This window comes from Parabacteroides sp. ZJ-118 (assembly GCF_011038785.1).
Classification (GTDB): Bacteria; Bacteroidota; Bacteroidia; order Bacteroidales; family Tannerellaceae; genus Parabacteroides.
The window spans coordinates 1-57,671 of record NZ_JAAKDT010000015.1; the positions used below are offsets into that span (position 1 = coordinate 1).

The 57,671-nt window shown below is 47.5% G+C and carries 46 protein-coding genes (1 of these 46 running past the window's edge); 11 read left to right on the forward strand and 35 right to left on the reverse strand.

From position 1 onward, the window contains the following. Positions 1-605: 605 nt before the first annotated feature. From rplT to gnd, 17 genes are all read right to left on the reverse strand, one after another. Positions 606-950: a 50S ribosomal protein L20 gene (gene rplT, locus G7Y39_RS05800; protein ID WP_165155963.1), complete on the reverse strand. Its 345-nt coding sequence runs from the start codon at positions 948-950 to the stop codon at positions 606-608. Positions 951-1,056: 106 nt separating this feature from the next. Next, entirely contained in the window at positions 1,057-1,254 is a 198-nt protein-coding gene (gene rpmI / locus G7Y39_RS05805) for a 50S ribosomal protein L35 (RefSeq protein ID WP_165155965.1), read from the reverse strand. Positions 1,255-1,308: 54 nt separating this feature from the next. After that, entirely contained in the window at positions 1,309-1,929 is a 621-nt protein-coding gene (gene infC, locus G7Y39_RS05810) for a translation initiation factor IF-3 (RefSeq protein WP_165155967.1), read from the reverse strand. Between the two features lie 33 nt (positions 1,930-1,962). Next, positions 1,963-3,918 (reverse strand): threonine--tRNA ligase, encoded by a 1,956-nt coding sequence (gene thrS / locus G7Y39_RS05815; protein ID WP_165155969.1) that lies wholly within the window; start codon positions 3,916-3,918, stop codon positions 1,963-1,965. A 90-nt stretch (positions 3,919-4,008) separates the two neighbouring features. Further along, positions 4,009-6,132, reverse strand: a complete 2,124-nt coding sequence (locus G7Y39_RS05820) for a tetratricopeptide repeat protein (protein WP_165155970.1) — start codon at positions 6,130-6,132, stop codon at positions 4,009-4,011. Positions 6,133-6,173: 41 nt separating this feature from the next. Further along, positions 6,174-6,506 carry an acetyl-CoA carboxylase biotin carboxyl carrier protein subunit gene (locus G7Y39_RS05825; RefSeq protein ID WP_165155971.1) on the reverse strand — a complete coding sequence of 111 codons (333 nt, stop codon included), beginning with the start codon at positions 6,504-6,506 and terminating at the stop codon, positions 6,174-6,176. A 12-nt stretch (positions 6,507-6,518) separates the two neighbouring features. After that, positions 6,519-8,066, reverse strand: coding sequence for an acyl-CoA carboxylase subunit beta (locus G7Y39_RS05830; RefSeq protein WP_165155973.1), 1,548 nt, complete (start codon positions 8,064-8,066; stop codon positions 6,519-6,521). 21 nt (positions 8,067-8,087) lie between these two features. Beyond that, complete coding sequence (gene def / locus G7Y39_RS05835) at positions 8,088-8,645, reverse strand: peptide deformylase (RefSeq protein ID WP_165155975.1); 558 nt, start codon at positions 8,643-8,645, stop codon at positions 8,088-8,090. Positions 8,646-8,648: 3 nt separating this feature from the next. Then, a complete protein-coding gene (ruvX, locus tag G7Y39_RS05840) occupies positions 8,649-9,071 on the reverse strand; it encodes a Holliday junction resolvase RuvX (protein WP_165155977.1) in 423 nt (140 codons plus the stop codon). Positions 9,072-9,140: 69 nt separating this feature from the next. Beyond that, positions 9,141-10,538, reverse strand: a complete 1,398-nt coding sequence (locus G7Y39_RS05845; RefSeq protein ID WP_165155979.1) for an undecaprenyl-phosphate glucose phosphotransferase — start codon at positions 10,536-10,538, stop codon at positions 9,141-9,143. Between the two features lie 96 nt (positions 10,539-10,634). After that, on the reverse strand, positions 10,635-11,780 hold the full coding sequence (locus tag G7Y39_RS05850; protein WP_165155981.1) for an OmpA family protein: 1,146 nt from the start codon (positions 11,778-11,780) through the stop codon (positions 10,635-10,637). A gap of 101 nt (positions 11,781-11,881) precedes the next feature. Next, positions 11,882-13,033 (reverse strand): GDP-mannose 4,6-dehydratase, encoded by a 1,152-nt coding sequence (gene gmd / locus G7Y39_RS05855; protein ID WP_165156048.1) that lies wholly within the window; start codon positions 13,031-13,033, stop codon positions 11,882-11,884. 25 nt (positions 13,034-13,058) lie between these two features. Continuing rightward, the gene (locus G7Y39_RS05860) at positions 13,059-14,135 is read right to left on the reverse strand and encodes a GDP-L-fucose synthase (protein ID WP_165155983.1); all 1,077 of its coding nucleotides are present in this window, start codon (positions 14,133-14,135) and stop codon (positions 13,059-13,061) included. A gap of 19 nt (positions 14,136-14,154) precedes the next feature. Then, complete coding sequence (rfbA, locus tag G7Y39_RS05865; protein WP_165155985.1) at positions 14,155-15,030, reverse strand: glucose-1-phosphate thymidylyltransferase RfbA; 876 nt, start codon at positions 15,028-15,030, stop codon at positions 14,155-14,157. 172 nt (positions 15,031-15,202) lie between these two features. Further along, positions 15,203-15,913, reverse strand: coding sequence for a 6-phosphogluconolactonase (pgl, locus tag G7Y39_RS05870; RefSeq protein ID WP_165155986.1), 711 nt, complete (start codon positions 15,911-15,913; stop codon positions 15,203-15,205). A 4-nt stretch (positions 15,914-15,917) separates the two neighbouring features. Further along, the gene (zwf, locus tag G7Y39_RS05875; RefSeq protein ID WP_165155988.1) at positions 15,918-17,384 is read right to left on the reverse strand and encodes a glucose-6-phosphate dehydrogenase; all 1,467 of its coding nucleotides are present in this window, start codon (positions 17,382-17,384) and stop codon (positions 15,918-15,920) included. A gap of 4 nt (positions 17,385-17,388) precedes the next feature. Beyond that, positions 17,389-18,849, reverse strand: coding sequence for a decarboxylating NADP(+)-dependent phosphogluconate dehydrogenase (gene gnd, locus G7Y39_RS05880; RefSeq protein WP_165155990.1), 1,461 nt, complete (start codon positions 18,847-18,849; stop codon positions 17,389-17,391). Positions 18,850-19,150: 301 nt separating this feature from the next. On the opposite strand from gnd, the gene G7Y39_RS05885 reads away from it, so the two are divergent. Further along, positions 19,151-20,068: a DUF2156 domain-containing protein gene (locus G7Y39_RS05885; RefSeq protein WP_165155992.1), complete on the forward strand. Its 918-nt coding sequence runs from the start codon at positions 19,151-19,153 to the stop codon at positions 20,066-20,068. A 3-nt stretch (positions 20,069-20,071) separates the two neighbouring features. After that, complete coding sequence (locus G7Y39_RS05890; RefSeq protein ID WP_165155994.1) at positions 20,072-21,034, forward strand: GNAT family N-acetyltransferase; 963 nt, start codon at positions 20,072-20,074, stop codon at positions 21,032-21,034. A 113-nt stretch (positions 21,035-21,147) separates the two neighbouring features. Here the strand turns inward: G7Y39_RS05890 and G7Y39_RS05895 are convergent, their stop codons facing one another. The 13 genes from G7Y39_RS05895 to G7Y39_RS05955 form a co-directional block, all read right to left on the reverse strand. Then, on the reverse strand, positions 21,148-23,112 hold the full coding sequence (locus G7Y39_RS05895) for an LruC domain-containing protein (protein WP_165155996.1): 1,965 nt from the start codon (positions 23,110-23,112) through the stop codon (positions 21,148-21,150). Between the two features lie 361 nt (positions 23,113-23,473). Continuing rightward, the gene (locus G7Y39_RS05900) at positions 23,474-23,815 is read right to left on the reverse strand and encodes a hypothetical protein (protein ID WP_165155998.1); all 342 of its coding nucleotides are present in this window, start codon (positions 23,813-23,815) and stop codon (positions 23,474-23,476) included. Positions 23,816-24,066: 251 nt separating this feature from the next. Next, positions 24,067-24,954: a WD40 repeat domain-containing protein gene (locus G7Y39_RS05905; RefSeq protein ID WP_165156000.1), complete on the reverse strand. Its 888-nt coding sequence runs from the start codon at positions 24,952-24,954 to the stop codon at positions 24,067-24,069. 56 nt (positions 24,955-25,010) lie between these two features. Continuing rightward, the gene (gene lsrF, locus G7Y39_RS05910) at positions 25,011-25,883 is read right to left on the reverse strand and encodes a 3-hydroxy-5-phosphonooxypentane-2,4-dione thiolase (protein WP_165156002.1); all 873 of its coding nucleotides are present in this window, start codon (positions 25,881-25,883) and stop codon (positions 25,011-25,013) included. Between the two features lie 69 nt (positions 25,884-25,952). Beyond that, positions 25,953-26,567: a DAK2 domain-containing protein gene (locus G7Y39_RS05915; protein WP_165156004.1), complete on the reverse strand. Its 615-nt coding sequence runs from the start codon at positions 26,565-26,567 to the stop codon at positions 25,953-25,955. Between the two features lie 11 nt (positions 26,568-26,578). Next, positions 26,579-27,595 (reverse strand): dihydroxyacetone kinase subunit DhaK, encoded by a 1,017-nt coding sequence (locus G7Y39_RS05920; protein ID WP_165156006.1) that lies wholly within the window; start codon positions 27,593-27,595, stop codon positions 26,579-26,581. Positions 27,596-27,636: 41 nt separating this feature from the next. Next, positions 27,637-27,951: a hypothetical protein gene (locus G7Y39_RS05925; protein ID WP_165156008.1), complete on the reverse strand. Its 315-nt coding sequence runs from the start codon at positions 27,949-27,951 to the stop codon at positions 27,637-27,639. Positions 27,952-27,969: 18 nt separating this feature from the next. Further along, complete coding sequence (gene ccsA, locus G7Y39_RS05930; protein WP_165156010.1) at positions 27,970-30,417, reverse strand: cytochrome c biogenesis protein CcsA; 2,448 nt, start codon at positions 30,415-30,417, stop codon at positions 27,970-27,972. Between the two features lie 151 nt (positions 30,418-30,568). Further along, positions 30,569-34,555 (reverse strand): SUMF1/EgtB/PvdO family nonheme iron enzyme, encoded by a 3,987-nt coding sequence (locus tag G7Y39_RS05935; RefSeq protein ID WP_165156050.1) that lies wholly within the window; start codon positions 34,553-34,555, stop codon positions 30,569-30,571. Between the two features lie 108 nt (positions 34,556-34,663). Continuing rightward, on the reverse strand, positions 34,664-35,422 hold the full coding sequence (locus G7Y39_RS05940) for a hypothetical protein (protein WP_165156012.1): 759 nt from the start codon (positions 35,420-35,422) through the stop codon (positions 34,664-34,666). 35 nt (positions 35,423-35,457) lie between these two features. After that, positions 35,458-36,552, reverse strand: coding sequence for a Rid family hydrolase (locus tag G7Y39_RS05945; protein WP_165156014.1), 1,095 nt, complete (start codon positions 36,550-36,552; stop codon positions 35,458-35,460). Positions 36,553-36,563: 11 nt separating this feature from the next. Beyond that, positions 36,564-38,339 (reverse strand): YncE family protein, encoded by a 1,776-nt coding sequence (locus G7Y39_RS05950; RefSeq protein WP_165156016.1) that lies wholly within the window; start codon positions 38,337-38,339, stop codon positions 36,564-36,566. Positions 38,340-38,356: 17 nt separating this feature from the next. Next, entirely contained in the window at positions 38,357-39,154 is a 798-nt protein-coding gene (locus tag G7Y39_RS05955; protein ID WP_165156018.1) for an IclR family transcriptional regulator, read from the reverse strand. Positions 39,155-39,450: 296 nt separating this feature from the next. Between G7Y39_RS05955 and G7Y39_RS05960 the strand changes: the two genes are divergently transcribed. From G7Y39_RS05960 to G7Y39_RS05980, 5 genes are all read left to right on the forward strand, one after another. Further along, positions 39,451-40,377 (forward strand): hydrogen peroxide-inducible genes activator, encoded by a 927-nt coding sequence (locus tag G7Y39_RS05960; RefSeq protein ID WP_165156020.1) that lies wholly within the window; start codon positions 39,451-39,453, stop codon positions 40,375-40,377. An 84-nt stretch (positions 40,378-40,461) separates the two neighbouring features. Next, positions 40,462-41,727 (forward strand): carboxypeptidase-like regulatory domain-containing protein, encoded by a 1,266-nt coding sequence (locus G7Y39_RS05965; RefSeq protein WP_165156022.1) that lies wholly within the window; start codon positions 40,462-40,464, stop codon positions 41,725-41,727. Between the two features lie 83 nt (positions 41,728-41,810). Continuing rightward, the gene (locus G7Y39_RS05970; RefSeq protein WP_165156024.1) at positions 41,811-42,350 is read left to right on the forward strand and encodes an RNA polymerase sigma-70 factor; all 540 of its coding nucleotides are present in this window, start codon (positions 41,811-41,813) and stop codon (positions 42,348-42,350) included. 5 nt (positions 42,351-42,355) lie between these two features. Continuing rightward, positions 42,356-43,207 carry a FecR family protein gene (locus G7Y39_RS05975; protein WP_165156026.1) on the forward strand — a complete coding sequence of 284 codons (852 nt, stop codon included), beginning with the start codon at positions 42,356-42,358 and terminating at the stop codon, positions 43,205-43,207. Continuing rightward, complete coding sequence (locus G7Y39_RS05980; protein WP_165156028.1) at positions 43,186-44,736, forward strand: STN and carboxypeptidase regulatory-like domain-containing protein; 1,551 nt, start codon at positions 43,186-43,188, stop codon at positions 44,734-44,736. Before G7Y39_RS05975 ends, G7Y39_RS05980 begins: the two co-directional genes overlap by 22 nt. Before the next feature lie 209 nt (positions 44,737-44,945). Here the strand turns inward: G7Y39_RS05980 and G7Y39_RS05985 are convergent, their stop codons facing one another. From G7Y39_RS05985 to G7Y39_RS06005, 5 genes are all read right to left on the reverse strand, one after another. Then, positions 44,946-46,235, reverse strand: a complete 1,290-nt coding sequence (locus G7Y39_RS05985; protein ID WP_165156030.1) for a nucleotide sugar dehydrogenase — start codon at positions 46,233-46,235, stop codon at positions 44,946-44,948. Between the two features lie 101 nt (positions 46,236-46,336). Continuing rightward, a complete protein-coding gene (locus tag G7Y39_RS05990; protein ID WP_165156032.1) occupies positions 46,337-47,629 on the reverse strand; it encodes a TolC family protein in 1,293 nt (430 codons plus the stop codon). A 5-nt stretch (positions 47,630-47,634) separates the two neighbouring features. Continuing rightward, positions 47,635-50,679, reverse strand: a complete 3,045-nt coding sequence (locus tag G7Y39_RS05995) for an efflux RND transporter permease subunit (protein ID WP_165156034.1) — start codon at positions 50,677-50,679, stop codon at positions 47,635-47,637. A gap of 10 nt (positions 50,680-50,689) precedes the next feature. Further along, complete coding sequence (locus G7Y39_RS06000) at positions 50,690-51,739, reverse strand: efflux RND transporter periplasmic adaptor subunit (RefSeq protein WP_165156036.1); 1,050 nt, start codon at positions 51,737-51,739, stop codon at positions 50,690-50,692. 93 nt (positions 51,740-51,832) lie between these two features. Further along, positions 51,833-52,846: a DNA/RNA non-specific endonuclease gene (locus tag G7Y39_RS06005; RefSeq protein WP_165156038.1), complete on the reverse strand. Its 1,014-nt coding sequence runs from the start codon at positions 52,844-52,846 to the stop codon at positions 51,833-51,835. A 478-nt stretch (positions 52,847-53,324) separates the two neighbouring features. Here G7Y39_RS06005 and ettA point away from each other — a divergent pair, with 478 nt between their 5' ends. The 4 genes from ettA to G7Y39_RS06025 all read left to right on the forward strand — a co-directional run. Continuing rightward, positions 53,325-55,013, forward strand: coding sequence for an energy-dependent translational throttle protein EttA (gene ettA, locus G7Y39_RS06010; protein WP_165156040.1), 1,689 nt, complete (start codon positions 53,325-53,327; stop codon positions 55,011-55,013). 26 nt (positions 55,014-55,039) lie between these two features. Beyond that, entirely contained in the window at positions 55,040-55,693 is a 654-nt protein-coding gene (locus G7Y39_RS06015) for a DUF1080 domain-containing protein (protein ID WP_165156042.1), read from the forward strand. 131 nt (positions 55,694-55,824) lie between these two features. Further along, positions 55,825-57,105 carry a serine hydroxymethyltransferase gene (gene glyA / locus G7Y39_RS06020; RefSeq protein WP_165156044.1) on the forward strand — a complete coding sequence of 427 codons (1,281 nt, stop codon included), beginning with the start codon at positions 55,825-55,827 and terminating at the stop codon, positions 57,103-57,105. Positions 57,106-57,176: 71 nt separating this feature from the next. Then, positions 57,177-57,671 carry the 5' end (the start) of a family 20 glycosylhydrolase gene (locus G7Y39_RS06025; protein WP_165156046.1) on the forward strand. Its footprint extends 1,857 nt past the window's final position, so only the first 495 of its 2,352 coding nucleotides appear in the window; it begins with the start codon at positions 57,177-57,179; the stop codon falls past the right edge of the window.

Below are 57,671 nucleotides of genomic sequence, written 5' to 3' on the forward strand. Positions count from 1 at the left end.
AGCCATACATCTTTCCTCGTTTACCTGCCTGATTTACGCATCAAGGTTACGGTTGCCTTTGGGAACTTCGCTGTCTGTAGCCAGTTTGTCCGCTTGATACGCCTTGGTATCAGATTTCTGTTCGTCAGGCCACGATTTCGCTATTGCTTCTTCTCTCCCAAGCGTCGCCGCTTGAAACTTGCAAGTCGCTTTAGGGTTCGTCGGCAACTACGCCCCTTTATGGACTTTCACCACAGATGTATGGCATGCCCGTCATACTACAAAAAGAAGAGAATCTTATCAAAGATCCTCTTCCCTATAAAAAAAGCCGCACTGTAGATATGAACAAACTCCGTATGACAGGATTTGAGTGCTTTGCCACCTTTGTAATCCGCCGTGCTATGCATACCCCGAAGGGCGCGGCCCGCCATTGGCAACAAGAGCTACGTCTCGGAATGAAAATAAACTGATGAGTTTCCCAATCGAACAAGTGCGGCTTAACTCATTCCCTGTCTATCCTTTTCTTGTTACAAAGATATGTAATCGTATCGACATGACCAAACAAAAACAACAAAAAAGAGCCTCCTCTTCAAGAAGACTCTTCATTAACTATGTATAGCAAAATCTTATTTCACTTTAGCTACGATAACCTTGAACGCTTCCGGATGGTTAACGGCCAAGTCTGCCAAAACCTTACGGTTGATCTCGATACCGGCAGCGTGCAAAGCACCCATCAGGCGGGAATAAGACAAACCTTCCAAACGAGCGGCAGCGTTGATACGCTGAATCCACAAAGCACGGAAATTACGTTTCTTGTTACGACGGTCGCGGAAAGCATAAGTCAAACCTTTTTCCCACGTATTCTTCGCTACGGTCCAAACGTTCTTACGTGCACCATAATAACCACGGGTTAGTTTTAAAATCCGTTTTCTTTTTGCTCTTGAAGCAACATGATTTACTGATCTAGGCATAATTCTAATCTGTTTTGAATGTTAGCGTCACCTCTCAGGATGAACTTGATTGCTAAACGCATTCGGTTAATAAAAATCGTTATAAAACTCGCTTAATGAATAAAGATTACTTCATGCAAAGCATCTGCTTTACGTTGCTTACATCAACACTAGCCACCAAACCCATGTGAGTAAGATTTCTCTTTTGCTTCTTAGTCTTCTTCGTTAAGATATGACTCTTAAAAGCGTGTTTTCTTTTGATCTTTCCTGATCCGGTAAGGGCGAACCTCTTTTTGGCACCGGAATTAGTCTTCATCTTAGGCATTTTCAATTACATTTTAATTATTAAACTTAACCTCCCTTCTATCAGGGACGGATTTTATTCCTCTGTTTTCTCATCACCCTCGCTTTTAGGCTTAGGTGTCGTGACCACTTTCTTTACGACTTTCGGAGCCGCGGCAGGAGCTGAACCTGCGCCCGCTTTCTTCGGGGAAAGCATGATAATCATACGTTTTCCCTCTAAGACAGGCAACTGCTCCACTTTTCCGTAATCCTCCAAATCATTGGCAAAACGAAGCAGCAAAACCTCTCCTTGCTCCTTGAAAAGGATAGAACGACCTTTAAAGAACACGTAAGCTTTGACCTTCGAACCTTCCTCCAAAAATCCCTTAGCGTGCTTCAATTTGAAATTGTAATCATGATCATCTGTCTGAGGTCCGAAACGAATCTCCTTCACGACCACTTTCACAGATTTCGCTTTTTGCTCTTTCTGACGTTTTTTTTGCTGATAAAGGAATTTCTGGTAGTCGATTACTCTACAAACGGGGGGCGCAGCATTTGGTGAAATTTCAACTAGGTCCATCCCCTGCTCCTCCGCTATTTTCAGCGCTTGAGCGATCGGATAAACACCCGTCTCAATATTGTCACCTACTAAACGAACTTCACGAACACGAATACGTTCGTTGGTTCTATACTGTTCTTTCAGATTGTCATTCTTCATTCAAAAAGATTTATTCTCCTCGTTATTAGTTATTTAATCATTACTATTTTGCCAACGATTCATCACTTCCTCCACCTCGCCGTTCAAAAGCGCTGCAAAGGTAGCAATTTTCATCGAACCTTTATCACCTTCGCCCTGTTTTCTTACGGAAACTTCACCATTTTCTGCTTCTTTTTCTCCAACGATGAGCATATAAGGAATTCTTTTCAATTCATTGTCACGGATTTTACGGCCGATCTTCTCATTTCGGTCATCTACGATAGCACGGATTTCCTGATTACCCAACTCACGTGCGATTTGCCAAGCGTAATCATTGAACTTTTCGCTGATCGACATGATGCATACCTGCTCCGGTGTCAACCATAATGGGAACTTTCCGGCAGTATGCTCAATCAATACAGCTACGAATCGTTCCATGGAACCGAACGGCGCACGGTGGATCATAACCGGACGATGCTTCTGATTGTCCGCACCCGTATATTCCAATTGGAAACGTTCCGGCAAATTATAGTCTACCTGAATCGTACCCAACTGCCAACGGCGGCCAATAGCGTCTTTCACCATGAAGTCGAGCTTCGGGCCGTAGAAAGCGGCCTCTCCATATTCGATCTTGGCTCTCAAGCCTTTTTCCTCACAAGCCTCTACGATCGCTTGCTCAGCCTTCTCCCAGTTCTCGTCGCTACCAATATATTTCTCGCGGTTCACCTTGTCACGCAAGGAGATCTGAGCCTCAAAGTTCTCGAAATTCATCGTCTTGAATACGATCGAGATGATGTCCATCACGTTCAAGAATTCCTGCTTTACTTGATCGGGGCGACAGAAAATATGAGCGTCATCCTGCGTAAAGCTACGTACACGGGTCAATCCGTGCAACTCACCGCTCTGCTCATACCGACAAACCGTACCAAACTCCGCTAGGCGCAACGGCAGATCCTTATACGAACGAGGAGAGTTTTTATAGATCATACAGTGATGAGGACAGTTCATAGGTTTCAAGAAGTACTCCTCACCCTCCTCAGGTGTATGAATCGGCTGGAAGGAATCCTTACCGTACTTAGCGTAGTGGCCGGAAGTAATATACAATAACTTATTACCAATCGGCGGACACATCACCTCTTGATAGTTATAACGAGCCTGGATACGACGCAAAAACTCTTGCAGACGTAAACGCAAGGCGGTACCTTTCGGCAACCACATCGGTAAGCCCTTACCTACCGTATCGGAGAACATGAATAGATCCATCTCCTTACCGATCTTACGGTGGTCACGTTTCTTGGCCTCCTCCAGCAAGATCAGATACTCATCCAACATCTTCTTTCTCGGGAAAGTGATACCATACAAACGAACCAATTGCTTGCGTTTCTCATCGCCACGCCAGTAAGCACCGGCTACGCTCAATATCTTAACAGCTTTCAAGTAAGAGGTGTTCGGTAAATGCGGACCCCGACACAAGTCCGTGAAAGAGCCCTGCGTATAGGTAGTGATCGTACCGTCTTCCAGCTCACTGATAAGCTCTGTTTTATACGCCTCGCCTCTATCGCCGAACATCTTCATAGCATCCGTCTTGGTAATGTCCTGACGCTTGATTTCTTCTTTCTTGGCTACCAACTCTAGCATTTTAGCTTCGATAGCGGGGAAATCACCCTCTTTGATCACGGTCTCTCCTGGATCCACGTCATAATAGAAACCGTTCTCGATCGCTGGACCAATACCGAATTTAATACCTGGATACAATTCCTGTAAAGCCTCTGCCATAAGGTGAGCGCTGGAATGCCAGAACGCATGTTTACCTTCCTCATCTTCCCACTTCAAAAGTTTCACCGCAGCATTGTCGTTGATAGGGCGATTCAAGTCCCAAACCTCTCCATCCACGCTTGCGACTAGGACTTCCTGTGCCAAACGAGAACTAATGCTTTCCGCTATCTGCATAGCAGTCGTTCCCTTTGCATATTCTCTTACAGAATTGTCCGGAAATGTAATCTTTATCATATTCTATTCTCTAAAATTCTTTATATTCAGCCTACAAAGTTAATATTTCTTTTCTATCAGCGAAATATTTAACTCGAATAATTTACGTTATCACCGACTTGTCATTCGCTTGATGATACTATAGGCGTTGTAAATACCCAATTCCCCCGCCTTACTCAAGTCGGCGATACCCCGGTTTGCGTCACCTTGCGACAAACGAGCCAACCCACGGTTGTAGTAAGCCTCAGCAAATTCAGGATCTCGCTCGATCGCCTCGTTGTAATCAACGATAGCGGCACGGAAATCACGCTGGACACAACGCAGGTTCGCACGGTTAAAGTAGGCGTACACAAAACCTGGGTTCAACTTGATCACCATATCGTAGTCCCTCATGATCTGCTCATGCTCATAGGCTCTCTTATTATCCTTCAACATAGCACTGCGGGGGTCTACTGAGGTATTGGCGTTTACCTGCGACTGGGCAGACTTACCGAGATTCAAATTCATCCCCGAACCACTCAAGTCGTACGTATCCTTGTTCGCCTGCTGGGATTGGTTGTACACCAATTGCTTATAACGTTCTACGGCACGATTGAAATAGGCCATCGTGAACGAAGGGTCTCGCTCGATCGCTTCCGAGAAACCCTTGATCGCCTCTGAGAAATCCTGCACCAACATGAAGTCCATCGCACGACCGAAATAAGCGTTAGCATTATTCGGATCACGCTCGATCTCCGCCGAATACTCGTCGATGGAGGCGAAATGCACGGCGATCTGGTCCTCGGTCAAAGCAGCCTCCTCGTTCGTGATACGCAATTTACGCTTCAAGACCATCCGGCCATTGTAATCCTCTACCATCTTGTCGTAATAAACCAATTTCTTTACGGGATCTACCTTCTCGTAATAAGTCAAGACAAACTGAGGTTCCAGATCCACACGTACATTCCGGTCTTGTACACGTCCACGGACTTCGCTTTGATACTTATTTTTACGTTCCTGCTCCTTATCGTATACCACCAGGCGGTTGAACTTATTGATGTTTTTATCAGATTGCTCACGGGTATTCTCCTCCGAGTCGTCTGCCTTAGCATCTCCGTTCGCCGCTGTACTGGCGACAGAAGACGATGCCTTCGGGAGCTGTCCGTTCTTAGCTTGCTCCTCCATCTTTATGGCCGTCCAATAATCACGGTCCGCCCCCACGTTATCTCCCAGCTTACGCTTTGCTTCTGAACGGCTCACGAAGCCCGGCAGGAACGTTGGATATTGCTTCAAGACTACGTCGTAATCCTGCACGGCTCCCCGGTAGTCACCCGTCTCGAAACGGAGTAACGCACGGTTATAATAAGCCATATAGTTGTCCGGCTCTTGCTGAATCACGACCTCGAAGTCTTCGATAGCCCGGTTGTTATCACCGACTTGGAACCGAAGCAACCCCCGGTTGAACCGTGCGATCAAGTTCCGGCTATCCATGCTGATCACCTGATCGTAATCGGCCATCGCACCTCTCAAGTCATTCATCTGATAACGGACTAATCCTCGATTAATATAATATCCGCTCTCACGGGTATCCAGTCGGAGCGCCTCGTTCAAATCTGCCAAAGCGTCCTTGTAATCATCCATTTGATAATGAAGGATCGCACGGTTGCCATACGCCGGCGCATAATAAGGATCCATCTCGATCGCCTTATTATAATCGGCCAAGGCCTTCAACGTATCCCCTCTCTCTAGGTACATAGCACCCCGTGTCATATAATTCATGGAATATTTCGGATGGGCGGTCATTAAATCATCGAAAGTCTTCTCCGCCCCATTGTAGTCTTTTTTCTGGATAAAAGCTACCGCCGTATTCACCAACATCTGGCGGTCTTCGGGTTTGAACTCAAGTCCTTTCCGATAATCGTCGATCGCCTCGTCATATCTCTCCTGACTTTGGCGAGCGATGCCGCGAGCGTAATACGCTTGCGTTAAAAAAGGGTTCCGCTGAAGACATAAAGTGCAGTCTTCCTCGGCCCCCTTGAAATCATCCAGATTTATCTTCGCCACCGCACGGTAGAAATAGGGTTCCGCCAACCAAGGTTTGGATTTGATAACCTGATTGAAGTACTGAATGGAAAGAACATAATCCTCAAAATAGAGGGCATTCCTGCCAATGGCCAGTACACGATCCGTATTAATCTGCGCAAAAAGCGAAATCGTAAATATCTGTAATATCAAAAAGAGTGTTGCCTTCTTCATCCTATCAAAAATGATTGACAGACAAAAATAAGTAAATTATCTTACTTAGACTCTATTTTTACCATTAAATGATTCTTCGTTATCTTATCACCCTCTTTTACATTGAGCTCGACAACGACTCCCGCTATGGGAGCGACCACCCGGTTCTGCATTTTCATCGCCTCATGGGTCAACAGAAGTTGTCCGGCTTCCACGGCCTGCCCTTTCTCTACCAAAATCTTGATAATCGTTCCGGGAAGATGAGAAACCACGTCTCCAACCGAGGGCTTACACCACATCGGTCGGTTCTTATACTTCGCTGTCAGCAACGTCTTATATTTACGTGCCGTCACCACGAAATCTACATATGATTCTTGCTGGTGTTTCTTTTCCATACTCTCATCATTTTAGAACGGAGGCAAACCATGCTTCTTTGCCGGTCTGTATTCCTCTTTCAGAATGGAAAGCTTCAGTGCGTGTAACAATAATGAACGGGTTTCTTTCGGTTCGATCACAGAATCGATAAACCCCTTGGAAGCCGCCACATACGGATTTGCAAATTTCTCGATATATTCTTTCACCTTCTCCTGACGCATAGCGTTCTGGTCTTCCGCCTCCATAATCTCCTTACGGAAGATGACATTCGCAGCACCTTCCGGACCCATAACAGCGATCTCTGCGCTCGGCCAAGCGAACATAAAGTCAGCGCCCAAGTGACGGGAGTTCATAGCGATATAACCTCCGCCGTACGCCTTACGCAAGATAACCGTGATCTTAGGGACTGTAGCCTCCGAATAAGCATACAGAACCTTCGCACCGTGACGGATCACACCCGCATGCTCTTGATCTACGCCTGGCAGATAACCCGGCATATCCTCCAACGTGATGATAGGGATATTAAATGAGTCGCAGAAACGGATGAAACGAGCGGCTTTGTCAGCGCTATCACAATCAAGCACGCCGGCCAAAACCATCGGCTGGTTGGCAACGAAACCTACTGTCTCTCCTGCCATACGGCCAAAGCCGATCACGATATTAGCGGCCCACAACTCTTGGATCTCCAAAAAATCCGAGTCATCGACAATACATCTGATAATGTCTCGTACATCATACGGTTGTTTCGGGTCAGCCGGAACCACTAGCTCGATATTCAGCATAGCGGACGGCTCTTTCGGCTCAACCACTTTAGCGCGCTCCTGATTATTCCAAGGAATGAAACTAACCAAACGTTTCACCTGATCGAAACATTCTTGCTCGCTCAAGGCATAAAAATGCGCGTTACCTGTAGTCTCTGCATGAACACGTGCGCCACCAAGGTCTTCCATAGAGATGTCCTCACCCAACACGGTCTTGATAACGTTCGGTCCCGTGATAAACATCTTGGAGATGTTCTCAACCACAAACACGAAGTCCGTCAACGCCGGAGAATAAACAGCACCACCGGCACACGGACCGAGGATCAAGGAAATCTGAGGGATCACGCCCGAGGCGATCGTATTGCGATAGAATATTTCACCATAACCAGCCAAAGCACCAACACCTTCTTGGATACGTGCGCCCCCCGAGTCGTTGATTCCAATGATCGGGCATTTCATCTTCAACGCATGATCCATGATCTTGGTGATCTTACGAGCATGTTGCAAACCTAACGAACCACCGGCAACCGTAAAGTCCTGCGCATAAATGCAAACCGGGGCACCAAAGATCGTACCCGTACCGGTAACCACACCATCACCCGGCAGAACTTTCTTCTCCATACCGAAATCACGGCCATCGTGTTTCACGAACATGTCATACTCATGGAAAGAGTCTTTATCCAACAGAGCCAAGATACGCTCACGGGCAGTAAGCTTACCCATCGCCACTTGCTTCTCGATAGCAGCCTCACCACCGCCCATCTCGATAACGGCTTTCTTTTCCCTGAGGGCCTCAATGTTTTTGCTTAAATCTGTCATATTGATTAGTTAATAGATTTACTATTTACCAACGGCCTTTGCCCGGTAAGAGCAACGAACCGTTCCTTTAATAATACTATTTAATTTGCCTTTATTCAATTGGCGACGAATAGCGGAGACATTGTCGATAAAAACATGCCCCGTCAGATGCTCGCACTCATGCTGCACGATACGAGCCGCGAAACCTTCCACCACCTCCTCGTGCTCCACCCAATTCTCATCCCAATATCTCACGCGAACCGTTTTCGAGCGGGATACTTTCTCATGTATGCCCGGCAGGCTCAAACAGCCTTCCTCCATGGCTGTTTCCTCCTCGCTACGTTCCAAAAACTCGGGATTAATCAACGCACGCTTGAAACCCTTGCATTCAGGGAAGTCTTCTCCCATCACGTCTCCGTCTATAACCACCAAACGGATAGACAAACCCACCTGAGGAGCGGCAAGCCCTACCCCATCGGCATTGTACATCGTTTCAAACATATTGGCAACCAACCTTTTCAAGTCGGGATAATCTTTTGGCACATCCTCAGCCTCTTTTCTTAATACGGGCTGACCATATAAATATACGGGTAAAATCATACGTTATAACTGATATTTTTTACTTTCTAAATAAGCTTGCAAAATAATAACGGCACTGATCTCATCGACCCGTCCTTTATCTTGCCGTTTCTTTTTCTTTAGACCACCTTCCAACATGGCCTTATGAGCTAAAACCGACGTGAACCGCTCGTCGTAATAAGTTACCGGGATACTCGGTATCGTCCTTTTCAGATGAGTCACAAACGCCTCCACATATTTCATATTCTCCGAAGGCTTATTGTTCATTTGCTTCGGAAGCCCGACCACAAATAAGTCCACAGGTTCCCGCAATACGTAATCCGACAGGTATTTCACGACCTCTCCACTTGAGACTGTCGCTACGCCATTAGCGATCATTTGTAAAATATCCGTAGCGGCTATCCCCGTACGCTTCCGGCCGTAATCTATTGCAATTATTCTTCCCATCGAGCGCGAATATAACATAAATACAAATACGGATTACACAAATCCGTAAAAAGTGTGCAACGCATAGGATCAATACGCATTCTTCTCTCCCTTGAACATGTTCAGTACCGTAACCACTATGATCTTTAAATCAAGGAAAAACGTCCAATTCTCTATATACCATACATCTCTTTTTACACGTCCTTCCATCTGCTCCAGCGTCTTGGTCTCACCTCGGTAACCGGTGACTTGCGCCCATCCCGTTACTCCCGGTTTCACCAAATGCCGCACCATATACTTATCGATCAACGCCGAGTACTGCTCGGTATGCTTCAACATATGCGGACGAGGGCCTACCACGGACATATCGCCCTGCAAGACGTTTACAAACTGAGGAAACTCGTCCAGATTCGTCCGGCGCAAGAAATCGCCGATCCGGGTTTTCCGAGGATCATTCTTAACGGCCTGCAAGGTATCAGCCTGTGCGTTCACCTTCATCGTTCGAAATTTAAAGCACTCGAAGTCACGCCCATACAATCCTGTACGTTTCTGCTTAAACAAGATCGGACCGGGCGAGCTTAACTTGATCATTATACCGACCACGATGTACAGGATCGGATAAATCGTTAGCAAAATCACCAAAGAGAAGAATATATCGAACGTCCGTTTCAAGAACCGGTTATAGGCAGATTGCAAAGGCTCCCGGCGGACGGTCAGCAATGGGATCGATTCCATCACCTCCATCACCATACTCTTCTTTACATCCCGGTAGAATTCGGGTACGATATAGAAACGCACCATCTTCTTCTCGGCGAAATTCAGAAGCCGTACGATCTTTCCATTGTTCGTACCCGGCAAGGTACAATAGATCTCATCGATATCATGCTCTAGCACATACGCTTCCACCTCATCCGTCTTACCCAAGTAATTAGGTAAAACGTCTTTCAACGAGTCATTGTCATCGAAGAATCCCTTTACACTAAACCCATAGCTCAAATCATCTTTCATGACTTGGTAAAGCTCCATGCCATTCTTTCCGGCGCCCACAATCACCACCTTTTTAAAGTTATAGCCTTTTCGCCTATAAAACTTTAAGGATAAGCGCACAAAAACCCGCCAAAGCGAAAATAAGATGATAGAAACTCCGTAATAGACCAAGAGGAAAGTAGCCAGGACATCTCCTACATTCAAGAAGATCAAGCAAGTAGCGAATAAAAAGATAAGTACGGTAACCAATCCGAACGCTCGTTGCACGATCTTGTCGATAAACACGACCGCCTGATGCACTTGAATCGGGATAAAATATAAAGAGAAAAAATAACAGAAGTTCAATAACAGAATAACCTCTCTTAAATTATGGGATATCGCTTCCGTGTATTTCGGGCCAAGCAAACGAAAAACGGCCATAAACAAAAGATTCAACGCGATCAAATCTCCTACACCAATCAGCCATTGGATTAAATAACCATGTTTTTTGTTCAATATCATAGCAATTCGATAAACTCTCGCGAAAGTAAGTATTTTTCGGCGCAAAAAAAAGGCCGCACTTAGAAGTACGGCCTTTTTAAAGTATTAATTCGTAAATTAATTATTAGCGCTCATAATTACTACACGGTTCCAGCTGTTTTCGCCATAAGGTTGTTCATCAGAACCTCTCCATTCGATCGTGATCTGGTTAGAAGAGATACCGTATTTATCGATAAGTTCCTTAGCGACCGCTCTAGCACGTTTCTCAGAAAGACTCATGTTATAATCAGAAGTACCCGTCTTCTTGTCAGCATAACCAACCACCTTGATCGGAACGTTATTGTTCTTCATGAACTCAGCCGTGTTATAGATATTGATCTGCTGGTTCTTGTCGATCTTAGCGCTGTTGATGCGGAAATAAACCACATTCTCAGCGTAGTTATTTACAACCTCAGCAACTGTCTCTTGGCACTCAGGGCAAGAAACCGGACGCTTGCTCAACTCATCGTTAGCGGCACGCAAAGAGTTGATCTGGCCGTTCAAGTCGTTCAACAAAGCATAATCCATCGGCTCCAATACCTCGAAGTCTGTCTTACCCAATTTGAATGTCAAACCGGCGCTTAACTGGACGATACCGTCCGTAAGGTGATACATTTCGACACGGTTGAACTGCTCGTTCAACAAAGAGCCTTGGAGCTCAACATTCAAATCAACACGTTTGCTCAAACGGAAGGCGGTCAAGATACCAGCGTTCAACGTAGGGGACTCTGTTCTTGGACGCTCGTAAGACTCCGTAGTCTCAAAACGCTGCGCATAACCAAAACCTATCCAAGGAATCAAGCGGAACACTTTAGATTCTCTGTAAGGAGCCCAAAAATTAGTGACATCCCACAACAAGTCTGCGTGAGCGGCGATATATTTATTATGTTGCATAAACCGAGCGCCATCACCTTCAAAACCGTGGATAGCACCACCATTTAACTGGGCACGGAATCCTAAATACGGATTAAACCACTTACCAAAAGATACTTGTGGAGCGAAGTTTAAACGATCCTTGAAGTCAGCCTCTCCATTTTGGTCGCCTAACAACACGCTGGCTCCACCCGCAATTGAGATAAACCAATTGTCGCGCACTTTATTCTTCTTGAAATTAGTCTTATAACCAGCCTCATTGCTGAACCCCACCTGCGGTTGATATTCCTGTGCTGCCACAGAGAATACAAAGCCTGATAACAAAGCTAAAAGTAAAACCTTGATCTTCATATCCTTAACACTTTTAATTAAACAATCAAATATCTTAAAATTGGTACAAAATTAACTCTTTTTGTAATTACAACAAATAAAATCTTCAAATTGTTTCGAACTCACTCAAAATAGTTCAAAATTTTATAGCCTCCCTCTTTCAGGAAAGACTCCTTCTTCATTAGTTTTATATCGTTCTTCATCATATCCTCGATTAAAGCTGCTAACGAATACTCCGGTTCCCATCCTAAACGGGTGCGAGCCTTCGTAGCGTCGCCGATCAACAACTCTACTTCCGTAGGACGGAAATACTGTGGATCTACTCCTACAACATCCTCACCCACACGTTTTTTTAAGTTTTCCAGATAGGCATTCCCAACCTTCTTGACGAACAATTCCTCGTCTATCGACTCTAAGGTAGCGACCTCGTCTACTCCTTCTCCTTTAAAGCGGATCTCCACACCAATTTCATCAAAAGCCATACGGATAAAATCCCGAATCGTCGTAGTTATCCCGGTAGCGATGACATAATCCGAGGGTTCATCTTGCTGCAAAATAGCGTACATGGCACGCACGTAATCTTTCGCATGCCCCCAATCTCGTTTGGAGGAAAGATTACCCATATAAACTTTTTTTTGCATACCCAAAACGATACGTGAAACCGCCCGAGTTACCTTACGGGTCACAAACGTCTCTCCCCTTAACGGAGACTCGTGATTAAACAAGATGCCATTGGAAGCGTGCATATGATAGGCCTCCCTGTAATTTACCGTAATCCAGTAACCGTACAGTTTCGCTACCGCGTAAGGGCTTCTCGGATAGAAAGGGGTGGTCTCCCGCTGCGGAACCTCTTGCACCAAGCCATACAACTCGGATGTAGATGCCTGATAAATACGTGTTTTCGGGATCAAGTTCAACAAGCGGACCGCCTCCAGGATACGTAATACGCCCAAACCATCCGCATTCGCCGTATATTCGGGGGTATCGAAACTTACTTTTACATGGCTCATGGCGGCCAGATTATAGATCTCATCCGGCTGAACCTCGCCAATGATACGTGTAAGATTCAAACTATCCGTTAAATCGCCATAATGCAGGATCAAACTACGGTTTTCTACATGCGGGTCTTGATATAAATGATCGATGCGATCCGTATTGAACATGGAAGAACGACGCTTGATACCATGTACCGTATATCCTTTCTTAATCAAGAACTCTGTAAGATAAGCCCCATCCTGTCCCGTAATACCTGTTATTAACGCTACTTTACCCATTTCTCTAATTCTCATTTATCAATTCTCATTTATCAACTCCCAGGTACCACTCATAGAGTCGCTTCACACCCTCCTCGATCTCAATCGTATGATGCCAACCTAAGGCATGCAACTTACTTACATCCGTCAGCTTACGAAGCGTACCGTCCGGTTTGGACGAGTTAAACCTCAACTCACCCTCGAATCCGATCTCTCGCCGGATCAATTCGGCGAGAGATCGGATCGAAAGCTCGATACCCGTACCTATATTGATATGCGTATTACGAACCTCGCCCTCCTTTTGGCGGACATCCTCGAAATCCACGTGTTCCATGATATAAACAGAAGCGTCGGCCATCTCCTCGCTCCATAAGAACTCGCGAAGCGGCTTGCCGGTCCCCCACAGTTCCACCTCGCCCGGACGGATACCCTGTTTACCCAATACGGAGAGGATTTCCGACTCGGCAGCCTTCCCGGACACGCCCTCTACCGGACGAATATCCATATCCTTACGCAAGGCCTCCCAATCTCCCGCATGCAAGCATTTCGCCAAATGGATCTTACGGATCATGGCTGGCAATACGTGGGAAGTCTCCAGATTGAAATTATCATTGGGTCCGTAGAGGTTCGTAGGCATCACGGCGATATAGTTCGTACCGTATTGCAGGTTGTAACTCTCGCACATCTTGATACCCGCTATCTTGGCAATCGCATATGGTTCGTTGGAATATTCCAAAGGAGATGTCAGCAAGCAATCCTCCGGCATCGGCTGCGGAGCCTCACGGGGATAGATGCAGGTGCTTCCCAAGAATAACAATTTCTTTACGTTGTTTCTCCAAGACGCATGAATGACATTATTCTGGATCATCAAATTATTGTAGATAAAATCGGCACGATACAAACTGTTCGCCATGATACCGCCGACGTGTGCCGCCGACAAGAATACATAGTCCGGACTTTCAGCAGCGAAAAACTCGTTCACGGCGGTCTGATCCGTCAGATCCAGTTCCGTATGCGTACGGAGAAGAAAGTTCGTATATCCTTTGCTACGCAAGTTATTCAGGATAGCGGAGCCTACTAAGCCTCGGTGACCGGCAACAAATATTTTACCATCTTTTTCCATCAATATCTCGTATTCTGAACTACTTATTAATCAACCGCATCAAATACTGACCGTACTGATTCTTAATCATTGGTAGGGCAACTTGCTCAAGTCGCTTCTCATCAATCCATCCCTGTTTGAAAGCGATCTCCTCCAGACAAGCCACCTTCAGGCCCTGTCTCTTCTCGATCACCTCCACAAAAGTAGATGCCTCAGACAACGAGTCATGAGTCCCGGTATCCAGCCAAGCGAATCCACGTCCCAACAGCTGGACTTTCAACGCCCCATCCTTCAAGAACCATTGGTTCACGGTAGTGATCTCCAGCTCTCCACGAGCAGAAGGTTTGATACTTTTGGCCACGTCCACCACCTTGTTTGGATAAAAATACAATCCTACCACGGCGTAATTCGACTTCGGCTCCTTCGGTTTCTCCTCGATACTGAGGACGTTCCCATCCACGTCGAACTCGGCCACTCCATAGCGTTCCGGATCGTTTACGTAATAACCGAACACGGTCGCTTTTTGTACGTTCTCCGCCTTGTAAACAGCCTCTTTTAACATGCGGGTAAAGCTCTGTCCGTAAAAGATGTTATCACCAAGTACCAAGCAAACGGAGTCATTACCGATAAAGCGCTCTCCAATGATGAAAGCTTGCGCCAATCCGTCCGGCGAAGGCTGCTCGGCATATTCAAAACGAACACCATAATCAGAGCCATCGCCCAGCAAACGACGAAAGCCCGGCAAATCCTGCGGAGTCGATATGATAAGAACCTCCCGTATCCCCGCCAGCATGAGTACGGATACCGGATAAAAAATCATCGGCTTATCATAAATAGGCAGAAGTTGCTTGGAAACTCCTTTAGTGATCGGATACAAGCGGGTACCCGATCCACCGGCTAAAACTATACCTTTCATATTCTTTCCATTTTGTTCGACAATACTAACCCAAGATCGATTCCACACCGTCCCTAAGGTTATACAAAGTTAAACAAATAATGATAGATTAGCGTATCGTTTTCAAAAAATCGTCCATACTAAACAGGATACCACGAGAAGTAGCACTTACATGGACGGCGAAGTATATCTCCTAGGGTACTTGCTGTATAAGCCCATAAATCGTAGCTTGTACGGCATGCGATAAGATATAAGCAGCAGGCGTGGCGTTTGAAGGAGAATAACCATCGGAAAGCCTCTGTATTACGGACTCCTTGTTCGTTCCCAGTATCGGAACCAATAAGGGGGCGCCGTTCAAGATAAGCGATCCCGTCATGGTGATCCGGTATTGACCGGTAGAAGGTTGCAGGGATACCGCATAGGTACGGCTATCCGACAGTAACTCCATGGTAGTAGGGAAAATGGATGCCGTATGCGAATCCTCGCCTACGCCGAGGATGATACAATCGAACGTAGGCATTTGGTTGAACAACGGCAAGAATTCCTTTACGACCCATGAATAACGCATCGCCTCGATACCCGGCTCGTTCTCTCCCTTGATCCGGTGGATATGATCTGCCGGGATACGCAAAGGCTCAAAAAGCAAATGATTCGCATGACCGTAATTACTATCCGGACTCGTTGGAGGAACGCAACGCTCGTCCACCCAAAAGAAACGAATGTTATTCCAGTCAATTTTATTCTTATACTCATCTACCCAAAAGGAAAATATACGCTTCGCCGTCTCCCCTCCCGAGAGCGCTATGTTAAACGGAGCGAAGTCTTTCCAGCGAATCATCGCCATCATGTCCTCCGTCATCGACCGAAGCGCCTCTTTCATCTCATTAGATCTCTTTATCTCCATAATATTATTTTCTTTGGCAGGCGCAGACTTTCTTTTCCGCACCTAAAATAGCAGTTTCCTCCGGCCCATCCTCGCCCGGCTCATAGAAGAATAAGTTCTTCGAGCCCTCCTCCTCCCAATGGAGCAAGATCGGATCGATAAATTTCCAGCTAGCCTCCAATGCATCGCTACGGGCATACAGGATGGAATCGCCCAGCATGGCATCCAGCAACAGACGTTCATAATCGCCTGGAAGATAGCTCTTCGAGAGGGAGTCGTAGCGGAAGTCCATGCTAACTTGCTTCACCTCAAAACCGGCTCCAGGCATTTTCAGCCCGAACTTCAAGGATATACTCTCGTTCGGTTGGATACGGATGGTCAATTTATTGCAGGAGCCTCCCGAACATTGACCGACAAATAGTTGATGGGGCGTAGACTTGAAGTGGATCACGACCTCCGACGACTTCTCCGGCAACTTCTTCCCCGTATAGAAATAGAAGGGCACAGCGCTCCAGCGCCAGTTATCGATAAAGAACTTCATTGCCACATACGTCTCGATATTCGAGTCGGGAGCTACATTTTTCTCTTCCCGATAACCGATATATTGTCCACGGACAACCATCTTATCCATATCCGACACCGTATACGGACGTATGGAGCGGTATACTTTCACGATCTCGTCACGAATCGGTTCCGGCTCGAATATAGAGGGAGATTCCATAGCGATAAACGACATCAATTGCATCAAGTGATTCTGGATCATATCCCGCATCGCCCCGACTTCATCATAATATTTTCCCCGATTCTCCACCCCCAAGGTCTCGGTGGCGCTGATCTCGATGGAATCTATATAATTATGATTCCACAACGGCTCGAAAATACCGTTCGAGAAACGCAACACCAAGATATTCTGCACGGTCTCCTTCCCTAGATAATGATCGATACGGTAAATCCCCTCCTCGCAGAAGATATGCCGTAAATGATCGTTCAACCGGCGGGCAGACTCCAAGCCGGTACCGAACGGCTTCTCTACGATGATCCGCCTGAAACCATCCGGAGACTTGGTCTTGTTCAAACCGCTCTCCAGCAAACATTGCGGAACGATCTCGTACATCACTGGAGGGATCGCCAAGTAATAGATGATCTTATCCGGCAAGTCGTGTTTCTCTTGTAAGAGCTCGATGCGCTTGCGCAGTTTGTCGTATTCATCGGCGTTCGTGGAATCAAAGGCGACGTAATAGAGATTTTTCAAGAAATCATCGATCAAGCCCTCGTCACAGGTCTTTCCCTTCTGTGCCTCCCCAATATGCGTATGCTGCTCCGCACGGAACTCCTCATCATCATAAGCAGTGCGGGCAGCCCCCAAGATACAGAAGCGGTCGGGTAGCAAGCCCCGGACATATAATTCGAACAAAGAGGGAAGCAACTTGCGACTGGTAAGATCGCCCGATGCCCCGAATATGACTAATAATTGATTATCTGCTTTCTTCATACCTTTATATGTTATAAATTCCAGAAACTGTCTTTCCTCCCTCACCTGTCCAGTTGGTATGGAAAAATTCACCACGCTCCCAATCAGTCCGCTCATAGGTATGAGCGCCGAAATAATCTCGCTGGGCTTGAATCAAGTTAGCGGCGGAACGCAGAGTAGACAGTCCATCGAAATAACTCAATCCCGAGCTCATCGCCGGCAAAGCCACTCCATGTAAGACCCCCTCGGCTACCACTTGCCGCCAAGCCAACAAAGAAGACTCGATCTTTCGGATAAAGAACCCATCGAACAAGAGGTTTTCCAGATCCCGGTTCTTCTCGTAAGCCTGCATGATTTTCTCTAAGAAGACAGAGCGTATGATACATCCCTTCCGCCAAATCTTGGCGATCGTGCTGTAATCCAGCCGCCAGTCATAATGCTTGGAAGCTTGGCGCAACAGGGAGAATCCTTGTGCGTAAGAAACCAACTTAGTAGCATACAAGGCCTGTTTGATCTCTTTCTCCGAGATCAAGGTCTGCCCCGGCACGCCACTCTTTGGATAAAGCGAAGATGCTTTTTTCCGTTCTTCCTGCATGGAAGAAAGTATACGGGCATAAACAGCCTCAGTAATCAACGTCAGCGGATCATTCTCGTCCATAGCAGCGATAGCGCTCCATTTACCGGTACCTTTCTGCCCGGCGGCATCCAATATCTTATCCAGCAGATAGCCTTCTCCCGTCTCGTCCTTGAAGCGGAGGATATCGGCCGTAATACCGATCAAGTAGCTATCCAGCTCTCCCGTGTTCCAATCCTCAAAGATACGAGCCAAGGCCTCATTGTCCAGAGCCAGACGATGCTTCAACAAGGAATACGCCTCAGAAATCAACTGCATATCCCCATATTCAATACCATTGTGCACCATTTTTACGAAATGGCCGGCTCCACCCGGACCGATCCATTGGCAACAAGGCGTCCCGTCGTCCAGCTTGGCGGCAATACTTTGCAAGACATCCTTCACCAAAGGCCAAGCGGCAGGCGAACCACCCGGCATCACGGAAGGTCCGTACAAGGCACCGATCTCTCCTCCTGAGATCCCGGTACCTACAAAATACATCCCGTGTGCCTCCATCTCCTTCACCCGACGTTCCGTATCATGGAAATCCGAGTTACCACCATCGATAATCACATCGCCGGGTGATAAGTAAGGGATCAATTGAGCCATCAACTCATCCACCGGATCACCTGCTTTTACCATCAGCATGATCTTGCGAGGAGGCTCGACAGACTCGACAAATTCCTGTATCGTAGAGGTTCCTATGAAATTCTTTCCTTTCCCGCGGCCGCTCATGAAACGTTCTACCACGCCTTCCTCCCCCGATGTCATGCGGTTATAAACAGATACGGTGAACCCCTTGCTTTCCATATTCAACGCAAGGCTCTCTCCCATCACGGCCAAGCCGATTAATCCAATGTTTGATGTTTTCATATTTATGTTTTTATTTTATTAATCCAAGTCCATCTTACGGGCTTGCGTCTCGTTCAACCCGATACGGGCCAACAGAGGATCGATGTGAATAAGGCAGAACGGCTTTTCGTCAGACATTAAAATAACATTCATTTTAACCCTATTGTTGCGAATTTCATACCGCAAAAGAGGAGACTCCTTTATACAAATCGCGATGGGAATTGACAGGGTATTTATATTGCCTTTATTATTCCCATTCTAAACATTCGCACACGCATTTTAGTTTTATATTTGCAGTCTGTAAAACCGTACAAGAATATTTATGGATATACCGTTTAAACCGATCAAGTTAGAAGACAAAGAGATTATAACCTCATTTACATTTCCCGGCGATTATCGCAATTGTGATTTCTCATTCGCGAACATGTGCAGTTGGCGTTTCTTATATGACAGTGAATTCGCCATCGCAGACGGCAATCTATTAATCCGTTTCATGATCGAAAACAAGAGCCGTTTCGCCTATATGATGCCTATCGGGAATGGAGATCTGGCGGATGCCGTCCGTCTGCTGGAAGAGGATTCCTTAAAACATGGACATCCGCTCTGTATGTTAGGTATCACCCCCGACGCCAAGGAGCAACTGGAAAGCGTACTTCCCGGAAGTTTTTTCTATATCCCGGAACGGGATTATTTCGATTACATTTATCTACGGGAAGATTTAGCGACCTTACGGGGTAAGAAATATCAACCCAAGCGTAATCATATCAATAAATTCAAGAAACGTTATTCGTACGAGTATATTCCTATCACGTCGGATATCGTACCGCAATGCCTGAGACTGGCATGTAAATGGTATGAGGCGAACCATGAGGATAATGCCGGGGAAGAGCTTAATGACGAACGTCGCTCTCTCACCTATGCCTTGCATCATTTTGACAGCCTAGGCCTGATCGGTGGCGCTCTCCGGGTTGATAACGAGATCATCGCTTTCTCCTTCGGGGCTCCTATCAATCATCAGACGTTCGGGGTTCACGCGGAGAAAGCGGACGTGCATTTCGACGGTGCCTATACGGTGATTAACCAAGAGTTCGCTTCTCGCCTTCCGGAACAGTATACTTACGTGAACCGGGAAGAGGATCTCGGTATACCGGGGTTACGCCAAGCGAAGCTTTCGTATCAGCCTGCCATACTATTAGAGAAGAGCGTCGCGATAAAAAAACAACTTATGCAAGCAAAATAAATTATGGACAAGAAACAACAAATCATAAACTTATGGCGTACCTGTTTCAGGGATTCCGAGGCATTCATCAGCCTTTATTTTGATTGTGTTTACAAGGACGAGAACACAATGACCATCGAGAAGGATGGTAAAATAGTATCCGCCTTGCAGATCGTTCCTTATACGATGACTTATTGGGGTGCCGAGATCTCGGTAGGTTATATCTCCGGGGCGTGCACGGCTCCTGAAGAAAGGGGGCAAGGGTTTATGCGACAACTCTTGCGAAGGGCATTCAAGGAAATGGAACGACGTGAGATCGCTATCTCCGCCTTGATCCCTGCCGATCCTTGGCTATTCGACTATTACAGAGAACAGGGTTATACCGAGGCATTCGATTATTCCGTGGAGATGTATATCCGCCCGAATACACCGATCCAACTTCCCCGGATAACGGTTATCCAACCGGAGGTACCGACAACCGACGAATTGTTCGCTTATTTCAACCGCAAATTGCGTGAACGCCCTTCCTGTATCTTGCACTCGCAGGATGATTTCATCACGATACTCCGTGACCTGCGATTAGGGAACGGAGGGGTGTACACGGCCTTGGACGAAAACGAGAAGGTAGTTGGCATGGCTTTCACACGGCCTCTCGAGGCTGATACGGCGCTGTCCGGCAAAAAGCTTTTTATCAAGGAACTTCTTTATGACTCGGAAGCGATCAAGGAAGTACTATTGCAAGAGCTTACCCGGCGAAATAACGTATCGCAAGCGATGGTCAATACCCCTCCCTCCCCTCCGGGTACCTTGCCTATGGGTATGGCCCGCGTCATCGATACGAAACGCATGATCCACCTCTGGCTATCCAAACAACACGAAAGCCCCGTCTCCCCCAAAGACTTGGAACAAATGGACCGCCAAACGCTCACGCGACAGCTGATGGGTTATCCAAAGCGAGTGGCTTATATGAGTTTAATGCTGGATTAATGCCTCTGATTATTTTCATCGAACTCGCTTAAAATAAAAAACGGATTGCTTAGGATAAGATCCCGCAATCCGTTTTTATTACCTTTTGTATCCAAACGCAACCCCGAGCTAATCTATTCTTCTATCTCTGGTGCTTTTCCTTGGTAAAGCTTCTCTGGATCTCCATTCGCATACCAGCCCAAAGAGGTCTCCGCTTGTCCTCCAGACTTAGCCCAATCCCAGAAACCAGAATAAGCATCCGCTATGGAAATCGTTTCTTTCGGATAAGAATCAAAATCACGAGTATACACCATTAATCCCCACATCATATTATCATAGTTCGGATCCGCTCCTTCCGCGGAACCATCATATTTATATCCTTTACTGCCCGTAGCAGCAGCATGGGAAGTACCTCTGAAATTAGGCAAATGGATCTCATTCCATTTTTTTTCCGCATCCGGATTTCCCCATACAATAAATACATTTAAATTGTTAGCGTTGATACGGCCTTTTACGCCGGATAATGGGGTTTCACACGTGAAAGACCGGCTACCGCAAACATAATTGTATGTATTAACGATTTTACCTCGATCTTGTCCCAATGCATCATGCGCTTCTTTGCCGTCAAGTAAGTTTATAATCTGATTATTCGCACCCGGAGCCTCTATTTGGGCATAAGCGTAAATATTTTTTGTTGCGCCTACCGCCCGAAGAGTTGTCGTAATTGATACATGCGTCGCATCACCTTTCTTATCAACCGTATTAGCGATCTCAACATCCATGACAAGATCATTCATATCATAATCACCAAATACGGGCCAATTATCCTCAAACATATATGTATATGAAGGAGTATCTTCTTCCTCATAGGTCGGATCTGTATCTGGCTCGGTTGTATCCGGATTGTATTCCGTATATTTATTACAAGGTGATTTTTCGATTCGAGCAGTAGGCTGGTCTTGACTTACAGGGAAGTTATTCCCGTTACACTCTATTATTCCCTTCACAAATACCTCTACTCTCCCAAATACATTAAAAGAACCTCCTCCACCATTTTTTATATTTTTGGCCTCGAATAAAGCATGGTCTCGACCTCCTAAGATGAAGTCAATAAAACCCTCAATGACATTTTCCATTATTGTCAAAGAGCCTCCTTTTATATTAACATTCCCATCCGCTTTAAACAGGGTTCTCGGTGACATGTTAATCAAACAGGTATGGAAAGAGCCTTTCCCCTCCTTCACATAGAAATGCTTACAAAGTATTGCTCCTCCATCCGTTATATAAATATTAGAGGGACTTGTTAGCTCTATTTGCTCAATATCAATCAAACAAGAATTATGTATATAGGAATCCTCCATTTCCAAGAACTTTGCTTCGATAGTACCCCTATTAAATATTTGAGACTCCTCTTTGCATACCAATTTCTCTTTACCCTTACCTGTGACAGAACCAGTAACATATATATTAGATTTCTCTAGTATAAAATCATTCTTAAATATCAAACTACCTTCGACATACAAAGTGACGTTCTCAAAGGAGGCTCCCTGCTCAACATACAATGTCTCTCCTTCAGGTATCACATATCTTCCTCCATTTTCTATCTTACCTATATCCTTTACAGGGGTAGCATCTTTAGAGTTATAATCTCCATCCTTAGGACCAAAACTTCCACTTCTCAATTGAGAGAGAGATTTAGTCGCTGGAGCCTTAGCCGGCTTAAGATCACATACCATATCTCCCTCTTTCACCTCAAATGGCCATATCTTTTTCAAGCCATAAGGATCTATCTGACGGACAAATATCTCTTTCAACGCTTTAGGGAAAACCACTTTCACCTCAAATGGAGTGTCTTTATTGGTTTTTCCTCCGATCAGGACCTTCGCGCTTTCATCCACAATAGGATTCGCGTCGAGAAGCTCTATCGTATAATAGTACTTACCCTCATACTCATCTTCAATATGAACTGTCACGTTTTTCTCGGCGACAGTGGAATAATCAAAATCATCGGGAATACCGTTCGAAGAGTTTCCCGGCTCCTCCGGCGTTGGCTCCGGCTCCGGCTTTGGATCATACACGTCCGCTGTACAAGCAGCCATCAGTACCGCGAATAAGAACAGTACCACATACTTTACCTTCGTAAAAACACGTCCCTTCATAGGCTTAAACATTAAACTATTAAATATTACCCTATAACACCGTAAAAAAAGAAGTTGCAAGTTTTAATCAACTTGTTGAACATTCTCAACGGCAAAGATAGATTTTATTGTGACACAAAGCCCTTTAACGCACAAGCATTCCTACATAAATTAACTATAATTAATATTATTATAGGGAAAACATCTTTGATATATAGACAATATTCATTTTACATCCTGTTAAAAAAGTACAACAAAATGCTATTCACGTTCTATGATCAAAAAGGTACGCCCACACAATAAAAATAGATTTATCTCCCTCCTATAGTTTCCGGAGGATAGCGATAAACTCATCGTTCGTAATGTCTAACTCCGGCTCTTTGTAATTGACATAGTCTTCAAAATAATCGCTGGCGATATCGGCTACGATCTCCCCTCCATCCAAACCATACGAGGAAACTCGTTTCTCCACCCGGTTACGTATCTGGCGAATCACTTGCAAACGATCCTCATACCGATCCGGTTTCTCCTGATCGGTGACATGCTCATTACGGGCGATCAAGTAAACTACCGTATAAAATTTCTCCACGCTCCCGAAAACGGGGATAAACAAGGATTTCTTCTCCCCGGGCAGATCTGCCAGAAACCGTTGTATCTTTGTCATAACGCTTATACTTTTACCTAATAAAAAAAAACAATATACTTTCGTGTGTAAAAGTATATTGTTTCAGTGACAAAAGTATATTGTTCCGACAGCAAAAGTATATTGTTTCAACGATAAAAGTATATTGTTTTTATCGGGCCTGTTAAATGATCGAATGTTTCTTCGTAAAGTCCGGGATCTCATCAATACATTCCCATGCCTTATTTAGAATTTAGGCGCACGAATATAATTACGATGATCCGAGTATATCTTTAATCGATCGGACAAATAGAAGAGATCATCCCGAAGGTGGCGTTATCATTCAAATCCCAGACCATCTTCCCTGCTCGGTTTATCTCGATCAACTGCGGGAAATGTCCTTTCGCCGCCTCTCCGTCATGTCCTTGCCAATTACAGATATATAAACCGCCGTCCCGCTTGGGGAGTAGCTGGGCGACAAAGAAGAGCTGAGCGCCCTCTATATCGTTCGCGTTCACCGTGCGAACGACCTCTCCGGTCTCGAAATTCAGTTCGATGAAGCAATGGGCATCACCGCAAGCGACCAGGTAATTGCCGTTATCCAACGCGGCCACGCTAAACGGATTTCCGCTTACTTTCACGCTTTTCAGCAATTGACCGGACGGGGATATTTCCCGGATCTCGGAAGTAGCGAACAAGGGTACCAAATAATTGCCCCGCTTGTTCTTGTTTACTTGACGGAATTGTGCATGGGGTTGCCCGATACGGGTATCGAAATCTGTTTTCGACAGGATCTCTCCTTTCGCGTTCACCTCCATGATCGTTGCCGGATATCCACACCACGCCAATAAATAATTACCGTTGGGAAGTACGCGGGCCGTCTGCATCTCACACCCCTCCGGAGCGGGGATATTCCAGATCTCCTCATGATCCCGGGTGATTAGCTTCGCCCCCTTCGAATAGGAAAAAAGGATATTCCGGTCGGGAGTAACGGCTACGGAGTTACATTCCCATCCTTTTTCCAAGGGATGCTCCCATTCAATTTCTTTCGTGTTCTTGTTCACGATGGCGATCTTGTCCCAGCCGGAACCGCCCAGTAAAAGATGATGTGACGCCTCATGGCACGAGGAACATGCGAGTAGTAGCAGGCATGCGGATACTATAAAGGTATAGATTTTCATGGTATGTTATTTATATAAACAAGCAGGGGCAGGCAAACCCTACCCCCGCGACTGGATTATTTCGCTAAATCACAGAACAACTCATATCCCTGATCGGGCGTGATACCTTGATGCACGACCGCGTGAACCGCTTGGATCATGGCGACAGGAGAAGTACTTTGGAATACATTACGCCCCATATCCACGCCAGCCGCGCCGTCGTTGATCGCGTTATAGCACAATTCCAACGCTTCCTTCTCCGGTAGTTTCTTGCCACCGGCGATTACCACGGGAACCGGACAAGCGGCTGCTACCTTCTCGAAGCCCTCGCAATAGTAGGTCTTCACGATCGTAGCGCCATTCTCCGCGCAAATACGGGAAGCCAGACCGAAATAACGAGCGTCGCGAGCCATTTGCTTACCAACGGCGGTAACCCCCATTACCGGGATATTGTAACGGCTAGCCTTATCGACCGCCTTATACAAGTTAGCCACTGTCTTCGCCTCATGCGCATCGTCGCCGATCGCCAACATAACCGCCATGGCGGAGACATTCATACGGATAGCGTCCTCTATATCGATCAATACATTATCGTTCAGATCCGTAAGGATAGACGTTCCGGCGTCCGAACGAAGACAAATCGGTTTCGTCGTATTCGCCGGGATCGTAGATTGCAGGATACCGCGGGTACACATCAAACAATCCGCGTATTCGATCAAAGGAACGATATTCAGGTCGATACGCTCTAAACCGGAAGTCGGCCCCATGATGAAACCATGGTCAAAAGCAAGCATAACCGCCTTGCCTGTCTTCGGGTTGAAGATACGGGATAAACGATCCTTCATACCCCAAGGTAAGTTCTCGGCTCCCTTCACATGGAAACACTGGTTCTCACGACTGATGCCTAAACCGAAGTCCGCACCCTCTCTCAAATCATCTAAATCTGCCATACTTATTATTCATTATATGATTACATTTTCGCGGAGAGGGGGGCATGCCCCCTCTCACGCTTGCCTATTTTATAGCGCCTCCGCGAAAGAGGCGAACATGCAGCTCCAAGAAGTAGCCCCACTATCGGCGAAACCGATCGAACGCTCACCGTAGTTGCGGGCACGCCCAAAGTTAGCTTTCATCGATACCGTAGACTCCGCTCCCTCAAGCGCCGCTTTAGCGCCGGCGTTGAGAACCTCCTTGATATCATCCGACGTACAAGCCTGCATAGCCTCCACCGCCGGGATCAAGGCATCCATCATCGTCTTGTCGCCTCGTTTCGCTTGGGTCTGTTGTCGTACATTCGCCAAGCCACCGGCGAACATCGCTTTCACACCCGCGGCATCCAACGCGGTTCCCTCGGCATGATCGCTCATTCCCAAGAAGAAAGCGCCGAGCAAGGTACTGGTCGATCCGCTCACTTCCATCATCACGTCCATACCCATATCACCAAGCATTTGCTTGAACTCCGTTCCGGACTGAGCGCTCTTGTTCACGGCAGCCATGGCGGCGACGATAGCGGTGCCATGATCACCATCCCCGATTACGGCATCCAATTTAGAGAATTCCTCCTCACGTGCCTTGATCTGTTTCAGCGCATTGTCTAACATGGCCTTGAAGGCCTCGATGGTCAGTTGTTCCATGTATGTATTGTTTATTTACCTAGGGTTGTCCAATAGGGTGCGTCCGCACGTTTGTTATTCAAATAATCGATATGATCCTCATCCAAGATCGCCATGATCATCTGGAATCCGGCTTGCTCCTGTACGGTCAAGATCTCTTGGATACGGCTTACCACCACCTGCAAGCCGCGAGCCTCCAACTCTTTATAAGCCTTGCGGAAGATGATGTTCAACTCCATATGGGTAGTAGCGCCTACACCGTTAATGATCAGCAGCATCTTGTCGCCGGCTTTCGGCTGTAACTGCTGGCAAAGCAGGTCTACCATCTCCGCCGCCGTATCATCGGCAGATACTAGCGGTTTCTGTCCACCGCCACCTTCGCCATGTTGACCCATGCCAATCTCCATGACACCCTCGGGAAGGTCCGTGATCGTACCTCCGTTTTGGGGATGCGTGCAAGAACGCATAGCGACAGCCAAGGTAGCCACATGTTCATTGTAGCGTTCACCGATCTCGATCAGCTCGTCTAAAGACTTCCCTTCCTCGGCGGCGGCCCCTAATATCTTGTACAAAGGGACACAACCGGCCAAGCCGCGGCGATCGTCTGCATTCGCCCCGATACCTGCGCTGATATCATCGTGAGTAAGTAATTTCTTCACCTTAATTCCCTTACGAGCGGCCAGCTGGCAAGCCATATTGGCGCTCATCACGTCGCCGGAATGATTCAATACGACCAGCAAGATTCCCGCCTCACGATCCATCAATTGCAATGCTTGAAACAAACGCTGGGCGCCCGGGGCGGCGAATATGTCACCCACGACGGAGCAATCCAGCATGCCGTCTCCCACGAATCCGCTCAAGGCAGGCTCATGGCCGGATCCTCCTAAGGTAACGATCGCGACCTTATCCTTGCCTTTCGGGTTGGCACGTACGACGATGTTCTCAGCCGCCAACTTTACCTGATCCGGATACGCCAATACATAGCCTTCCAATAGCTCAGCCGTGATATTCTCGGGATCATTTATGAATTTTGTCTTGATGTCTGACATGGTATTATCCTCCTTTCGATTTATAAGTCTTGATTTACGAATTATTTTAGTTCCATGATCTCGATGGCGATGCCTTCTTCCTCAATGAAGGCGATCGTCAGGTGTTCGTCGCAAACAGCCGGGCCAAAGATGACCTTCTTCCCTTCCAGCTCTTTTTCCAGGCAAGGAACCGTATAAGCGATGTGACCATTGGTCTGTACCAACTCCGGCAGGCAGCTGCCTTTCTCGAACTTCAAGAACTCGATCCGGTTCGGGCTCTTGCCGTAATCCGTCAACCATACACCCAGGCCTTCGTTATAAACCGCGCCTTCTTTACTCTCCGTAGTGACAATTCCTACATGATTAAATGTTCTCATGATCTATTCAATTTACAGTTAGACAATTATATTATTAAAACTCGTTCTCTTCCGATACGATACAAAGCCGACTCCTCCTACGAGGAGAATCGACAGATAAAGATAAACAAATATCCCGTTCACGTTGTCATTCTGGCCGTAAGAGTGCATGCCACTCAAGAAATAATTCACGCCGAAGAAGGTCATCAGCACCGAATAGAAGGCCAGGACAGACGTGAGATTAAACAGCCACAGGTTGTTGCATCTCGGTATCAGGCGAAGGTGCGTCACGATCGCGTAGAGCACCATCGTGATCAACGCCCACGTCTCCTTCGGGTCCCAGCCCCAATAACGCCCCCACGACTCATTCGCCCAGATCGCTCCCAGGAAAGTACCGATCGACATCAAGGCCAGCCCGATCCAAAGCGACATCTCGTTCACGATACTCAATTCCCGTACCCGCTCTTTGAGCGTCAGGACATTCCTCTCCCCGCCTACGCTCATCATCGCCAGATTGGTCAGGCCGATCAGGCAGCTAATACCGAAGAAGCCGTAAGCCCCCACGATAACCGCCACATGGAACATCAGCCAAGGGGATTTCAGGACCGGGACCAGCGGATTGATCTGCGGATCCATCCAACTCAAGCCGGACACGAACAGGATGATCCCTCCGAATAACGTTGCCAGCGCAAACGTAAGCGTACTCCTTCGTACGAACAACAACCCGGCGAGTACCGTGGCCCACGCCACGTAAACCATCGTCTCGTAGGAGTTGCTCCAAGGGGCGTAACCCGCGATATACCACCGCATCCCCATCCCATACATATGGTAGGCGAACGCGACACAAATCCCCAGGCTCAACGCCCAAATCGTATAGGTGATCCATCTCCCCTTCCTGAACAAGGCCGCGAAAGCGAGGAGCAGCAGCGAGCCGCCCAGGATCAGGTAGCCTTTCTCGCATCTTCGGAATACATCCATCCGGTTGTATTTGATCTCGGCCTGTATTTTCTCCGGACGAATATCCACCGCCCTGTTCTTGGCTTGTTGGTACGTATGGATCATGCCGACCACCTCGTCCGCCTTCTCCCAGTTACCGCTCTTCAACGCTTCTTGCACCTCCGACAGGTACCAGCCCATGATGCGGGTGACGAACAGGGAGTCTTTCCCGGAGAACACCGACAAGTCATCGCCCGGCGCATACCATTTGCGATCCGGATCGTCCGCCTTCGGGAAAAGATTCAACATCCGGTAATTGATCAATTGATGGAAGATGTTTACCTGCTCATCCAGCTTGATCAAGTCTTTGTCGAAGCGGGTACGCTCCGCCGGCATCTTATTGTAGGCCTCGTCCAGCTTCGCTTGCAATTTATAGTGTCCGCGGCTATCGAATACCTCTCCGTAGGCACACGCCTTATCCGTAAGGTCGTAATAACCGGCCAGTTCACTGTTCGACAAAGCGATAAACGGTACCCGGATCCACATATCCGGCAGGGCCAGGACGCTCAACAGGAACTGATCCGAGTTCAACGGGCCGAACCGATCCGACTTGTGCAACTTTCGCAGCACCTCGGAAGAGAAGGTATTGATCGGCATCATGCGCCCGCTTACCGACTGGATCGGCAGCGCACCGAACTTGGCGGCGTGTTCCGGGCTTACCGCATATTTCCACAGGGTCTCCCGCATGTCGGGAGCGACCGCATCTTGCGCCCGTGCGCCTCCCACGGATAGAAGGAGCGCAGCGAGCAGGGCCGTCTTACGGGCGGGCGCCCCCAAGTCATTCAACTGGCGGCTTAACTGCGTGAAGCGGGAGTCTTTCCCTACCAAGCAGAGTATAAAGCCGATCCCTAAAATTGCATAGCCGGTATATGTGATGGTCCTCCCAGCCACATCCCGGTTCACGGAAAGCACCGTCCCTCGCTCATCGGGGTCATAGGAGGCCTGGAAGAAGCGATAACCTTTCACGTCCAGCACATTATTCATGTATACCCGGGCATGGCGGGTCTGTCCATCCACATGTACCAGTAGCTCGCTCTCATAGGCGGAGGGGCTGGCGGAGCCGGGATAGCACGTCAGCGTAAATTTCACGAGCTCCACGCTAAAGGGAAGCCTATGATAAGTCATCTGACCCGAGGTGCGGATCATGATGCGATCATTGGATTCTCCCTCGCGCAGGTGAAGGATCCCTTCCTCGCCGGAAAGGTGGGAAACCAGGGCGCCCAAAAGGATGACCACAAAGGCGGCATGGGTGACTATCATCCCCCACCTGCGCCGCTCGAGCAGCCGGCGCCGGATAACGACAGCCGCGAAATTGGCTACCAATAGGAATTGGAGCAAGAGAAAAAGAGGGGAATAGTAAACCATCGTCTTGGCGACGGCGGTACCGTGATACTTCTCTATAAAGGTCGCGGCGGCCAGGCCGAAGGCGTAGACCGCCAGCAGGGCGATCGTCGTCGCAGTGGAAGAGATGTATTTGCTCATTACTTTCATTTACGGAATCTCTGTTTTAGGGTATGACGCGGGGGCGTGAACCATGGGTATCACGCCTCTGCCTGGGGAGACACCCCTATGCCTGACTAAGGGAGCATCTAGGTGCCTGCCTGAGGGGACACACCCCCGCGTAATAAATGTTAAAAACGGACTAGTCTTCGATAATCACCCGGAAACCCACGTTGAACACGCGCTGGTACGGATAATAGCCCTTACGGGTATAAGCCGTGGAGAACTTCGGCCGCTCGATATACGAGCCGCCTCGAACCACCTTGTACTCGGATACCTCTTTCGATTTCCCGTTGTAGGGATAAGGCAGGTAATCGGAACGAGTCCATTCCGCCACGTTACCGTGCATGCAATACAAGCCGAACGGATTCGCCTCATACGGCTTGCCACCCACTTGGACCAGGTTGCCGTCGTCCACGCCCTCCTCTTTCGGCAAGAACGTGTAGTACTTGTACCAGAAAGAGGTCTTGGGCATCGGCTGCGGGTCGATGCCGCTTACGGCAAACAGGAGCGTGGTCGCATCGGCCAGGTTGTCCTTCTTGCCGAAGTCAGCGTTCATGTCGCCATACCAGAAATCCCGATCGCTACCGGCGCGGCAGGCCCATTCCCATTGCGCCTCGGTCGGGAGCGTGATGTTCAGGCCGGTCTTCTCGCTCAGCTTCCTGCAATACGCCATAGCATCATCGTAGCTTACACGAATCACCGGTTGCTCCGGCTTGTTGGCGGGATATCCCTGAACGACGTGATCCTTCCATTGCTGATCCACGAAGCGGCTGTCGTGATCCGGGAAGATCACGTTGAATTGCTCGTTCGTAACCTCCAGCTCACCCATCCAGAAAGCCTTGTCGATCTTCACCTTCGCCGTCGGACGCGTATCGGATTGCCCGCGGTAGCTGCCCATCACGAATTGTCCGGCCGGTACGCGGACGAATGCCATCCGGATACCCGGGGCCAACTCGATCTCCTTACGAATCTCCTTCTCGCCGGCCAGCATCGCCTTGACACGGTCTGCGTCGAAAGGCCAGCCTTTCACCTTCAGCTCTTTTTCCTTGGCGAGAGCCAATTTCTCCGGCATCTCCGGCTGGATCTCGCCTTTACCCTTCAAGTATGCGGCATAATCGGCGATTTCTTTCTTCCAATCTGCGCCCGCGCCATTTGCGTACTTATCCGTCAATTCTTTACGACGCTTGATCTGGTCGAAGCCTTGATACGGGATGATCTCCTTCGGAAGTACGTTCGCATTGAAATAGCCCTTATCCGGGGCATTGTAATCGATCCAGTTATACAGGGTCCTCCACTCCTTGTCCGTCAGTCGCACGTTAAAGTGTCCTTTCTTCAACATCCGAACCAGCTCACTCGTGTTCGGATGATACTCATACGGTTGAAGAACCACCATATCGCCCTCGCCACCTTGACGGTGCACATACGGATGCAGATTTAGGTAAGAAGTGCCATACCCCAGTTTATCCTTCTTGCCCCCGCGCAAGTCGAAAGCCTTGCCCTCTCCGGTATGGCAGGCGATACAGGCACGGTCCAAGATCGGCTGGATCTCCAGATCGAACGTGAACGAACGGACACCGCCCTCCGGGGGAGTCAGCGCACGAGGGGCTCTCCGCGAAGCCATCACGCGTTTCGGGATAGGAATCTGGTTCTGATCCTCATGGCAACCGATACAAGAGACCACCTCACCCGGCTGACCGGTCAACCAGCTACGCATCCACTGGATAGCTACTCCATCCTTATCCAACGGTTGGATAGAGATCGGTGTATTCGCCGGGATCTTGAAGATGGCGGAGCCATCCTCTTCCACCGGAACCGTACCCAACATGCGCTTGATATCCCAACCGGACTGGATTCCATGCCAATTATGATCGGAGGTAGTTTTCACGTAAGCATACTCATAGGCGTGCAGACGAAGCGACTTGACCGTACCCCGGGGGATGCCTCTCAGACCCTCGCCCTCGTAGATATCCTGGATAAAGACCGTAGCCTCTTTGTCATTCAACTTTACACGGTCCGGGATCGCCGGAGGAGTCGGCGTCTTACGGACGGCGACTGGACTGATATAGCCCTCACCCTCTACCTTGCGCAAACAGGTTACGTTATCGAATACGTCTACCAGATAAATGCCCCACAAATCCCGCGGATCCAATTTGGCGGCCACCAAGAAATAGGTATCATTCAACGGGGTCGGTTTGATAAACTGCGGCCATACGCCATTTACCAGCTCATCCTTGATCTCCTCCACGATCGGCCGGTTACGATACGGGATCTCCTGTACCATACCGGCGGCACCCTTGCGCGCTTTCGCCGGGTCGAACACGATCAAGCGACCAGAACGGGCGATACCGTGGTGACCGGAGATGATTCCCACGAAAGCGGAGCCATGCCCCGGCAACGGCTGGATATCGAACGTGCTGTTCGGGAACATCGATCCGCTGCCATAGAGCGCCTTCTGCTCCGTACCATCCGGGTTCATATTCATCACGATGCGAGAATAATAGTGCGTCAGGTCCGTGTACTCCCAACGGGTGTACATCACACGGCCGTTATTCATCACCACCGGGTTCCAGTTCGCGTCTTGATCGAAGGTCAGACGGCGCAAGTTCCTCGTATCCGGTGTATAAAGTACCATATTGCCAACCGGGTCGTCACCGCTTACACAAGGCACGCCCTGATAACCGATATTCGAGTTGGCGATGATACGTCCGTCCGGCAGGTAGGTCCCGTCATAAAACTCCAAGTCCGGCTCCTCGTTGTGAATCAATTGCTTAAATCCAGTGCCATCCAGTTTCACCTCGAATACATTCCAGCGCTTATCGGGCATCGTCTGGGTAAACATCGCACGATCGCCCTCCCAATGCATCCGCAAGTCGGCGATAGAGGAGCCATTTCCCGGTTTATAGATCGACCGTACCTGTACATCCTCCCCACGTAAATTGCTTAACTCCACAATATCGGCGTCGAATCCCATACGGCGGGCGGACTCTTGGTTGCTCCAGTTATTGCCCTGCGTACCTAAATCTGGGGCCATCGCCTTATGAGCGTTCACACCCAACTTAAAGCGGGCCGCCAAGATTTTATCACCGTCTAGGAACGGGTTCGCCAGCAAGATCGTACGCTTGTTGGCGAGCGCTTTCTCGGCGTTGGACAAAGCAGCCTCATCGCCGCTATAGATATTGTCGAACCCTTTCTTTACCTGCTGCTCCAGCTCATCCAAGACCGGTTGATACTTGGCGGCATCGAAACCTTTCAATTTTTTCATATCATTGAAAGCCAGACGAATCGCCTCCATATTCAACCAACTCAAGTCGCTTTGCAAATTACAAATACGTTGGGTTTTCTCATAGAGTCTCAAATATTCACGAATCTGCGTATCAATATCTTTCTCCGCCTCGATTTGCTTGACAGCGTCCTTTACATATGCGGAGTCCTTCAGACGGGAAGCCAGGTTCAAGACAATCTCACGCTCAGCGGAAGCGTCACCGGCGGTCAACCAATTCTCCAATCCATCGATATTTGCGTTTAAGGCGCCCAGTTCCTTCGGGTAATCGGCCAGCAAACGTGCGGCCTCCTCCTTCGGGAAAACATTCATGATACGGAAAAACACACTGCCTACCGTTGACTGATCAGACAAACCCACCTCAGCCTCAAAGCGTACATATTCCTTGTTGATATTGTACACCATCACGCCATTGGCATGGCATAATACGCTATGGTCGTATTTCTTACCGCCGATCAACAAAGGATTCCCGTACAAATCCGTATTCTTACGGATGCTGCCCGAGCCGGAGACCCAATAATCAGGATCTAACTCATCCAACCAAACCGAACTGCCGTCCGCCTTGATTAAACGGGCGTTCGCCCATGTACCCCAATCCCAATCCGTTCCATCCGGTCCGGCGGCCGTAACAAGTACCAACTGGTCCAAACCTGTCAAATCGGCGGACATCGGGACAGCCTTCTGCTTCGCCTTGATCCAAGCCGACAGGATCGGCATGTTCGCCTTCACCAAGGAGGCACGAAGATCAGACTTTTGTTTAACTGAGGCGTCAATCCAGTTATCCGCCTTCTTTTGCTTCGGACCCGCCGAAACAAGAAGAGAAGTCGACAACAAGAGTGATACCATTGTATAGTATTTATTCATGTATTATTTAAATTTAGAAGGTTGTTTATTGAGATCCTAAGGATCACGATTAGCGATCCTTAGGATTACGAAGCATAACTCTAGAGTTTTTTATAAAGCGGCCTTTTGGTTCGTGAAACGTAAACCAGCGTTGTCGTGATAGCATGCCCACTCATCTACGATAGCGCCTTCCGGGCCTGCCATCATAAAGTGGAATGTCTCCAATTTCTTCAGGCGTAATACGTCACCTACCTTCTGAACCACGAAGTTCTTACTCTTGATCGGCCCGTGCCCGGCGGGGATAGCCGGAGCGTCCGGAGTCTCGTCACCTACCTCGGAGAAGTTGTATACCCAACCCTTCTCTACCATCCAAGACTCGTGTTTAGCCGGAAAGTCCGTCTTTACGTGGGCATGTTCCGGAATCATCTGGCCCGGCAACAGATAGATAGCGTGAGCGAAATACTTATACTCCGGATCGTTGATCCAGAAAATACCACCCATACCTACATTTTCGAAATCACCCAAACCAAAGTCGGTCACCCACATATCTTTCGCCATCAACTCCGTGAAAGGAACATCATAGAAAGCGAACATATCTTTCATCGCTTCCACAGCGACATTTTGTTGAAACTTGCCGTCCTTATAAAAATCGGCGTTCGTGTACTTCTTTGAATAAACCATTGCTTTATTTTTTTGATTGTTAGTATTACATGCGTTCGTACATTCTTTGCGGCAAGTTCCTTCCGGACAATTACCCTCCCCGTTAGCGGCGCAACAAGTAGCGTCTGTCGTTGTTTTTCCCGTACATGCGACCATAGATGCCAACACCAATCCAATAGCCGCCATTTTCATGTTTAAACCTCTTCTCATTTGTTTTTGTGTATAATTTGTTAGTACTATTTGTTTCAACGTATCGCTATTCCCTCGATCTCGATCAGCAACTCATCCCGGCAAACGTCGGCCCACATATAAGAGATCGGGATATTCAATCCGTAGGTATTCATCAAACGCTCGGCCTCCTTGTAGTCGGATTTATTCTTCAAGTAGACTCGTAACTTAACCAATTTAGCGTCAGCGATCAGTTCCGCTATATTTTCCATCGTGATCCGTAGCTGGCATTCCAAGCCAGCTTCCTTCAAACTCTCCTCACCCCGGATAGCGGCCGTACCAGAGATATAAATCAATTTGCGATCCTGAAAAGTCATGCTCTTGGCACGCTCGAACTTAGGGGTTGTCTTCTTTTGCCTGGCGACTTCCAGCACTTGCTCCGAATACGCATGGGCGGCCACCTGCAACTTATTGTCGATCGGCGTGGCGAAAGCGTCCGGAGTAGTAAACACGGCCGCATCCACATCGATCAAGACTCCTCCCAGATTCGCCCCGATACCCGTAGCGGCAGGGTATCCATTCGTCCATTCCGTTTTACTATAAAAATCAGACCGTGCGTTATTAAACGCTTGGTAATGCTGGTCCTGGCCGTCGAAAGCAGTTATACGCTCGATATAATTCCACTGACGGATAATGCTACTCAACGGAAAGCCCTCCCGACGAAGCACATCCCCTAACAACCGGAAAGCTTCCACCGATTGAGGCTCGATACCAAAATGAAGTACATCCCCTTGAAAGCCGCCGGCAAAAAGAAAACGCCCCGAGGCATTCTCCAACAAGACATAAGGGACACCTTGATAATGACGGAAAGTAATCCGATCCTGCGCATCGGGCACATAGCTATGTACCTCCATCAGCAAAGGAGCGTTCAACGGTGGTTGGGATACATAGCTCAAAGCCGGCTCGCAATTCCCATAATACCGACGGATCTTCTCCCGCAACAAAACTCGGCGTGTCACGTATTCCTCATTTGTACCCGGAGTACCGAAAAAGGCCAGCCTCATGATCACCTCGTTTTGAGGTAACTGAGACAATAGATCGTCCACCATAACCGCAAACAGAGCCGGCTCGGTGTTTAATATCGTATAATGTATTTTCTCACAATAATTCATATCCTTTTATTTTACAAGGAGTTTACATATTCCGTTAATGCCTCGATATCTTTCTTGGAGACCTTTTTATCAATGCCATGCTTATAAACCTCGAATACCTCTTCTATGGTAGCCGCACGCCCATCAAACAGATAAGGAGCCGTGCGCCAAACCTCAATCAAAGTAGGAGTATCCCACCCTTTCTCAAATTCTATATCCTCGCCGATACGGTGCATCTTCATATCCGTATAATAAGGGCCGCTATGACACTCGCCACATTTCAGGTTCTCAAATACCTTTCTTCCCTCTTTCGCCTTATCCGATAATTCCCCATTTACTAAATACGGGCTAGGCACCGGACGCAAGGATTTTACATAAGCGTCCACACATTTCGCCATTTCCTCTTCCGGCTCGAAAAACTGGATAAACTTAAAACCGGCACGTACCGCATATTCCGCGCTCTCGCGAACACCCGAAATCATGCTAGGGGGAGTCACATGCGAATACAACATGCTCTTACAATTCTTCGAGTTACCGACCCCGTCATTCATCAAGTCCCAGTTCATTCCGTCCGTACGGGCATCCCCCGGATGGCAACCGTTACAACTTTGCCAACCTTGATAGCAATGATTCGCGTCATTAAAGTACTTCTCACCCTTGTTTTCCGGCGTTTCCGTACGACCCGGATTCATGTCGGTAGCCGTTACTTCCAATGTATTTATATCGACAGTATTCAGGATATCGGCGAAATAAGTAGGAATTATCAATTTATCACCCGAGAATACAAAATTGCGGGGCCCGTTCCCTTGTAAAGGTACTCGCTCACGAAGTCCATACAAGAAATTCAAGTCATAATCCAGACGGCTTTTATCCTCATAAGACTCAAACTTCGCCAACATCGCCGGATGATCGATCACGCTCACCTCATGTGTACCGCTATGCGTGATAAAGATATGCTTGTCATCGCAATCGATACTCCAGATGCCGGCAGCGCCACGATCCGGCTCATCCACCAATACCGCCCCAACAAATTCCTGCTTCGCCACATCAATCACGCTGAAAGCACTCGTGTTCATCCAACCTTGTTGAAGTTGGGAAGTAGGCACCGTGAATCGTCCCAAGTTGTGAGATACATATATATATTTCCCATCCGGCGTGATACAGATCCCTCGTAAGGCGTTGCTACCATTCGCCAATTGGATATCCCTCACTTTCGTAAACCCATCCATCTCGATTACCGATACGCAAGCAGCCACCACATCAACGTCCGCCCGTTGCGAGGGCAAGAAATTTGTGACAAACATGTATTTACCATCCTTGCTGAATACCGCAGATTTAGGTTCACGCAACACTCTCACGCTCCGGACGACCTTGCGCATCACCGGATCTACCTCAACCACCGAATTATCGAATTGATTACATACATATATATGTTTCTTATCCGGTCCGAACATCGGATGGCAGGCTCCCGATCCCGTCGGTATGGCCGATTCCACCCTACCCGATTCCAAGGAAAGTACTTGTAAACGGCCGGTCTTCTCGAAGGTCGTCACATACACCTTATCCCCATCCGGAAGCAAACCGGTCGGGGTCTCATCCAACGGAAACGAACGGAGCAAGCTCTTACCGTCCACTGAAAAGATATCCAGATGTCTCGTTCCTTTCTGAGTCATTAATAGCTCCCCCTTTGCGTTCAATACGGCATCCGTAGTAAAGAAAGGTGGGTCGCCGGCGGAAGCGATAGAAACGCAACAGCCGGCAAGACAAGCCACCAATGAGTTTTTTATCAAGTATCTTCGCATATTCATGGTATATTTTGCATTCCTTATTTTCTAAATCCCAGTTCATTTGAAATCAACCCGGCAACCCCCTTGATCACCTTCACCGTATTTTTTACCACTTCTTTCGATAAGCGGTCTTTCGGACCGGAGATCCAGATCGCCCCACAAGGATATCCCGTATAATTAAAGATCGGGGCACCTACGCAGATCACACCGCTTAACTCCTCCTCATTATCCATGGCATATCCCAGCTTGCCGACCTTACCCAGCTCCTCCAGATAAGCCTCGCGAGAAGTGATCGTCCGGGAATTATACCGTGTAAACGTCATATAGGACAGGTAGCGATCTCGCACCGTCTTCGGCAAATAAGCCATAATCGCCTTTCCTGGAGCCGAGCAATGCAGCTCAAACGGCTTTCCCGGTGACAGGACGAAACGAAACGTATGATGGCCTTGCGCTTGTTCGATAAAAATTCCTTTCTCATCTCCCAAGACCCCAAAGCAAGCGGTCTCTTTCACCTGATCACGTAAATCGCGCAGATGAGGCAAGACGGTCTCTAAGAGATTGTGTTCATTCAAGGATCTGAAACCAAGAGTCAACAATTTTCGGGAAAGTTTATAGCGTTTCGTGTCTTCACTGAAATTGAGGTATTCCAGCCGCACCAATGTATTCAAAATACGATAGGCCGTAGTTTGCGATATATCGAGCGCCAACTTAATATCTTGCAATGCTTCCCCCGCCGGCCGCAAGGAAAGGTACTCAAGAACCGCTATGCCCTTCTCTAAATTAGGCACTTTGTAGTTCTCGTCCACTTTTTCCGTATTTGGCAGCGTGTTTTTCATATTTGAAATTGCATTTCAGATTTGAATCAAATATAGCAGTGATGAATTTAAACAAGACACGAAATATGTAAAAAAGCGTTAAGTATGTTGCAAAGCATAAATATCGATTGGAGAAAGCCGGAAGAGATTCCGGCTTTCTCCAATCGCAATGAATCACCTGTTTTTACTTTTTGCAATCACAAGTTGAATAGGCTGAATAGGCTGTTCTCCATTTTTCCACGAAAGTTTAATGGACATTCGAAGATTTTCATTAAGTTTGTCTTTATTAATTTCTAACGCTTGTAAAATTAAGTACTATGAATATACAACAACTCGAATATATCCTAGCGGTGGATACTTATCGTCATTTCGCAAAGGCAGCAGAGCATTGTAGGGTGACACAACCGACATTGAGTATGATGATCCTAAAACTGGAAGACGAGCTAGGTATTAAATTGTTCGACCGAAACCTGCAACCCGTTCGCCCCACACCTGCCGGACGTAAGGTTATCGAGCAAGCGAGAAATGTCCTCTATCAAGCTTCCCTTATCAAAGATATCGTGAACGAGGAGGAACAGTCGCTGAAAGGTACGTTCCGCTTAGCGGTGCTACCGACTATCGCCCCTTATTTGTTACCTCGCTTTTTCCAGCAATTATCGGAAAAGCATACAGACCTTGATATCCGTATGCTGGAAATGAAAACCGCTCCCACCATGACTGCCCTGCAAAACGGGGAAATCGATGCCGCTATCATAGCGAACCAACCCACAGAATCCTATTTACAAGGAGACCTATTATATTATGAGCAATTCTTCGGATACGTAGCTCACAATGAATCTGTCTTCAAAAAGGATTTGATCCGTACCGCCGACATCAACGACGAGCGGTTGTGGCTACTGGACGAGGGGCATTGCTTCCGTGACCAGCTGATGCGTTTCTGCCGGATGGAGAAGGTGAAGATTCGCCAAGCCGCTTACCGTTTGGGCAGCTTAGAGACTTTTATGCGTATGGTGGAAAGCGGTAATGGCATTACATTCATCCCGGAATTAGCTACCCTGCAATTGAGTAAAGAGCAGAAAGAATTAGTACGTCCGTTCGCCATTCCCAAGCCGACACGGGAGATTGTATTTGTTACCCGTAAAGACTTTATCCGACATACCATAGCGGGTATCTTAATAGAGAGCATCAAGAAAGCGATACCTAAAGAAATGTTGACATTGCGACCCGGACAAAAGGCTGTGTGATTTTTTGATAAATTCCATAGGGTATTTCTTTCCTGAGCGATCATATAAGTACAAAGTGATTATTTACCATTAAAAAATACAAATATGAAAGCGTTCTGTAGACAAACTATGGGATTTATCCTGATGATACTGTTGGCCTGCGGTGTAACCTCCATAAAGGCACAGGATAGCACAGACGATGAGTTTATCACTGTCAGCGGTGTAGTAAAAGACAAGCAAACACGAAAAAAACTGGAATACGTAAATATCTCTATTCCGGGAACCAATGTGGGGACGATCACCAATAATGATGGTGAGTTCTCTATCAAGGTAAAAAGAATCCTCCGTGCCAGGCAAGTAGAAGTATCGCATATCGGATATTTGAATGGCTTGATCCCCGTGAACGATAAGGACATATCGGAATGCACGGTATTACTCGAGCCAAACATAAATACGCTCAGCGAAGTCATTATCCGAGCCGGGGATCCTCGATATATCGTAGAAGAGGCGATTGAGAAAGTAAATAAGAATTACATTGCCACAGGTAGCATGCTTACCGGATTCTACCGGGAGACCGCACAAAAAGGACGTCGCTACATCAATATCTCTGAAGCGATTATCGATATTTACAAAACTCCCTATAAGGACAGGAGCGTGGAACGGGATCGAGTACAGATCTATAAGGGACGCAAATTGTTGAGCCAGAAGGCTAGCGATACATTAGCCGTGAAATTATTGGGAGGCCCGAATCTATCCGTTTACGTGGATGTGGTGAAGAATCCGGATTTATTGCTCGACCCGAATGTCTTACCTTATTACGCCTTCCGTATGGAAGAAAGCGTGATGTTAAACGACCGGCCGCATTACGTAATCAATTTCCAGCCTCAAGCGATCTTGCCTTACGCCTTATATTACGGTAAATTGTATATCGATAAAGCACGGCTTTCCTTTAGCCGTGCAGAATTCGCCCTCAGCATGGATGACCGAAATAAGGCTACTGAGGCCATCCTTCGCAAAAAGCCTTTTGGCTTGCGATTTAAACCCGTAGAGGTAGCTTTCCTCGTAACTTACAAAGAACATGACGGTATGAGCCATCTGAGTTATATCCGCAATGAGGTGCGTTTTAAATGCGATTGGAAACGAAAACTTTTCTCTACCAACTACACGATCGTATCCGAGATGGTCGTTACCGACGGTAAAGAACAAAACAACTCCATCCCCTACCGGATATCTTTTAAAGCGGATCAATCTCTATCCGACAAGGTATCGGACTTCGCCGACGAGAACTTCTGGGGAGCATACAACATTATCGAGCCTACCGAGTCCTTGGAGAATGCGGTACATAAATTAAAGAAGCAACATAATAATTGACCGTGTAAGTGTATACTATCAACAATGATACGGACAAATCATTATCTTTGTCCATTATCAATTATCTGTTGAAACCAATTATTATGGATTTGTTCGTACTCAAAAAGATCAAGGAAGGGGATGTTAAAGTATTCGAGAGTATTTTCAGGCTTTATTATACCCCTCTTTGCCTGTACGCAACTAGTATAACCGGAGAACGGGAAGTTGCGGAGGAGATCGTTCAGGACTTGTTTTATGTATTCTGGAAGGAAAGAGAATCTTTTTCGATCTTACGTTCCATCAAGAACTACCTTTATGGAGCTACCCGGAACCGGTCCTTACAATATCTGGAGCATCGGGAAGTACGATACCGATACCGGAATACGGTCTCAGCCGGAGAGAATCCTGAATCCGAATCGTATACCCCGCAAGATCAACTTGAGTACAAAGAATTGCGATCCTTGGTCAACCGGGCATTAGGTAAATTGCCCGAACGCCGCCTCCGGATCTTTCAGATGCACCGCTTCGAAGGAATGAAATACGCTGAGATAGCCTCCAGTCTCTCCTTGTCCATAAAGACCGTAGAAGCGGAAATGACCAAGGCGCTACAAACACTAAGAAAAGAAATCGAAAATTACACCTAACAGTTATGAATCAAACAGAAAAAAATAAATTGAAGACAGACCAAGCATGGGCGCAATTATATACTCGCTTGGAGCAAGACAGGCTGACGGATGAGCCAACTTCCGGCAAGCAAATCCAATACCGGATCGGACTTATAAAATGGACCGCCGTTATCGTTATACTCTGTGTATCGGTAGCTACGGCTATTTTCCTTGGAAAAGGACGGACACCTGAGACCACTCTGCTCACCCTGCATAATAACGAGGCTTCCACCACCTTGGTCACGACCTTAGAAGACGGGTCTATCGTTTATCTGTCCGATAACAGCCAGTTAAGTTATCCGGAACATTTCCAAAGAGAAAAGAGAGAGGTATCTCTACTAGGAAACGCCCTTTTTGATGTAAACGGAAATAAGGAACGTCCTTTCCTAATCGAGACAGAGCAGGCCCGGATCGAGGTAATGGGAACCTCATTCAACATTAAATGCTCGGACAAAAGCGCATTTGAATTGGCCGTTCGCCGGGGATTAGTGAAAGTAACACTCAAAAAAAGCAGAGAACAAACGCTGGTAAAGGCCGGTCAAACCGTATCCTTACTCTCCAACCGTTTACAAGTAGCTCCGACTCAAGATAACGAACAATTTTCCAATTACACCCGCCGTATCCAGTTTAAGGATGAACGTCTGGGAGATATCTTGCATGTAATTAATCTGGAATATCCGAAGATGCCATTGAAGACGACGGCTGATTTAGAGGATAGACGGCTGACCGTCAGTTTCTATAATAACTCACCCGCTGCGATGGTTGAACTGATCTGCGCAGCGTTAAAACTAAAATGTACGCAACAAAATAATGCATGGATGATTTCCGAACCTTGAGACAGCTGATCGTAGGATGGTTGCTGCTACTCGTGATCCCTATAAATGCCCAGAATGGCAACGTACTGGGACAGATCATACGATTGCCTAAATCAAAAGGAAATATCTACCAATTGTTGGGACTCGTCACGGAACGTTCCGGCTATCTTTTCATATACGACAGTAAGATTATCGATAATGAACAAATGACATCGATAAAGGGTGGAGACTATACGATACAAGAAGCTATATACGCAATTACCGGTAATAAAAATCTGGCGATCCGTGCGATAGAGAACCATCTCCTACTTTATGTGCCGGAAAATCCTCCCGCTCCTAGAAGCGCATCCGTAACTCCCGATTCCATACAAACCTATTTCACGATAGAAGGTTCTTTGCAGGATCAATACACCCATGAGCCCATCGCATTCGGATCGGTAGGAATCGGCGAGGCCGCTATCGGTACCATCACCAACCTGAACGGAGAGTTTCGATTGAAATTACCGGACTCACTCCGGCTATCCCAGGTACGTTTCTCCCATATAGGCTATCTTCCCCAAGAAATAAATAGCCGGGAGTTGATAGATAAACATACCATCTTATCCCTAGAGCCTAAAATAGTCTCCATCCAAGAAGTTATCGTGCGCCTAGCCAATCCAAAACGCTTATTACAGGGGATGTTGGACGAGAGGAGGAACAATTATTCCCAGCACCCAATTTACCTTACTACATTTTACAGAGAAGGCATTGAACGTAAAAAAGGACTCGTAGGACTAACCGAGGCTGTTTTCAAGATATATAAAGCATCTTATCACAGCAATGCCTTGGCCGATCAAGTGAAACTACTAAAGATGCGCCGCATCAGTAACGAGCTGGAAAAAGACACGTTGATCACGAAAATGAAGTCAGGTATCTACTCCTGCCTTGTCTTGGACTTGATGAAACAATTACCAGAGTTTCTAGATCCTGGCCCAGATTCACCCTATACATACGCCCATACCGACATCACGGTAGTAGATGATCGACTTGCTAACGTCATCTCTTTCGAGCAACAAAAGAACATCCATGAACCGCTTTACCGAGGACAGATATATATCGACACCGAAAATAATGCCTTATTAAGGGTGGACTTTGAGGTTAATCCCCAATATATCGAGCAGGCGGCCGGAATGTTCGTCGAGAGAAAAAGCCGGAATTTACGGATCACGCCCCGGAAAGTAACCTACACGGTCTCTTACAAACAATGGAATGGCACCTATTACATTAACCATATTCGGGGAGACCTGCACTTTAAAATTAAAAAAAGAAGACAACTTTTTAACACAAATATTTTACATACTTGGTTCGAGATGGTTACCTGTAAGATAGATACAGCCAACGCAAACCGCTTCTCACGCATTGAAGTCCTTCCTACCCACACGGTTTTCTCGGATACTCACTTCAACTACGACGAAGGTTTCTGGGGAGATTTTAACGTAATATTACCCGAAGAGAAGCTGAATGAAGCTATTAGCAGAATCACCTCAAAGATAGAGGAAACAAACCACTAATCCCCTGAAAATCATAAAGAGAGCCTTTTCGCAAAGGTTCTCTTTATAGGTTTTAATAGGTATTAGTCTTTAAGGCAAAAAGATTGTTTAGGTTATCTGCGTGCAAAGGTGAGCTAATTAATATTATTGAGCAAATAAAAAAATATATTGTACAACACATTTTTTAAGTTTATCGAAATTTCCTTGCAGCTTGTGTTACTTTTTAACAATTACAGACTCCAATAGATCATCTGATGGATGTTGCCTCGATAGACTCCTTTCACGTCTGCCAACACGGCATGTTCGTTCGTGATCGACAGAAAATAGGATTCATCCAGCTTCAAATAAGCAGTATGAGCGACAGCTACCACTACCGCGTCATATTTCTTCCCGGGCTTCTCTACCAACCGGATACCGTACTCTTGCAATACTTCCGAGGGAGAAGCGAACGGATCCATCACATCAACCTCGGCTCCAAAGTCCTTAAACTCATTGATAATATCGGCTACTTTCGAGTTACGTATATCCGATACGTTTTCCTTGAAAGTCATACCCATCACCAGCACATGCGCCCCTAGGATATTTTTCCCTTGCGAGATAATCTTTTTCACGACCTTCTTTCCGATATACCGCCCCATAGAATCGTTCACGTAGCGACCGGAATTGATCATCTTCGTGTGATATTGCAATTCTTTGGCTTTATGCACCAGATAGTAAGGATCCACCCCTATACAATGCCCTCCAACCAATCCGGGAGAGAAAGGCAAGAAATTCCATTTCGTTCCGGCGGCTTTCAAGACATCAAATGTATTTACCCCCATTCGATCGAAAATAATGGAAAGCTCGTTCATCAGGGCTATATTCACGTCACGTTGGGTATTTTCGATAATCTTGGCAGCTTCGGCTACCTTGATACTAGGTGCACGGTGCAGCCCCGCTCGAACGACCAGCGTATAAACTTCCGATATCGTTTCCAAAGCCTCGGCATCGCAACCGGAAACGATCTTCACAGTATTCACCAAGGTATGCACCTTATCACCCGGATTGATTCGTTCCGGTGAGTACCCAACCTTAAACTCCTTTCCTACTCTCAACCCTGAAACTTCCTCCAAGATCGGGATGCAATCCTCTTCCGTACATCCCGGATATACGGTAGATTCGTATACCACGTAATCGCCCTGTTTCAAGACTTTGCCTACCGTGCGGGTCGCACCCATCAAAGGGGATAGATCCGGCTCGTTATGGCTGTCTATCGGAGTAGGAACAGCTATCACGAAAAAGGAAGCCTCCCTCAACTGCTCTATAGAAGAAGTAAATATGATATCTTTATGTTCAAACACCTCGGCGGGAAGTTCCCCACACGGATCAATACCGTTCCGAAGCTTGTCCAAGCGATCCTCGTTGATATCAAATCCGATAACAGAAACATATTTAGCGAATTCCATCGCGATAGGAAGCCCGACATATCCTAGTCCGATCAGGGCGAGTTTCGTTTGTTTATCTAGTAACTTTGTATACATCTTATTATTTCATCATTCTATACTTAAAGAGTCAGGATTCCGAGGAGTGCCCAAACAGACGAGATTGTATGCAAGTGTAGCAATCTTCAGATATGCTTCTTTTACTGCAAACGACGGATACCTATAGCCTTGTTATATTGGGCTAAAGAAACCTTTTGCTGATACCAAGTCTGGATCAAGTTTCTGTAAGACTGAATCCATGACAATTGGGCAGAGAGTACGTCCAAGATCGGAAGTTTACCCTCGTTGTAGCTGAAGGTGTTCAAGTCGAGGTTCTCCTCGGCAATCTTACAAGCCTCTTCCGCAACGGTAATTTGTTTCGTATACTCGGTGAGGCTTGTCCATGCGTTCGCGACCTCTTGAGCGATCTTGTCTCGCGTATTATCCAAGGCGTATTCCTTACTACGAAGGATAGCCTTCTGGGAATTTACCTCCTTGAAACGGGCACCCCAACGGAACAAAGGTATCTTCAAGGAAGCGAAGACGGCCGGGGTCCACAGCTGGTCCGAACCTTTCACGTTCAACATCGGAGTACCCCAAGTGCCTTGAAAACCGATCGCCAAAGACGGGTTATATTTCGCTTTCGACAAATTGATCTGTCTCTTTTGATACGCTATATTCAACTCGGAAATAGCATAGTCCGGACGGTTCCGAAGAGCTATATCCTCTCCTACCTGCAATGGCAAGGCCAAATAGGTCGTAATGGAATCTTCCACCTCGATCGGATCTAGCGGAGACACGCCCATCAATGAGTTCAGATTCTGCAACGCAATCTGATACTCCTTATATGCCGAGCTTTTACTCAATTCCGCTTCTTTCAGGCGGGACTCCACTTGCAATAAATCGGTCTTGCTGATCTGGCCGTCATTAAAACGGATCGTCAACACGTTCGCCAGCTCTCCGACAATGTCTACATACTGACACATCACATCGTACATACCTTTACGGGCGGCGGCCGTCCAATAGTTCAAATCGGCGGAATAAACGATATTATCCGTTGTCAATTCCTCTGCTTGCTCGGTGATCTTGCCTTGTACCTGAGCAGCCTTATAGTTATTATAGATCTGTCCACCCGCATAGATAGGCTGACTCACCGTAGCGCCTAGGCTATACGTATTATGGTCCATCTCAACGGACATGCCCGGTCCGAAATCCAAATCATATTTATTGATCCGATACTGATAGCTACCGGAGAAGTCCACCGAAGGGAAAAAACCGGTTTTAGCGGCCTTGATCGCATGCTGCATAGCGATACGCTCCTCAGAGCTTTGCTTGATCTGGCGGCTGTATTCAAGGACCCGTTCCTTATATTCCACAGCCGAGAGCCGAATGTCCTGCGCCTTAGCGGACAAGGCGCCCAACAATAAACAACCTATGATTATTTTATCTCTCATATCTTTTACTCTGATTTAATCTTAAAGAAAATACAATAAGTAACCGGAAGCACGAAAATCGTCAGAATCGTAGAAACGAACAGACCACCCATGATGGTAGCCGCCATACCGGCGAACATAGCGTCCCCCAATAACGGCAACATGCCTAAGATCGTCGTACCGGAGGCCATCGTCACCGGAACGATACGAGTTTTCGTCGCCTCTATCACGGCACTCACCGGAGACAAGCCTGCGTTCAATTGTAAGCCGATCTCGTCCACCAGTACGATCGCATTCTTGATATTCATACCGATCAAGCCCAACAGACCCAACATGGCAAAGAAATCGAGGGACTTACCGAATACCAACAATCCCAATACCACACCAATGAAGATCAACGGCAGCATCGCCATGATCAATACAGGTTTCCGGTAATATTTCGGGAATAAGAACAGCAAGGTGACATAAATCAAACCGAACATCAACGGGATATTGGCAGCGATCGCCTTATTACCTTTATCCTGCTCGGATTGCTCGCCGAAATACGTCATCTTATATCCTTCCGGCACCTGAATCTCCTCCTGTACCTCTTTCCATAAATGACTGAAAGCAGCCATTGTATTGGTGCCGCGCTTCGGCTCACACTGCATAAGCATACACGGCTCACGGTTGAATCGTCTCACTACGTTAAACTCATAATCCAGCGAGAAATCATCGATCACCTGCTCCACCTTCACCGAACGACCTTTCGTGCTGTAAACCGGCAAAGTCTTTATATCATTCAGACTGATCGAATCCTTATCCGCGTCTTTCAATAAGATCGGCATAAACACGTCGCCCTCACGATACTCACCCAGAGGTACGCCATTCGTAGCCGAACGCAAGGAATAAGCCACCTGTTGACGAGTAATACCCAGACGCAAACCTTTCTCTTGAGAATATAAAGGCTTCCATACCGGAACCTTGTTGCCCCAACTGTTGCGCACCTCCATTACCTGATCATAATTCCGGGCGATCTCCTGCGTCTTTTGTGTCAAAGCGATCAAGGTATCCACGTTATCGCCGATAAAACCAATCTCAATCGCCGCATCTGGGACCGGAGACAAAGCAAATAAGGCCGAGCGAGTCAATATATTCGGGTAGTTAGCCACCATATAATCGTAAAACTTACCCTCCTCCACTTGCGCATCCTCCGGAGCTTGCGTCTCGATCAATACGTTCGCGAAGTTAGGCTTCGGGCCTACAGAGGAACTAGCCAGATAGTAACGTACCGGAGAACCTCCCAATGTAAACGAGAATGATTTGATATTCGGATTCTTATTTAAATAATCTTCCTCTATTTTCTTAACATTCGCCTCTACGTCATAAATGCTGTATCCCTCTGGGAAGATCAAGTCCGCACGGAAATAGGGCTTGTTCATAATCGGGAAGAAACTTTGTGGCATGATACTCATTATAAACAGGGAAATGAACAGAGTAACCACTACCGAAGCAAGCGTGACATATCTACGCTTGATCAAGCGTCCCAACAACCTCTCGAACCTATGATACAGCTTCGTATCGTAAGGATCCTTATTCTCGCCCGGTTTTGCCTCTTTCAAGATAAAATTACCGAATGTGGTCGTTTGCGTCAAAGCCAAGATCCAACTCAATCCCAAAGACACCGCCAAGACGATAAACAACGGCTTCACGATCTCGGCCACGGATGCCGGTGCCAAATACATCGGCAAGAAAGAACATACGGCGATAAACGTCGCGCCCAGCAACGCCCATTGCGGTTTGGTAGCGCCATCAATCAATGCCTGATAACGGGAAAGTCCTCGCTTAATACCAATTTGGGCATTATCCGTCACCACGATCGCATTATCCACCAACATTCCCATGGCGATAATAAAGGCCGCCAATGAGGTCCGGTTCAAGCCGACCCCCCAGATCAACATGATCAGCAAGGTACCCCCCACGGAGAAGAGCAACGAACTCCCCACCAACATTCCGGCACGAGATCCCATCACGATAAAGATGATCACGATCACGATCAACAGAGACTCGATCAAGTTCAAGATAAAACCATTGTTTGCCTCTTGCGCAATCTTATTTTCCGGATAGATAGCCTTCAAGTCCATACCGATAGGGAAAAGTTGCTCCATCTCTTTCAGATGATCCGTCACCACGTTGCCCACGGCCACCACGTCATCTTTCGCTCCTGTAGCGACCCCGATCCCGATCGCACGCTTACCATCCACACGCATCAAGTTGGCGGGAGGATCCATATAGCCGCGTTCCACCGTAGCGATATCACCTAGACGAACCTCACCGCCACTTTTCATCACGATCAACTGATCGCGTATATCTTGTATATCCTTATAGGTACCTTCGGTACGCAAACGCAACTGATAATTGCCCGTATTAATGTCTCCAGTATTCACCAACAGGTTCTGTGTTTGCATCACCTGCTGAATGGCGTTTGGGTCAATACCCAGGTTCGCCAATTTCGGGACAGAAATCCTTACGTTGACAACTTGTGTCTGCTCGCCGAACAAATAAACCTTTTGCACGCCCGGCACCGGGGATAACTCAGTCTTGATCTTTTGTGCCCAATCACGTAACTCATCATACGTATAACCCTCGTCCGCCGTCAAGGCATAATAAATACCGAACACATCACCGAAGTCATCATTGACGGATATCGAAGAAGCGCCAGACGGGAGGCGTGGCTGTATGTTCGCCACCTTGCGACGTAACTCATCCCACTTGACTGGCATATAATCCGGTGATAAAGTGGGCTGCAACTCTATCGTAATCTTAGACATACCGAAATAAGACTCAGACTTGATCTGGAACACATCTGACATGGCCTGAATCTCCCGCTCGATCGGTTCGGTCACCAGCTTCTCTACCTCTTGCGGAGTCGCTCCCGGATACTGGGTAACCAAAACCGCCGTCTTGATCACGAAGGGAGAATCTTCCTTCTTCGGCAATTTAAAGAAAGAATATATACCTCCTATCAGCACGACCGCTAGGAAAAAGTATATAATCTTCTGATTCTCTAAGGAATATTTTGGAATATTCATTGTTTATCTCTTAATCTGTTAATACTTTTACCTGTTGTCCGTCCACCAAACGAGTGGCTCCGGCTGAGACAACCTGTTCGCCGGGCCGCAAGCCATCCGTTACGACCACTCCATCCTTGCCGACCAGTATGGACTCGGTAATCTTGCGGCGCTCAACCTTTTGAGACTGTTTACTATAGACAAACACATACTTGTCGCTATTGGAATCGTCCACCACGACAGCGGCTAGCGGAACCAATACGGCGCCTTCCATGAAACTCTCGCTATCCACATTCAAGATCACACGGCAAGAGAAACCTACGGCTACCCTATATTTCTCCAAATTAAAGTTCGGATCGTCGATATACAAATATACGGGAATGCCAGAGCCATCGGGAGAGGCTTCCACGTATTCTTTCACCTTCGCCCTGAAGCGAACGCCCTTGTAATTATCGAATTCTACATAAACAGAATAGGGAGAAGAGAAGTAATTGATATTACCTTCAGGCATCGTAAACACGACCTGCAACTTATCCGGGTTGATCAAGCAAACGATTCCTTGTCCGGCCTGTACCTTCTGGTAATTCTCTACGTATTTCTTCTGGATAAATCCATCGAACGGCGCGCGGAGCTTTGTCTGGTTCAATGTATTTTGCGCATACTCGAAGGCCGCCTTGGCATTTGAGTAAGAGGCTTCCGTTGACTCATACTCTTGTTTGGAGATGGCTTGTTTGGACAATAATTTCTTCGCACGTTGCAATTGCGCCTCCGCTGTCTGGAAAGACGCTCTCTTCGCCTCATATTCCCATTTAAAATCCTGCGGATCGATTTCAGCTACGACCTGCCCCGTACGGACCTTCTGGCCTTCATCCACGTTTAATGAGATCAGCGGGCCGGACATCTTGAACGCCAAATCACTGAATTGATCAGACGATACCACTCCACTGAATGATTTCTCAACCCTATTCAGCGAAGTAACGTCCACCAATTTAACCGGACGAGGGCCTTGCTCCTTAACGGGTGGTTGACTACAGGAAACCAATGCTGTCAAAACAAACACATGGATTAATTTTCCTTTCATGATAACTTGCATTTTGTTATTTAATTATAATTTCTTTTTCTTCACAGTAAATATAAAACATTCTCGCCTAGAGATTGTTGAGAGTAACGTAGCTTAAAAAGACCAACTGCCATCATTCACGTACGCTTCCATCGGATTTTCTATCGAATCAGGCAAAGAAGGGAAAAAGTCAATTCCGGTAACCTTCTCTATACTATCGATAGGGATCATCATCGATTTCAACGGAGTCTTCCCATAGTCTTTATTATCAAACAGAAAACCCACCCCTCCCGGGTTACCATTCGTCATCGTACAGATTACCTTATAAAAACGCTTTGGGATTCCCACTCGGTTCTTTCCTAACCGTTTCAAGTCGTCCGTGATCACCGGGCCGGTCACGATCAACAGGGAGCCATTCTCCTTCGCCCACAAACGAGCCTGTTCTTCCAGATCTTTCCAGATACCCCGGTTCAAGCCGGGCTTTTGCGGACAGATATTACTTAGGTAAAACGATTCCCGCATAGCCTTGACGGACCATTTCATATCGCCGGCAGGCGCCATATGTCCTCGGTCGTAGCCGGAGCGAGTATAATCCTCATTTGTGGCGGTAGCCCCTTTCACCATGGGATCCGAGACGAACTTATTAGACCGCTCGTTCTTCTTACTTGTTGCCTCTTTCGAGGTCAGCGCATAGGCTACCCAGTTGGCGATCCTATAATCGGAATTATAAGAAACCGTGTAGCCTTCGTGCTTTATAACCTGTTCTTTTTGTTTATTCTTTAGCCTCGGTATCTCAGCTCCCTCCTGAAAAGTATAGGCGGAGATTCCTTTTGGGGGACTCGTCGCTTGCTTGTTTTTCGTCGCCTGTGCGGCTTTCTTACCCGAAGTTCCGGAACCGCCCTTATCCGAGATCTTCGGACGGGCTATTGTCTCCGATCGATCCTGTTTCTTCTCTACGGGCCGTGTCTTAGATACCGGATAAAACCAATCATAAATAAATAACACACCAATAAAGCAAACAACTACCGCGAAAGCGCCAAGAAGCGTCTTCTTTATGGAGGACATGAACAACGATGCCTGCCTCTTCTTGCTTTTTCGGAGTTGAGGCTTACCTCTCTTTTTTGCCATACCTAAAAACTTCCTCTTCTTAACCTTTCGTATCGGGCACAAAAGTAGATAAATCCAGCATGTTATACAACACTACCCTAGGATAGTATTGGTCTCGATTACTATAAAAGACGGCTTAATTTAATGCGGTCTCTTTCCAAATCATACTTTCTGTAAATATTTACCGCTTTATGCATGAGAGTTTTCGTATGGTCTTATACCCCTGTTCATCCTTGGCTTCGGTATTCCGGTAGCTTCTCTAAATGCGTTCATCCGAGTGTCACATTCCAACTTCAGTAAACATACAAAAACGAGTTAACCATTTTCAGGAACAGACAGCTGGCGGGTCACTGTTTTATGTACACAAGTAGAATGCACCTTATTGATTAGGCTTGTGCTTTGGTTTTTCCTTTGTTAATTTGTAAAATAAAAGATATTTACATAGATTTGTACACCCTTATTTTAAGTTAAGGAATTAATTAACACACAAAGAAATCATATGGCAGACGATAAGAAGATTATTTTCTCGATGGTAGGCGTGAACAAGATCTTTCCGCCTCAAAAACAGGTTTTAAAGAATATATATCTATCCTTTTTCTATGGGGCAAAGATCGGCATCATCGGTTTGAATGGTTCCGGTAAATCTACGTTGCTGAAGATTATCGCCGGTATCGATAAGGATTATCAAGGGGAGGTAGTCTTCTCCCCCGGGTATTCCGTAGGGTATCTGGAGCAGGACCCTAAGTTGGAGCCGGGCAAGACCGTGAAGGAGATCGTGCAAGAAGGCGTGCAGGAAATCGTGGACACCTTAAAAGAATACGAGGAGGTGAACGAGAAATTCGGCGATCCGGAGGTACTAGAAGATCCGGATAGAATGGATGCCTTGATCAACCGTCAGGCAGAGCTACAGGACAAGATCGACGCTACGGACGCATGGAACCTCGACAGTCGTCTGGAACGTGCCATGGATGCTCTACGTTGTCCGCCAGAGGATCAGGTGGTGGATACGTTATCTGGAGGCGAGCGTCGCCGGGTGGCCCTTTGCCGATTGCTGCTCCAGCAGCCGGACGTATTGTTATTGGATGAACCGACCAACCATTTGGACGCCGAGTCTATCGACTGGCTGGAGCAACACCTGCAACAATATGCCGGTACTGTTATCTGCATCACGCACGACCGTTACTTCCTAGACCATGTGGCCGGTTGGATCCTTGAGCTGGATCGTGGCGAGGGTATCCCTTGGAAAGGCAATTACTCCTCTTGGCTAGACCAGAAAACGAAGCGTATGGCTCAAGAAGAGAAGCAAGTCAGCAAGCGCCGTAAGACCTTGGAGCGTGAGCTGGAATGGATCAATATGGCGCCGAAGGCAAGGCACGCCAAAGGCAAGGCACGCCTAAACTCGTATGAGGCTCTCTTGAACGAGGACCAGAAAGAGCGTGAGGCTAAACTGGAGATCTTCATCCCGAACGGTCCTCGCTTGGGCAATAAGGTGATCGAAGCGCAGCATGTGGCGAAGGCGTTCGGCGATAAATTGCTGTTCGATGATTTGAACTTCATGCTTCCCCCGAACGGTATTGTAGGAGTCATCGGGCCAAACGGTGCCGGTAAGACTACCTTATTCAAAATGATCATGGGCATGGAAAGCATCGACAAGGGAACCTTCGAGGTGGGCGAGACCGTACAAGTAGGTTACGCCGACCAGACCCATAAGGATATAGACCCGAAAAAGACCGTTTACCAAGTCGTATCCGGCGGACAGGAATTCATCCGTATGGGCGGCAAGGAGGTGAACGCACGGGCTTACCTATCTAAATTCAATTTCGCCGGATCAGATCAAGAGAAGCTATGTAGCGTACTCTCCGGAGGAGAGCGTAACCGCCTGCATCTGGCGCTGACACTGAAAGCGGACGCTAACGTATTGCTGCTCGACGAGCCTACCAACGATATCGACGTGAACACGCTGCGGGCCTTAGAGGAAGGTCTGGAGAACTTCGCCGGTTGCGCCGTCGTCATCTCTCACGACCGTTGGTTCTTAGACCGTATCTGTACGCATATTCTGTCGTTCGAGGGCGATTCCAACGTAGTCTTCTACGAAGGGACCTATTCCGAGTACGAGGAATACAAACGTAAGACCTTGGGCGACGCCGAGCCGAAACGGGTACGCTATCGCAAACTAATCGTTGATTAATCATACTATAAATAGAGTTTAATGCCATGAAAAAAAGAATGCTATCTTTGGCTGTATTAGCCACTTTCCTCTTCTGTTTCTCCAATGGGACGAACGCTCAGAAGACCAAGAAACTGTTCAACGGGAAAGACCTGTCTAACTGGAATTTCGTAGTCGACAAAAACTCCGCTCCCGCCGATCAGGTCTATGCCGTACGCGACGGTAAGATCTTCATCACCGGCCAGCCTTTCGGCTATATGTACACCAAGGAGAAATACAGCGACTACAAACTGCACGTGGAATGGCGTTGGCCGAATGGGGATTCCAACGCCAATAGCGGTATCTTCCTGCATATCACAGACCTTAAGAACCCCTTCCCGAACGGAATCGAATGTAACCTGCAAGCCGGGAGGGCCGGATTGTTCGTGTTGCTGGGAGGTTCCGACCTTGTCGAGTACCAGCAACGCCCAGGAGAGGAACGTCCCTTCTTCCCCGTCGTAAAGAACGTGAACCCGTCTAGCGAGAAACCCGCCGGAGAGTGGAACGAGGCGAACATCTTCGTGAAAGACGGCGTCATCACCGTATACATCAACGGCGTATACCAGAACACCGGGACCGACAAGGTGAAGGAGGGCCATATCGGGCTGCAGAGCGAGGGTAAGGAGGTCGAGTTCAGAAACGTAACCCTCACCAAGTGGTAAGCGGAGCCGCTTCCGGCGCATCTTCAATAATTAAACGAAGTATTATAAATAGTATTGAAATAATATAGTACATTCGCGAGAATTCCTTTTCTAGGAGGAACACATCATTGCAATAACCAATTTAAGAGGTAATGAAAAGAGACAACATCATTTTTGACATTATCGAGAAGGAGCACCAACGCCAATTGAAGGGCATTGAGCTGATCGCTTCCGAGAACTTTGTCAGCGACCAGGTCATGCAGGCCATGGGAAGCTGTCTGACCAACAAATACGCCGAGGGATATCCCGGCAAGCGTTATTATGGAGGCTGCGAGGTAGTAGACCAAAGCGAGACGATCGCTATCGAACGGTTGAAAAAGCTATTCAATGCCGAATGGGCCAACGTGCAGCCTCACTCCGGGGCACAGGCCAACGCAGCCGTATTCTTCGCCGTATTGAATCCGGGCGACACGTTCCTCGGGTTGAACCTGTCGCATGGCGGACACTTATCCCACGGTTCCCCGGTAAACAGCTCCGGTGTTCTTTATCACGCTACCGAATATAATGTAAAGGAAGACACCGGACGGGTGGACTACGACCAGATGGAGGAAGTAGCCCTTCGCGAGAAACCGAAATTGATCGTTGGCGGAGGTTCCGCTTATTCCCGAGACTGGGATTACAAACGTATGCGTGAGATAGCCGACAAAGTAGGAGCCTTATTGATGATCGATATGGCGCACCCGGCAGGTCTGATCGCCGCCGGTTTGCTGAACAACCCATTGGAGTACGCTCACATCGTAACATCAACGACGCATAAGACCCTGCGGGGGCCTCGTGGCGGTATCATCCTGCTGGGTAAGGATTTCGAGAATCCTTGGGGCAAAAAGACACCAAAAGGTGAGATCAAGAAGATGTCTCAGTTGTTGGACTCCGCCGTATTCCCGGGTATCCAAGGCGGTCCGCTGGAGCATGTGATCGCAGCCAAGGCCGTAGCCTTCGGAGAGGCCTTGGAGCCGGAATACAAGACGTACCAAGCACAGGTGAAAGCGAACGCCGCCACCATGGCCAAGGCATTCACGGATAAAGGGTATAAGATCATCTCCGGTGGTACGGACAACCATAGCATGCTGATCGACCTGCGCACGAAGTTCCCCGACCTGACCGGAAAGGTTGCCGAGAAAGCCTTGGTAGCCGCCGACATCACAGTGAACAAGAACATGGTTCCGTTCGACAGCCGCTCGGCCTTTCAAACCTCCGGTATCCGTGTGGGTACGCCCGCTATCACGACCCGAGGCGCCAAAGAGCCGCTTATGGGTGAGATCGTGGAACTGATCGACACCGTATTGGCTGCTCCCGAATGTGATAAGGCTATCCGATCCGTTCGCGAGAAAGTGAACGGTATCATGAAAGATTATCCGATCTTCGCATGGTGATATATCGCAGGGCGGGCTTTGAATTCCCGCCCTACTCTCGAATTTAAACAATCTAAAATATCAACACAAACATGAAAAAGCTTCTTGCTACAATTTGCGCTGGCGCTGTACTAGGCCTGATGGCCTCGTGCGACGATGCTCCTGGTGAAGTGAGACCTTACAACCAAGGTATCAACATCATCCCGACACCGGTCAGCCTTACTCAAAATGAAGGGAACTTCAAACTAAACAAAAACACGAAGATCTACGCTTCCACCCCGGAGGCGAAAACCGTAGCCGAGTTCTTCGCGGCTAAAATGAACACGGCGACAGGCTACCAGATAGCCACCGCTGACCAAGAGACTTCCAGCGGTATCTCGTTGGTTATCGACGGCGTCCTGGACGTAAACGACGAGGGATACACGTTAGATGTCACCGATAACGGTGTCCGTATCAAGGCCAAGACCCCTCAAGGTCTCTTCTACGGTATGCAATCGTTCTTGCAGTTGCTGCCCGCCGAGATCGAGAGTCCTTCCGCCGTGAAAGGTGTCGCATGGATCGCTCCGGCTGTATCTGTCAAGGACGAG

Coding starts and splice junctions, on each gene's coding strand:
- rplT (WP_165155963.1), bottom strand. CDS start 950: ATGCCTAGATCAGTAAATCATGTTGCTTCAAGAGCAAAAAGAAAACGG.
- rpmI (WP_165155965.1), bottom strand. CDS start 1,254: ATGCCTAAGATGAAGACTAATTCCGGTGCCAAAAAGAGGTTCGCCCTT.
- infC (WP_165155967.1), bottom strand. CDS start 1,929: ATGAAGAATGACAATCTGAAAGAACAGTATAGAACCAACGAACGTATT.
- thrS (WP_165155969.1), bottom strand. CDS start 3,918: ATGATAAAGATTACATTTCCGGACAATTCTGTAAGAGAATATGCAAAG.
- G7Y39_RS05820 (WP_165155970.1), bottom strand. CDS start 6,132: ATGAAGAAGGCAACACTCTTTTTGATATTACAGATATTTACGATTTCG.
- G7Y39_RS05825 (WP_165155971.1), bottom strand. CDS start 6,506: ATGGAAAAGAAACACCAGCAAGAATCATATGTAGATTTCGTGGTGACG.
- G7Y39_RS05830 (WP_165155973.1), bottom strand. CDS start 8,066: ATGACAGATTTAAGCAAAAACATTGAGGCCCTCAGGGAAAAGAAAGCC.
- def (WP_165155975.1), bottom strand. CDS start 8,645: ATGATTTTACCCGTATATTTATATGGTCAGCCCGTATTAAGAAAAGAG.
- ruvX (WP_165155977.1), bottom strand. CDS start 9,071: ATGGGAAGAATAATTGCAATAGATTACGGCCGGAAGCGTACGGGGATA.
- G7Y39_RS05845 (WP_165155979.1), bottom strand. CDS start 10,538: ATGATATTGAACAAAAAACATGGTTATTTAATCCAATGGCTGATTGGT.
- G7Y39_RS05850 (WP_165155981.1), bottom strand. CDS start 11,780: ATGAAGATCAAGGTTTTACTTTTAGCTTTGTTATCAGGCTTTGTATTC.
- gmd (WP_165156048.1), bottom strand. CDS start 13,033: ATGGGTAAAGTAGCGTTAATAACAGGTATTACGGGACAGGATGGGGCT.
- G7Y39_RS05860 (WP_165155983.1), bottom strand. CDS start 14,135: ATGGAAAAAGATGGTAAAATATTTGTTGCCGGTCACCGAGGCTTAGTA.
- rfbA (WP_165155985.1), bottom strand. CDS start 15,030: ATGAAAGGTATAGTTTTAGCCGGTGGATCGGGTACCCGCTTGTATCCG.
- pgl (WP_165155986.1), bottom strand. CDS start 15,913: ATGGAGATAAAGAGATCTAATGAGATGAAAGAGGCGCTTCGGTCGATG.
- zwf (WP_165155988.1), bottom strand. CDS start 17,384: ATGAAGAAAGCAGATAATCAATTATTAGTCATATTCGGGGCATCGGGC.
- gnd (WP_165155990.1), bottom strand. CDS start 18,849: ATGAAAACATCAAACATTGGATTAATCGGCTTGGCCGTGATGGGAGAG.
- G7Y39_RS05885 (WP_165155992.1), top strand. CDS start 19,151: ATGGATATACCGTTTAAACCGATCAAGTTAGAAGACAAAGAGATTATA.
- G7Y39_RS05890 (WP_165155994.1), top strand. CDS start 20,072: ATGGACAAGAAACAACAAATCATAAACTTATGGCGTACCTGTTTCAGG.
- G7Y39_RS05895 (WP_165155996.1), bottom strand. CDS start 23,112: ATGGCTGCTTGTACAGCGGACGTGTATGATCCAAAGCCGGAGCCGGAG.
- G7Y39_RS05900 (WP_165155998.1), bottom strand. CDS start 23,815: ATGACAAAGATACAACGGTTTCTGGCAGATCTGCCCGGGGAGAAGAAA.
- G7Y39_RS05905 (WP_165156000.1), bottom strand. CDS start 24,954: ATGAAAATCTATACCTTTATAGTATCCGCATGCCTGCTACTACTCGCA.
- lsrF (WP_165156002.1), bottom strand. CDS start 25,883: ATGGCAGATTTAGATGATTTGAGAGAGGGTGCGGACTTCGGTTTAGGC.
- G7Y39_RS05915 (WP_165156004.1), bottom strand. CDS start 26,567: ATGGAACAACTGACCATCGAGGCCTTCAAGGCCATGTTAGACAATGCG.
- G7Y39_RS05920 (WP_165156006.1), bottom strand. CDS start 27,595: ATGTCAGACATCAAGACAAAATTCATAAATGATCCCGAGAATATCACG.
- G7Y39_RS05925 (WP_165156008.1), bottom strand. CDS start 27,951: ATGAGAACATTTAATCATGTAGGAATTGTCACTACGGAGAGTAAAGAA.
- ccsA (WP_165156010.1), bottom strand. CDS start 30,417: ATGAAAGTAATGAGCAAATACATCTCTTCCACTGCGACGACGATCGCC.
- G7Y39_RS05935 (WP_165156050.1), bottom strand. CDS start 34,555: ATGGTATCACTCTTGTTGTCGACTTCTCTTCTTGTTTCGGCGGGTCCG.
- G7Y39_RS05940 (WP_165156012.1), bottom strand. CDS start 35,422: ATGAGAAGAGGTTTAAACATGAAAATGGCGGCTATTGGATTGGTGTTG.
- G7Y39_RS05945 (WP_165156014.1), bottom strand. CDS start 36,552: ATGAATTATTGTGAGAAAATACATTATACGATATTAAACACCGAGCCG.
- G7Y39_RS05950 (WP_165156016.1), bottom strand. CDS start 38,339: ATGAATATGCGAAGATACTTGATAAAAAACTCATTGGTGGCTTGTCTT.
- G7Y39_RS05955 (WP_165156018.1), bottom strand. CDS start 39,154: ATGAAAAACACGCTGCCAAATACGGAAAAAGTGGACGAGAACTACAAA.
- G7Y39_RS05960 (WP_165156020.1), top strand. CDS start 39,451: ATGAATATACAACAACTCGAATATATCCTAGCGGTGGATACTTATCGT.
- G7Y39_RS05965 (WP_165156022.1), top strand. CDS start 40,462: ATGAAAGCGTTCTGTAGACAAACTATGGGATTTATCCTGATGATACTG.
- G7Y39_RS05970 (WP_165156024.1), top strand. CDS start 41,811: ATGGATTTGTTCGTACTCAAAAAGATCAAGGAAGGGGATGTTAAAGTA.
- G7Y39_RS05975 (WP_165156026.1), top strand. CDS start 42,356: ATGAATCAAACAGAAAAAAATAAATTGAAGACAGACCAAGCATGGGCG.
- G7Y39_RS05980 (WP_165156028.1), top strand. CDS start 43,186: ATGGATGATTTCCGAACCTTGAGACAGCTGATCGTAGGATGGTTGCTG.
- G7Y39_RS05985 (WP_165156030.1), bottom strand. CDS start 46,235: ATGTATACAAAGTTACTAGATAAACAAACGAAACTCGCCCTGATCGGA.
- G7Y39_RS05990 (WP_165156032.1), bottom strand. CDS start 47,629: ATGAGAGATAAAATAATCATAGGTTGTTTATTGTTGGGCGCCTTGTCC.
- G7Y39_RS05995 (WP_165156034.1), bottom strand. CDS start 50,679: ATGAATATTCCAAAATATTCCTTAGAGAATCAGAAGATTATATACTTT.
- G7Y39_RS06000 (WP_165156036.1), bottom strand. CDS start 51,739: ATGAAAGGAAAATTAATCCATGTGTTTGTTTTGACAGCATTGGTTTCC.
- G7Y39_RS06005 (WP_165156038.1), bottom strand. CDS start 52,846: ATGGCAAAAAAGAGAGGTAAGCCTCAACTCCGAAAAAGCAAGAAGAGG.
- ettA (WP_165156040.1), top strand. CDS start 53,325: ATGGCAGACGATAAGAAGATTATTTTCTCGATGGTAGGCGTGAACAAG.
- G7Y39_RS06015 (WP_165156042.1), top strand. CDS start 55,040: ATGAAAAAAAGAATGCTATCTTTGGCTGTATTAGCCACTTTCCTCTTC.
- glyA (WP_165156044.1), top strand. CDS start 55,825: ATGAAAAGAGACAACATCATTTTTGACATTATCGAGAAGGAGCACCAA.